This window comes from Streptomyces sp. NPDC005181, from assembly GCF_040608395.1.
GTDB lineage: Bacteria > Actinomycetota > Actinomycetes > Streptomycetales > Streptomycetaceae > Streptomyces.
The window spans coordinates 1-54,728 of sequence record NZ_JBEXID010000048.1; the positions used below are offsets into that span (position 1 = coordinate 1).

Here is a 54,728-nt window from a genome sequence, read left to right on the forward strand (position 1 = left end):
GGCGGGGTTCCCGGGGGGCCCCCCCCAAACGCGGGGGGGCGGCCGCTTCCGTGTGGGAGCGCTCCGTTCAGCGTCGCCGGGTCACTGGGAGCGCCGGCTGTACTTGCGGGTCGCGAGCGGGGCGAAGACCGCGACGAGGGCGATCGACCAGCCGATGGTGAGCAGCACGTAGTCCGTCGCGGGGTCGCCGTTGAACAGGGCGCGCAGCGCGTTGACCGTCGTGGTCATGGGGCTGGCCTCGGCGTACACCTGGAGCCAGGACGGCATCGTGCCGGTGGGGACGAACGCCGACGAGATCAGGCTGAACGGGAAGATCCAGATCAGGCCGGCCGACTGCGCCGCCTCGGGGTTGGGGACGGAGAGGCCGATCACGGCGCCGACCCAGGTCAGCGCGTAGCCGAAGAGCAGCAGCAGCGAGACTCCGCCGACGGCAGCCAGGAACCCGCCATGGAAGCGGAAGCCGATGAGCAGGCCCATCAGCATCACGACCAGCACGGACGCGACGTTGCGGACGATCTCCGACACCGAGCGGCCGACGAGGACCGAGGAACGGCTCATCGGCATCGAGCGGAACCGGTCCATCAGTCCGCGGCTCATGTCGGTGGAGACCCCGATCGTGGTGCCGGCGACCGAGCCGAACAGGACCATCTGCACCAGGATGCCGGGCAGCAGGAACTGCGGGTAGTTCCCGCCCTCGACGTTGATCGCCCCGCCGAAGACGTAGGCGAACAGCAGGATGAACATGATGGGCTGGACCAGGGAGAACATCACCAGCTCGGGGCTGCGCAGCAGGTGCCGGAAGTTGCGCAGTGCCATCTGCCAGGCGTCGGACAGCCACCACGACAGGCCGTTGCGCTGCCGGGTGGCGACGACGTCGAGACGTGAGTCCAGGGACGTGGTGGCCATCAGTGCTTGCCGCCCTTCTTGTCGGTGCCGGTGTTCTCGGTGGCGCGTGCAGTCGCGGTCTGTCCGGTGAGGGCGAGGAACACGTCGTCGAGCGTCGGCCGGCGCACGGCGACGTCGGCGATCGCGATTCCGGCGTCCCGCAGTGGGTTGAGCAGCTCGTTCAGCGTCATGCCGTCGGGCAGCGGGGCGTGCACCTGCATCGCCTCCGGGTCGCCGACCGGCTGGGTGCCGAGCCGCCCGCGCAGGATCTGGATGGTCCTGTCGACGGCGTCGACGTCGATGAGGGTCACGTCGGCCCACGTCTGGCCGACCTCGGCCTTGAGCTGGTCCGGCGTGCCGCTGGCGATGACCCTGCCGTTGTCGATCACGGAGAGCGAGTCGGCGAGGTGGTCGGCCTCCTCCAGGTACTGCGTGGTGAGGAGGACGGTGGTGCCGTCGGCCACCAGCTCGCCGACGATCCGCCACACGTCCATGCGGCTGCGCGGGTCGAGGGCGGTGGTGGGCTCGTCGAGGAAGATGAGCTGGGGGCGGCCCATGAGCCCGGCGGCGATGTCGAGCCGGCGGCGCATGCCGCCGGAGTAGGTCTTCGCCAGCCGGTCGGCGGCCTCCATCAGGTCGAAGCGCTCCAGCAGTTCGCCCGCCCGGGCCTTGGTGTCCGCCGTGGAGATGCGGAACAGCCTGCCGATCATGCACAGGTTCTCCCACCCGGTCAGCATGTCGTCGACCGCGGTGTACTGACCCGTCAGACCGATGATGGAGCGCACCGACAGGGGGTTGCTGCGCACGTCGAGCCCGAAGACCTCGGCCTTCCCCTCGTCCGGCCTGAGCAGGGTGCTCAGGACGCGCACGGCGGTCGTCTTGCCCGCGCCGTTGGGGCCGAGCAGGCCGTGCACGGTGCCCTCCGGCACGGTGAGTTCGAGGTTGTCGAGGGCGGTCACCGAGCCGAATCTCTTGCACAGGCCAGCTACTTCGATGGCTGTTGGCATGTCCAGTGGTTCCTTTCCAAGGATCCGACGAATCTCCGGGCTACCTTGGGCATGGAAGCTACACCTGAACAACCGGTTGAACCTTTTCCCGCTGACGCGAGCCTCCTGAGCCATATAGTTTCAAACATGGCATATTTCCGACCGTCCGATCTCGCCCAGGAACACGGCATCTCTCCGCAGACTGTGCGCAACTACGAGCGCGACGGCTTCCTGCCGCCGGCCGAGCGCACGCCCACCGGATACCGGCGATACACCGAGCGGCACTCCGCGGCCCTGCGGGCGTACCGGGCCCTCGTCCCGGCGCACGGATACGCCGAGGGCGGCACGATCATGCGGGCCGTCACCGAGGGTCGGCTGGACTACGCGATGGCCGCCATCGACCGGAGCCACGCCGAACTCCTGCGGGACCGGGGCACCCTGGACGCGGTCGCCGAGGTGCTGGCCCACCTGACGAAGCGTTCGCACGACGCGTGGCGCGCCCCGAGGCACACCCAGCCCTTCAGCATCGGGGAGCTGGCCCACCGCCTCAACGTCAGCGTGGCGACCATCCGCAAGTGGGAGGAGGCGGGCGTCCTGGCCCCGGACCGCCGGCCGGACTCGGGCCACCGCATGTACGACGCCGACGACATCCGCGACGCGGAACTCGCGCACTTCCTGCGGCGCGGCCGCTACCCGCTCGAACTGATCGCCACCGTGGTCCAGCAGGTCCGGGCGGGCGGGGACACACAGGCGCTGGAGGCGGCCCTCGACAACTGGCGCCAGCGCGTCACCGCACGCGGCCTGGCCATGCTGAACGCGGCCTCCCTCCTGGCCGACTACCTCTCCCTGAAGGAACCCTGACAGACCCCCGCCCCGCTCCCTCCCACCCTGCGACGCTCGAACGGCGCATCGGCCCGGGGGCGGTCCTCGTGTTGGGCGCGCAGGGCCTGCTCGGCGGCCCGGAGCCGGGCCAGGGCGGCTGGTTCGCCGTCCATCACGGCGTCGATCACCGGCTCGGTAATCAGGTTCAGGCACTCGGTGAGCAGCCGGCGGGGTTCTGATCTTCGCCGCCTGCGGCCTTGGCCGCGATCGCGAAGGGGATCGGCCTGGCGCATGCGGAGTTGAAGGAGCTCGGTACGGCGTCGGCATCCGCTTCCAAACCTCCGTGGCATCCCGCGGGAACGGCGAGTTGCGCATCACCCTGGCAGACGGCGGGCAACTGACCGCGGGCGAGATCCTGTTCACCACCGGCCGCACCCTCAGGACCGCAGACCTCGGCCTGGAGACCATCGGCCTCAGCCCGGGCGTCTGGCTGACCGTGGACGACACCAGCCGCGTGACCGACTTGCCGATAGCTGGCTCTACGCCGTCGGCGACGTCAACCAGCGGGCCCTGATGACCCACCAGGGCACGTACCAGGCCCGGATCGCCGCCACCATCATCGGCGCCCGCCCCAACCGCGAACCGTTCGACGACACCCCGTAGGGCGCACACACCGCCACCGCCGACACCACGGCCGTACCCCAGGTCGTCTTGACCCACCCCGAAGTTGCCTCCGTCGGCCTGAACACCCGCGAGGCGGAACGGACCGGGCGCCGGGTGGACGATGACCTCGCGCGCGTCCCGGGCGCACACCTGTACGCCGACGGCTACCGCGGCAAGGCCCGCATGCTCGTCGACCTCGACCTCGACCTCGGCGCCCACGCCGGGGCTACCGTCGCCGGCCCCGGCGTCGGGGACTGCTGCACTCGGCCCCGTCACGGTCGCAAGCGAGGTGCCAGTGGCAAGGCTCTGGCACGCCGTGCCCGCGTTCCCGGCGATCAGCGAGGCAGCGGTTCGGCGGGACCATGGCGGTGAAGGACACGGGCTGCCGGCTGACCACGGCAGCGCGGAAGCGGTCCTCGAAGGCCGGGTCGGTGCACCGCGTCATCGGAGGCCTGCGCAGCGACCGGATCGCCCTGACCGGCGCCGAGGTGGGTGGCCGCGGCGGTCCGTTCGGAGTTGCCGGCGCCGATCACGACGGCGTCGAGGTCACTCACGATCCGACCGACTCGGCAGCGATCCGGTCGAACTGCGCGCCCATGGCTTCGGCCAGCGCCTGTGCGGCGGAGAGCGGGCGGACCATCACGGTGAAGTCGTCGATCTTCCCGTTCTCGTCGAAGTGGAGGAAGTCGCAGCCCTGGATCTGCTTGCCGTTCACGCTTGCCGTGAAGACCAGGGCGTGGTCACGGCCGTCCGGGTTCGCGATCTCCCGGACGTAGACGAAATCCTCGAAGACGCGCAGAACGCCGCGCAGGATCGCGGCGGTGATCGCCTTGCCCGCGTAGGGCTTGAAAGCGACCGGGCTGGTGAAGACGACGTTCTCGGCCAGCAACGCCGCCACGGCCTCTTCGTCGCGGTCCTCGACCGCCTTGCGGAAGGGATGCATGAACCGACCTCTCTTACCCAACAAAGTGAATAGGTGCGTTGGATAGTAAGCCCTTGGATTCCCGACGTCCATGACCGCGGCGAGAGCCACCCGCCGGCAAACCCGCGCGAGCAGGGGCAAAGGTCAAAGAATTGACTAGCCAACAAAGTGGTAGCTTCTGGCCATGGGCTTGCGACACGCAGTGATGGCCGCTCTCCTGGAGGGCGAGTCCTCCGGCTACGACCTCGCCAAGGGCTTCGACGCCTCGGTCGCCAACTTCTGGGCGTCCACCCCGCAGCAGCTCTACAGGGAGCTGGACCGGATGGAGAGCGATGGGCTCATCACGGCCCGCGTGGTCGAACAGGTGCGGCGGCCCAACAAGCGCGTCTTCTCCCTCACCGAGGCCGGGCTCACGGCACTGACCGTGTACAGCGCCACACCTCCGAGCAGGCCGACGGCCATCAGGGACGAACTGATGGTGAAAGTCCAGTGCGTCGACCTGGGTGAAGCGGACGCGGTCCGCGCGGCGATCACCGAGCGGCTGCACCTGGCTGCGGGGAAACTGACCAGGTACGAGCGGCTGCGGGACCGTCTCCTCAACGGGCGGCACGAGGACGAATTCTTCGCCGACGCCGAGCGCGTGGGCCCCTATCTCACCCTGTTGCGCGGCATCGCCTTTGAGCAGGAGACCATTCGATGGTCCGAGACCGCGTTGCATGTTCTCGCGGCACGGACATCCCGTCGCGACGCCGACAGGTGACGATGACAGGCGAGTGCGCCACACGGGCGACGTGACGCAGGGCTGAGCTCAGCCGTCTCCCGGACACGCACATGCGTGGCGTACTCCGGGAGCCGGGGCTCGGCGTACGGTACGGCACGGTCTGTGGCGGCCCGCGGTCAGGACAGGTCGGCGTGCGCCACTTCCCAGTACCCATTGGAAACCCAATACGAGGTGTGGGTTTCCTCATTGGAAACCAATGAACAAGCGGCCTACCTTCGAGTCGTCACCGCGCTGACGATCTGGGTCCAAAGCGTCAGGAACCACAGAGCGTCGGCGTGCGAGCCACAGGATCCCCCGGGCCCGGCAGGGCCGCATATTCCCCCAGGAGCACACCCCCATGTCGAAGATTCTTTTCGTGATGACCGGCGTCGACTACTGGACGCTGGCCGACGGTACGAAGCACCCCACCGGTTTCTGGGCCGAAGAGGCCGTCGCCCCCTACGAGGCGTTCAAGGCCGCGGGCCACGAGATCGTTGTCGCCACGCCCGGCGGCGTCGTCCCGACCGTGGACAAGGGCAGCCTGGGGCCCGAGGTCAATGGAGGGCAGGAGGGTGCCGACAAGGTCGCCGCCGCGCTCGCCTCGATCACCGAGCTCCAGCACCCGATCACGCTGGCGGACGTGAACCTTGACGACTACGCAGCCGTTTTCTACCCCGGCGGCCACGGCCCCATGGAGGACCTCGCCGTCAACCCGACCTCCGGCCGGATCCTCATCGACTCCCTCGCGTCCGGCAAGCCGCTCGCAGTCGTCTGCCACGCCCCGGCCGCGCTCCTTGCCGCCGAGAAGGAGGACGGTTCCAACGCTTTCGCCGGCTACAAGGTGGCAGCGTTCACGAACGCCGAGGAGACCCAGGCCGGTCTCGCCGACAGGGCGAAGTGGCTGCTCGAGACCCGTCTCGTCGAGGCGGGCGTCGAGGTCCAGGCCGGCGAACCGTGGGTCCCGAACGTCGTCGTCGACCGCAACCTGGTCACCGGTCAGAACCCGTCCTCCTCCGCCCCGCTCGCGGTCGAGGTCCTCAAGAAGCTGGCCTGACCCATGGCCACCGACCGGCTCGACGAGGTCCTCGACGCCACCTACGACTGCCTCACCCGGTACGGCGTACGGCGCACCACGATGGACGACATCGCCACCACCATGGGCATGTCCCGGTCAGCGGTCTACCAGTACGTCCGCAGCAAGGACGACGCCTTCCGGCAGCTCGCCGGACGCCTCCACGACGAGGTGCTCGTCCGGGCCCGGCAGGCGGCCGCGGACCAGGACGCCCCGTATACCGAACGAATCCGGGGCGTCCTGGCCGTCAAGCTCGACCTTGTCCTCGAACTCAGCACCGCGTCCCCCCACACCGCCGAACTCCTCGACGCCGAAGCCCGGTTGTTCGGCGGCGTCTGCACCGCCTTCACCGCGGCCCTGAGGCGCCTCCTCATCGGCCTGTTCACCGAGACCGGCACCGCCGAGGGCGTGGACCCCGCCGAGGCCGCCGACATCGCGATCGCCCTGGTTATCGGAATGGAGAACATGCCCGACGCCCGGCGCCTCCTGGGCCCCGCATCCGGCGCGCTCACAGCCGGGCTGCTCGGCGCGACCGTGGTGGTCCGCTGACCCGTTCCGCCGGCGAGTCGTACATCCCCCGTTCGAGCTCCAGGTGGCCAAGGCCGTCGCCGACTCCGTTCCCGAACGGCCGGCCACCTTCCGCGCCGGAGGACGCGGGGCCGCCACCGGACCAAGCATCCGGTCGCGGCCCTGCTCATCCATAGCCACAAGATAGACTCCATGCCTTGAGGCATACGGATTCCGATGGATTGGAAGCCGCACCGTCGCCGCACACGACACAGGCTTCCGCGCTGGATCTGAACCTCGTGCGCACGTTCCTCGCCGTGTACCGCTCCGGTTCCTTCACCGCCGCCGGGCAGTTGCTCGGCATTTCCCAGCCCACGGTGACCACTCAGGTCCGCGCGCTCGAACGCCAGTCGGGCCGGGAGCTCTTCGAGCGGCTGCCGAGGGGCGTCGCCCCGACGGCGTTCGCCCATGATCTGGCGGCCCGCGTCGCGGGACCGCTCGATTCCCTGATGGCGGCCGCCGGACACACCCCCGCGGAGTCCGGACCCGCCGCCCCCGTACACCTGGCCGGCCCCGCCGAATTCCTGTGCACCCGCGTCCTCCCCGCCCTGGCACCGCTGGTGGCGGAGGGGGTCCACCTACGCGTCACGACGGGCCTCACCGACGCCCTGCTCGACGAACTGAGGGCCGGCCGCCACGACCTCGTCATCGCCACCAGCCGCCCGCGCGGCCGGACTCTGGCGGCCGTGCCGCTGGCCGACGAGGAGTTCGTCCTCGTCGCCGCACCCGCGTGGGCCGAGCGCCTGAGCGGCCGGGTGACCACCGAGGGCCCCGGCGTCCTGCACACCGTCCCCCTCGTCACGTACGCGGAGGACCTGCCGATCGCCCGCCGCTACTGGCGGCACGTCTTCGGCCGGCGCCTGAACTGCAGGGCCGCCGTCACGGTCCCGGACCTGCGCGGCGTCCTCTCCACGGTCACCGCCGGCGCCGGGTTCACGGTCCTCCCCCGCTACCTCTGCCGCGACGAACTGGCGTCCGGCGCACTCGTTGCGCTCCACGAGACCGAGGACCCGCCCATCAACACCGCGTACCTGGTGCAACGCCCCGGAACCCCCGACAACCCACACGTCACTCAGGTACGCGACCGCCTCCTCCACCTGGGCCCCACCTGGTGACACCAGCTCAACGGCTGGGCCACCGGCAGGAAAGAGTCCCCCAACCGCTGCTTCGGCGCTCAGCCGGGTGGCCGGAGTGCCGTGACGTCATGGCTGACCACGCTCGATGAGTGGGGCTCCCGGATCCGCTGCTCAGCGAAGCGGAGAGCCGATGGTGGCGGCGCGCCACGTCTCCTGGTCGGCGTCGAGCAGCGCGGCGATGACGGCGGGGGCCGGCAGGGGGCCGTGATCGGCGGCGACCAGGAGGGCCGAGGCCGCGGTCAGATGGCCTAGGCGCAGGGAACGCTCCACGGGCAGCTGCCGCAGCAGACCGCTGAGGAATCCGGCAGCGAAGGCGTCGCCGGCACCGACCGGCTCGGCCACGCGGACAGTCAGGGCGGACACGCGGTGGGCGTCCGGACCGACGAAGGCAGTGGCCTCGCGGGCCCCGTCCTTGACGACGAGGATGCGGGGGCCGGGGAGGAGGTCGCGGACCGCGCGGGCGTCGGTGAGCGCGTCTCCCCACAGGTCCTGGGCCTCGTCGAGGCCGACGAGCACGATGTCGGCCCGGTCCGCGAGCGGCCGCAGAACCTCGGCGGCGGACCGGCCGGTCCAGAGGGCGGGGCGGTGGTTGACGTCGAAGCTGACGGAATAGGGGCGGTCGGGGCGCAGTGCCCGCTCGACGAGCGCATGGCATCCGGAGGACAGGGCGGGGGTGATGCCGCTGAGGTGGACGAGCGCGGCGTCCGCCACGGCGGGGTCGTCGAGGAGTTCGGGGGTGAGGGCCGAGGCGGCGGATCCGCGGCGGTGGTAGTGGACGCGGGTGCCGTTCCTGCCGGGGTCCTTCAGGAGCAGTCCGGTGGGCCGGTCGGGGTCGGTGCGGACGCCGCTGATGTCGACGCCGCCCGCGGCGACCCGTTCGCGGACACGCCGGCCGAAGGGATCGTCGCCGAGCGCGGACACCCATCGGGCGGGGATGCCGTGGTCGGCGAGGTACAGGGCGACGTTCGACTCGGCGCCCGCGATGTCGACCCGGAGGAGGTCCGCGGCATCGAGCGGGCCCAGGGGTTCGGGGGCAAGGGCGGCCATGGTCTCGCCGACGCAGACCACGGGGCCGGGGCGCAGCAGCCGGGGGGTGCTCATGATCGTTTTCCTAGCGTGTGTCGGCGAAGACCGCGGTGTCCGCGGCGCCCATCGGGCGGTACGGCGCGGCAGGCGCCCCAGGTATGTCCACGCGCGAAGCGAAGACGGCGCCGTCGAGCGGGCCCGGATCGGGCAGGCCTATGCGGGCGCTGGTGACGAGGAGGGTACGGCCGTCGGGGCCGCCGAGGCAGAGTCCGGCGGGCTGGACGGCGGGCAGTTCCACGATCCGGTCGAGGCTGCCGTCGGGACGGTACCGGTGGACCTGTCCGGTGCCCCAGACGGCGGTCCACAGTCCGCCTTCGGCGTCGGCCGTCATGCCGTCGGGGCTGCCGGAGTCGAGGGTGACGAAGGGGCCGGGCTCGCCCAGGTCGCCGGTGGCGGGGTCGACGGAGTAGCGCCGGATGACACCGCGGGCGCTGTCGGCGAGATACATGACGGTGCCGTCGGCGGTGAAGGCCGGGCCGTTCGGGACCGTGATGTCCTGCAGCACGCGGGTGACGCGGCCGTCGCGGTCCACGCGGTAGAGCGAGCCCGCGTCCTCGGTCGCCTCGTAGGCCATGCTGCCGGCCCAGAAGCGGCCGTGCGGGTCGGCGACGCCGTCGTTCATCCGCATCGGCACCGGTGCATCGTCCTCGGGGCGTGCGATCCAGTCGACGCGTCCGGCGTCGTCGATACGGCAGATGCCGGTACCCGCCGCCGCGATCCAGTGGCCGGGACCGCCCTCGACCGGGGCCACCGCACCCAGTGGAAAAGGCAGTTGGGTGATCAGTCCGAGCGGTGCGGCGGGGTCGTCGGGGGCGGCCAGCAACCGCCCGGTGAGGATGTCGGTCAGGACCGCGCGGCCGCCCGTCCACCGGATGCCCTCGCCGAGTTCGAGGCGGTCGATCGCGTGGACCGTGGGCGTGGTCACGGGCGGGGCTCCGGGCGGACGACGTCCAGGAACTCCCGTGCGCGCGCGCGAAGTGCGGTGAGGCTGCCTCCGTCGGCCGCGTCCGCGATCAGGGGCGAGCCGACGCCGACCGCCGTGGCCCCGCTCCGCAGATAGTCGGTGGCGGCCCGGGAGTCCACTCCCCCGACGGGCACAAAGGCCAGGTCGGGGAAGGGGCCGCGCAGGTCCCTCAGATATCCGGGGCCGCCGGCGCTTCCGGCAGGGAAAACCTTGAGGGCGTCGGCGCCGAGGCGCAGCGCCTGGAGGATGTCGGTCGGTGTCATCACGCCCGCGAGCACCGGAAGTCCGAGCTCCCTACCGGTGGCGATGCCGTCGCTGACCGCCGGGGTGACGAGGAACGCGGCTCCGGCCCGGTGGGCGGCCCGCGCGTCGTCGGCGGTGAGGACGGTGCCCGCGCCGAGGGTGGCGTCCGGGCCGAGCGCGGCGCGGGCCCGGGCGATGACGTCGAGGGCGTCGCGCCCGCTGAGGGACACCTCGACGAGTGTGATGCCCTCCTCCACGAGAGTGAGGACGGTCTTGAGTGCGGCGTCCGGGTCGCTGCCGCGGACGATGGCGAGCAGCCGGTGCGCGCGCAGCGCGGTGAGCAGGTCCATCGGACATCCCTTCTGTTGCTGGGGGTTCAGGGGCGGCGGTTCGCGGTGATCGTGAGCCGCCAGGTGACTTCGCCGGACGCGGGCACGACGGCCGTGTCGCCGTCGGCCGCCGCCGTACGGTCGAAGACGCGGCCGAGCATGGGCTCGACGCCGACCGAGCGGTACGGCGCGCCCTGGGGAAAGCCACCGAGGTTGCGCCACAGGGCGACGGAAACCGGCTGGCCGGGGGCGTCGACGGACAGGTGGAGTGTGTCCGTGCCGTCGTGCACGGATACGTCCGGGGCGAGGACGACGGCGCCGACGGCGGTCCCGTCGTCCGGTCCGAACCGGTCGAGCGGGATCCCGTCGACGCGCGGCCAGGTCCCGGTGACCCAGCGCGCGCCCTCGCCCGGGTACAGCCGGGTCACGGCGGGGCCCTCGACGCCGATCCGGGCGGCCGGGGACAGGTCCAGCAGGGCGTGCGCGGCCCAGATGAAGCGGTAGCCCGGCTCGGCGGTGAGCGTGTAGTCGACGATGGCCGCCCCCGCGTCCGTACCGAGACGGCGGGTCAGCCGGAACTCGGGGCACTCCACGACGTCGCGGTCCCTGTCCCGCCGCCACGGCCGCGACCAGGCGTCCCCGTGGTCGGGGAGCCCGCGTACCGTGGGCACGCACTCCTCCAGCCCTCCGGCGTCGGCGAACACGTCACCGCGCACGACCCGGGAGCGGCGCGGCTCGTCGCGGTGCCAGAGCCATTCGCGGCCGCCGGCCGTCAGCGAGGTCCAGCGTCCGCCGTGCCCGGGGTCGGTGGCGACGGACACCGGGTGCCGGGTGGCGCTCACCATTCGGCGAAGGAGCCGTCGGGGTGTCGCCACACGGGGTTGCGCCAGGCATGGCCCGCGCGGTCGGCCGCGCGGACGGCGTCCTCGTCGACGGTGATGCCGAGGCCCGGCAGTTCGGTGCGGTGCGCCTGGCCGTCGACGAAGCGGAAGGGCTCGGTGTCGACGACGTAGGACAGCAGGTCCGCGTCCTTGTTGTAGTGGATGCCGCGGCTCTGCTCCTGGATCAGGAAGTTGGGCGTGGCGAAGGCGACTTGGAGGCTGGCGGCCAGCGCGATGGGCCCGAGCGGGCAGTGCGGTGCCAGGTGGGCCCCGAAGGTCTCGGCGAGCGAGGCGATCCGGGTGACCTCGGATATCCCGCCGGCGTGCGACAGATCCGGCTGGGCCACGGCGATGCCCGCGCTCAGGGCAGGCAGGAATTCGGCGCGTCCGTAGAGCCTTTCACCCGTGGCGAGCGGGACGGACGACGCGGCGACCAGGCCCGCGAGCAGGTGCGCCTGGTCGGGCAGGACGGGTTCCTCGACGAACAACGGGTGCAGCGGCGCGATCTCGTGCAGGACACGGCGTGCGTTGGCGGCGCTGAACCGGCCGTGGAAGTCGACGGCGACGTCCCGGTGCGGGCCGAGTGCCTCGCGGGCCGCCGCCACCCGCTCGACGACCGCGGCCGTCTCGGCGGGGGTGGTGAGCGGCGGGGTGCGCCCGGCGGCGTTCATCTTGACGGCGGTGAAGCCTGCCTCGACCTGGGCGGTTATCTCGTCCTTGAGCCGAGCGGGTTCGTCGCCGCCCACCCAGGCGTACACCCGGACCGTGTCGCGGACGGGCCCGCCGAGCAGGGTGTGCACCGGAACGCCCAGGGTTCGGCCGGCGATGTCCCACAGGGCCTGGTCGAGGCCGGCCACGGCGCTGGAGAGCACGGGCCCGCCGCGGTAGAAGCCGCCCTTGCTCAGCACCTGCCAGTGGTCCTGGATACGCAGCGGATCCTGGCCGACGAGGTATTCGGCCAGGACCTCGACGGCGGTTTGCACCACCTCGGCCCGGCCCTCGACCACCGGTTCGCCCCAGCCGACCACACCCTCGTCGGTCTCGATCCGGCAGAACAGCCAGCGGGGCGGGATGAGGAAGGTCTCGACACGCACGATCTTCACTTTGCCTGGCCGTCCTTCGCCTCGGCGGAGCCGTCCGCGCTCTCGGCCCCGTGCGGGCCGCTGACCTTGTCCAGGTCGCGCATCGCCTGGTCGAGCAGGGCGCGCATGGCGTGCTCGGCGGCGTCCGGATCCCGGTCCCGTACAGCGTCGAGGACGGCCCGGTGGCTGGGCACGGGGTCCTCAGTGTGCGGGGCGCTGTGCACGATCTGGTCGCGCTGGGCCAGGCCCGACTCGATGACCATCTCCATGCGTTCCAGCAGTTCGTTGTGGGTGGCCGCGAGCAGCGCCCGGTGGAAGGCGAGGTCGGACTCGACGGCGTGGCTCGCGCTGCCCTCCTCGCCCATGGCGGCCAGCGCCGCCTCCAGCCCTTCGAGGTCGGCGTCGGTACGGCGGACCGCGGCCAGCCGCACCGCGGCGGGTTCGATGATGCCGCGGACCTCTCCGAGGTTGCGCAGCAGCGCGAGGTCGGCGCCGGTGCCGTTGCTCTCGGAGAACTGCCACCGCAGGACATCGGCGTCGAGCAGATTCCAGTCGGCGCGCGGCCGCACGAAGGTGCCGCGCTTCTGGCGGGCGTCGACCATGCCCTTGGCCGCGAGGACCTTCAGCGATTCGCGCAGGGCGGTCAGGCTGACGTCCAGCTCGCTCTGCAGGGCCGCCATGTCGAGCGTCGCTCCCTCGGAGATCTCGCCGCTGAGCACCCGGCGGGCGAGGGTCTCCACGGTCTGGCCGTGCACTCCGCGGCGCGCGTATGGCGTCATGTGATTGCCTTTCTTGCTGGTCGGTCGGGAGCTGGGGTGGCGGGCCGGCCGGGCCCGTCAGGCGGAGGCTTTGACAACGCTCCAGCCGCCGTCCACGAGCAGGCTCGATCCGGTGATGTACGAGGCTTCGTCGGCAGCGAGGAAGGCCACGGCTGCGGCGACCTCCTCGGGGGTGCCGAAGCGGCGGGCCGCGGTCTCGGCGACGCTCAGCTCGCGGTCGCGCTCCGGCACCCTGTCCCACGCGGCGGTGAGGATGGGCCCTGGCAGCACGGCGTTGACCCGTATCTGCGGGCCGTACTCGACCGCGAGCTGTCCGCACAGCGAGAGCAGTGCGCCTTTGCTCGCCGCGTACGCCGGGTGGCCGGGGATGCCGCGGTGGGCGTGAACGGAGGAGGTGAGCACCACGGCCCCCCGGTGGTCGCGCAGATCGGGCAACGCCGCCTTGAAGCCGAGGAAGGCTCCGGTGAGGTTGACCGACAACTGCCGTTCCCAGGAGGCGAGCGTCATCTCGTGGGCGGGCAGCACCTGCACCGTATAGGCGTTACCGACCAAGACGTTGACGGGGCCGAAGGTGCGGGCGGCGTCCATCACCCGCTGCCAGTCCGCCTCCCGCGCGACATCGGTGGCGACGAAGACGGCCTTCGCGCCGTCCTTGCGGAGCCGCGCCGTCGTGTCCTCGCCGCGTTCGGCGTCGATGTCGGCGAGGACGACGGCCGCGCCCTCGGCGGCGAGGCGTGCCGCGGTGGCCGCCCCGATGCCCGAGGCGGCGCCGGTGACGACGGCGACGCGGTTGGTGAAGCGGGCCACTGGGTTCATGAGGCGGGTCGTCTCCTGTCGCGAGGGTGGTGGTGGGAGTGCAGATTCTGTCGCTGTCGTCACTGCTGGGCCAGGACCACCAGTTCCGCATCGTGCCCGGCGGTCCAGGCGAACGGCAGTCCCGAGTGCAGCAGATGAACGCCGCTGTAGCGGGTGCCGGAGTCCTGGTCCGTGTAGACCGCGTCCGGCGACACACCGCGCAGCCGCAGCCGGGCGGCCCTGCCGGGGACCAGGGGCGCGCCGTCCAGGGCGCCGGTGCTCCAGGCCGTCACCACCAGGCGTCCGCCGCCGGGTTCCTCGTACTGGATGCCGCAGGTGGGGTCGGCCGGACTGCCGAGCAGGTGGACCTCGCCGTGGTGGACGACGTCGCGGACGTCCTTGTAGCGGGCGATCCACTCGGCTGCCTCGGCACACTGCTCCGGAGTCCACTCGCGGATGTCGGCACCGATGCCCAGCACGCCGGCGAGGGAGTTGACGAACCGGAAGGCGAGCGAGCGGGGCCGGGGGTCGAACACGCCGCGGGCGTCGGTGACCCAGGAGCTCATGGTGTGCGGGGCGTGGGCGTGAAGGTAGCCGTACTGGATGCGTAGCCGGTCCAGCGGCGCGGTGTTGTCGCTGGGCCACACGACGTCGGTGCGGGCGACGGTGGCGTGCTCGACGCGGGCGCCGCCGCCCGCGCAGCCCTCCACGGTGACGTGGGGGTGGGCGGTGCGTAGGTGGTCCAGGACCCGCAGGTAGCCGGCGACATGGGCGGCGTCCAGATCAAGGTGTTCCGGGTCGGTGCCCGCCGGGCCGCCGGGGCGGCCGCGCTCGGTGGGCGGCCGGTTCATGTCCCACTTCAGGTAGCTGATGGCGTGGGCGCCCAGCAGCCGGTCGAGGGTGCCGATGACGAAGTCCTGGACGTCCGCGCGGCCGAGATCGAGCAGCAGCTGGTTGCGTACGAGCGTGGCGGGGCGGCCGTCGAGACGGTAGACCCAGTCGGGGTGCTCGGCGTAGAGCTTGGAGCGGGGGCTGATGCCCTCGGGTTCGACCCACAGCCCGAAGTCCATGCCGAGCGCGCGGACCTCGTCGACGAACCGGTCGAAACCGCCGGGGAACTCGGCGGAGTCCGGCTCCCAGTCGCCGAGGCCACCCGTGTCGTCGTGGCGTCCGGTGAACCAGCCGTCGTCGACGACGAACAGTTCGGCGCCCAGCTCCGCCGCGGCCTTGGCGAGCTCCAGCTGCCCCGCGGCGTCGACGTCGAAGCCGGTCGCCTCCCAGGAGTTGTAGAGCACCTTGCGGGGCCGGTACATGCGGTCGCCGGTGAGCCGCCGCTCGTAGCGGTGCCACACCCGGGCCAGCCCGTCGAGGCCGTCCGGACTGAAGGCGCAGGCCAGCCGGGGCGTGGTGAGGGTGGCGCCGGGAGCGAGGCGGACGGCGCCCTCGTGCGGCACCCGGCCGGCGCGGACCCGTACGGAACCGCCGGGCTCGGCGTCGGCGCTGATCCGCCAGTTCCCGGACCACTCCAGGGCGATGCCGTAGGTGGGGGTGTCACCCTCGGCCGGTACGGCGGCGTCCTGGACCGCGAGCCAGGGGGCGTATGCGTGACCGGCCGAGCCCTGGGTGCTCTCCATCTCGAAGCGTCCGCGCTCCAGCTCCAGGTGCTTCAGCTGGAACTCCTGCGACCACTGGCCGGCCAGGTAGGTCAGCCGGGCACCGCCCTGGACGGGCACGTTGACGGCGGCGGAGTCGAAGCGCTCCAGGCGCAGCTCGCTCCCGCCGGTGCAGGTCAGCTCGGTCCAGCGCAGGATGACGTCGGTGCCCGGGAGGATCTCGTAGCACAGTGTCGTACGCAGGCCGAGGACCTCGTCGTCGAAGTCCAGGCGCAGCGCGCGGTCGCCGACCGCGGTGGCGCCGGTGAACCGCCACCAGGTGCCGCGGTCGCCGCCGGGGAGCTTTGCGATCAGGTCGGCGCCGGTGAACGGCCGCATCCCGTACGGGATGTACTCGGCGGGCGCCGCGTCGGCGGGGGTGATGAAGTGAGTGCGCCGCGACCAGTCCATCGGCGACGGGCCCTGTTCCGCCCCGTGTGGTCCCCACGCGGCGAGTTCGGCCCAGCGGCCGTACCCGCCGAGGGTGACGGCATAGGTGGTCGTGTCGGTGCGCAGCAGCCACCGCTTGTGCCCGGTCACTTGACGGCCCCCAGGTTGAGTCCGGCCACGAAGTGGCGCTGAAAGCTGAGGAAGACGGCCACCGTCGGGGCGGCGGCGATCACCGATCCGGCGGCGATGACGTTCCACATGGACACGTACTGGCCCTGCAGCCCGATGAGAGAGGCGGTGATGGGCATCTGGGTGTCCGTGCGGAGCACGGTGATCGCCCACAGCAGGTCGTTGAAGATCCAGGTGAACGACAGGGCGCTCAGCGCGGCGAGCGCCGGGCGGGCCAGCGGGAGGATGATCCGCCAGTAGATCTGCCAGGGGCTCGCGCCGTCGATGACCGCGGCCTGCTGGATCTCGCCGGGGATCGCCCGCATGAAGCCGTGCAGGACGAAGACGTAGAAGCCGACGCCGAAGCCGACCTGCACCCCGATCAGCGCGTACAGCTGGTCGTAGATGCCGAGCTGCTCGGTGAGTTTGGAGACGGGGATGATCAGGATCTGCGGGGGCAGCAGGTTGCCGCCGAGCATGAGGAGCAGCAGGCCGCGCCGGAAGGGCAGGTCGTAGCGGCTGAGCGCGAACGCCGCCAGGGAGGCGAGGCCGAGCGAGAGCAGCACGGTGGGGATGGAGACCAGCATGCTGTTGATGAGGGCGCGCTGCTGTCCGCCGTCCACCCACGCCTGACGGAAGCCGTCGAGGGTGAAGGAGTGCGGCCAGCTGCCGACCCCGTGGGCGGCGATGTCGTCGAAGGTGCGGGTGCTGGTGACCAGGACGAGGACGATCGGCAGCAGCCACAGCGCGGACAGCAGGCCCGCGGAGAGATGGAAGCCGGCGGTGCGCCAGACGCGGCCGCGGCCGGCGGGCCGGCCCGCCGCCGGCACCGGCAGGGGGGCCGGACCGGCCTCGTCCTTGACGGGTGCGGAGGCGTGGGTCGCGGTCATCAGTCGGCCTCCCGGAAGGCGCGCACGAGGTAGCTCGCGATGACTCCGAAGGCCAGCAGGAAGATGACGACGGCGAGCGCGGAGCCGTAGCCCAGCCGCAGCGACTGGAAGGAAGTGGAGAACATGTAGGTGCTCAGCAGTTCGGAGGAGTGGTACGGGCCGCCGCGGGTGAGCGCCCACACGACGTCGAAGGAGCGCAGCGAGTCGATGACGATGACCGACAGGACAACCGCGTTGACGCTCTTGAGCTGCGGCAGGGTGATGTGCCGGAACTGCTGGACGCGGCTCGCGCCGTCGACCTTGGCCGCTTCGTACAGGACGGGGTCGATCCCCTTGAGGCCGGCGATGTAGAGCACCATGACGTAACCGACCTGGCGCCACAGCGCGGGCACGATCACCGCGTAGAACGCGGTGTCCTGGTCGGCCAGCCACGCGTGCTTCCAGCTGCCGAGGCCGATGGAATCCAGCACGTTGTTGATCAGGCCGTCCGGCTGGTACATGGCCTGCCAGACCAGTGCGGTGGCGACCAGCGAGAAGACCACCGGCAGGAACAGCGACGCCCGGTAGAACCCGACACCGCGCCGGTCCTGCTGGAGCAGCAGCGCGGCGCCGAGTCCGAGGACGGCGGAGAGCCCGCCGAAGAGCACCAGCCACAGCACCGTGTTCCAGGTGGCGGTGCGGAAGACCGGATCGTTCAGCATCTCGGTGAAGTTGTCGAATCCGACGAAGGTCGGATTCGACAGGCCGTCCCACGAGGTGAACGAGAGGTAGAAGCCCTGTATGGCGGGCCAGAAGACCCAGAACGCCTCGGCGAGCAGCGGCAGGAGGACGAAGGCCAGGACCACCGGGGGTACCCGGGTGGCCCTCGGCCGTCGTGAGGAGCCGATCAGCGCCATGTTCACTGACTCCAGATCTTCTGGGCGCTGCGCTGCCAGGTGGTGAGGATGGAACCGATCTCCTTGGGCTTGGCCAGGTAGTGCACCAGTGCCGTGTCGGCGGTCGGCTGGAGGGCGTCGCTGGAGTCGCGGTTGAAGAACTGGGTGAGATCCGCGGCGCTCTCGATGAGCTTGCGGCCCTTGAGGACCAGGGGCGTGCCGCTGTCCTTGGCGTCGGGGTGGGTCGGCAGCGTGGTACCCGAGGAACTCTTGAGGTAGAGCTCCTGCGCCTCGGCGGTGGCCAGGTAGCGCAGCAACTCCTTGGCGTCGTCGGCCCGCTTGGTACGGGCGCTGGCGAAGTAGCCGTCGGTGGGCGCCTCCTCGGCGACCGGCACCTTCGGGTCGATGATGGGGAACTGGAAGAAGTCCAGGTCGCCCAGGGCGTCCTTCGGCGCGGCGTCGGCGAAGAAGGTGCCGATGAGCATCATGCCGGTGCGGCCCTGAAGGAGCGCGGTGGTGGCGTCCTGGAAGGGGATCGCCGTGCCATTGGGGTCGAAGTACGGACGGGCCTCGTCCCAGCGGTCGAAGACCTTGCGGACCTCGGGGTCTGCGAAGCTGTGCTTGCCCGAGAGGAGTTCGCGGTGGTACGTCGCGCCGTTGACGCGGATGTTCAGGTAGTCGAACCAGGCGGAGGCCACCCACGGGGTGTCGCCGCCGGCGCCGAGGCCGATCGGGGCGACGCCCTTGCTCTTGAGCTTGTCGCACAGGTCGAGGAACTCGTCCCAGCTCTTGGGCTCCTTGACGCCCCACTTGGCGAAGTTGGACTTCCGGTAGAACATGCCCCACCAGTAGTAGCTTGTGGGCACGAAGACCTTCTTGCCGCTGGAGGCCGAGGTGCACAGCTTCTTCAGCGCGTCGGAGTATCCGGCGAGCTCCGGCTTCTCCCAGATGTCGCTGATGTCGAGGAGGAGGTCCTTCTTGGCGTACGACTCTGCGACCGACCCGGGGTACCAGGTGTAGACGTCCGGCGGGGTGGCCGAGGTGAGGTAGGTCGGCAGCTGGGTGCGGAAGGTCTCCGAGGCGACAGTGTTGAGCTGTGCCTTGGCGTCCCCGCGCTTGTCGAATGCGGCGGCGATCGCCTTCATGGCCGATTTGGCCTGCGGGGAGGAGAGGTTGGACTGGAGGGTCACCGGGCCGCCGGACTTTCCTCCGGTGGCGGACGGACTCTCGGTGACGCAGCTGCTGAGCAGCGCGCCGGCGCCGACTGCGCCTGTTCCAACGAGGAATTTGCGGCGGGTGGCGTTGAAGGCGGTCATCTGTGCACTCCCTATGTGCCCACGGAATGGAGCTGTGGCCCCCTGACGGCCCGGCTCTGGGTGCGGCAGACACAGCCTGTCGCAGAGGTCAGAGCGCCGTCAAGATTAATTACTAATTTATTCTTCGGAGGGTGTGCCCCTGGGCCTTGTACGGCCCGGAGGCACACCAGGTGAAGCAGGGCGAAGCAGGGTGAAGCAGGGTGAAGCAGGGGAAGCGGAGCTCAGAGCTCGCTCTGGTGGACGCGGCTGTCCACCCCGCGGAATGCGGCCAGTACGCCGCCGTCCGGCCCGGCGACGGCACCGAGCGCGCCGTCGAAGGCACCGCTCACGAAGCCGTTGTGCGGGGTCCACCCGGCCCAGCCGTCCGCAGCGGTCCAACTGCGCTGCCAGAGCGTGTAGTCACCGGCCCGCGCGTACAGGTGCACCGTGCCGCCGGAGGCGACCAGTGTCGGACTGCCGCTGGTCGTGCCGCCCAGCGCGGTCCACGACGACCAGGTCCCGAAGGTGTCCCTGGTCCGCCACCACACCGCGTCGTCAGCGGTACGCACGGCCACGTGGAGCCGCCCGGCGTCATCGATGACGGCCGACGGCCGCCCGGAGAACGGCCGGTCCTGCGGCGCCCCCAGCGACGTCCAGCCGGAAGCGGGGCCGCGCGACCAGACGCTGCCGTCCGCGCCGCGCGCGAACAGCGTCCAGTCGTCCGGGGCGGCGAAGGCCGCGGTCGGCGCGTCCGTCAGTGTCCCGCCCAGGCTCTGCCAGCGCCCCCAGAGTCCGTCGGCGTACACCCGCCGGTAGGCAGTGTCGTCCGTGCCGCGGACGAAGACATCGATCCGGCCGCCGGACGATGCGTATGCAGCAGGCTGGCCGAGGATGCGGCCGTGCGTCGGCCCCTCCAGATCGGTGGTCGCGGCCCTCGCCCAGTCGCCGGCGGGCGCGGTCTGCGCGCGCAGGGCGCCGTCCGTGCCGCGGGTGAAGACCGTCAGCCGGTCGCCGTCGCGCACCAGCGCCGGGCTCGCCGACGACCGTCCGGGCAGCTGCGTGCCGGGGGCATCGTCCGTGCCCGTCAGCTTGAGGAACGCGGTGCCGTGTGCGGGCACCGACACCGTGTACGAGCCGGTGTGCGTACCCCGCGCCGTACGGGCCCGCAGGTCGCGCACCGCGACCGGGCCGTTCAGGCCGACGTCGGAGAACCGCACGGTGCGGTCCTGCGCCTGGTCGGAGCGGTTGAGCAGGACGACCGCGCGCTTGCCGGAGCCCTTCAGCACCTTGCTGTACACGTCGCCGACGGAGTCGGTCGCCACGCGCACGCCCTGAATGCCGAGCGGATCCTGGTCCACGGCGATGATCTCGGGGTTGCGCAGGGTGTCGATCATGGACTGCGGCAGGGTGCGCGGGTCGCTCCCCAGCACCAGCGGCGAGGCCATCTCGGCCCACATCACGAACTGCGTGGTGGACTCCTCCTGCGACAGCTCGTAGCCGCCCTCCGCGAGCTTGCGCATGGGGATGAGGTAGTCGGGGTCGTTGTAGTGGCCCGGCCCCTGGGCCTCGGGGTGCCAGGCGTTGGCATCCATGTTGCGCAGGACGTTGGGCCACTCCCCCGCCGTCGGAGTGCCCCAGGCGATGTCGGTGCCGGTGCGCCAGGAATCGGCGGTCGTCGGCCCGTAGACGAAGGCGTTGTGCGCGTCCTGCTCGGGGGTGTGCGGCAGACCCCAGTCGTCGGTGAGCGGGTTGCACAGGTTGAGCAGCATCCGCCGCCCGGACTTGGCGACGGCGTCGCTGAACTCCTTGAACGCCGGGCCGGGATCGAGCTTTTCGCCGACCCCGCACAGGAAGTCCACCTTGATCGCGTCGACCTTCCACCCGGCGAACTGGCGGGCGTCCTGCTCGTAGTGACCGCGGCTGCCCAGCCCACAGCTCTTGCCGCCGTCGTAGGTGCCGGCATCGGTGTAGATACCGGCCTTCAGGCCTCTCCGGTGAAGGTAGGTCACCAGCGCCGGAATCCCCGAGGGGAAACGGGTGGGGTTGGCCACGAGCCGCCCGGTCGCCGCGTCGCGCGGCTCGTCCGCCTGCCAGCCGCCGTCCAGCCAGACGATGTTGTAGCCGCTGTCGCGCAGCCCGCTGCCGACCAGATGGTCGGCGACCTTTCTGACCTGGTCCTCCGTCGGAGCACCGAGCCCGTAGTACGTGTTCCATCCCATGTACGGCGTGGGGGCGAGGCCGCTGTCGTAGTACTGCGGCGCGCCCTGGTCGTCCGCGGCGTGCGCCGCGGGAACTGCCGACCCGACCAGCACCACGACGCCGAGCACAACCGCGGTACGCCGCACTCGCGCCATCCCTGCACGATGCGAAGCCAAGGAAATCTCCCGAGAGTTGGGGTCCATGAGGCAACCCCGCCCGGCGATCGCGCCGGGCGTCGGTGCCCCGGCGGAAACTGTGGCCGGACACCCAAAACCTGTCAACATTAATTGCTAATTAACTTAAAAACGGACTCTCGAGGAGCGCCCTGCCCCACGGCAACGCGATATGGGCCCACCCGACGTCCCGTCCTCTTGTGCTCGGCGCGCACCCGCCAAGGCCTGGACACGTTCGTCAAGATGTCCCGGATGACCCGTCTCGCAGATGCGGCTGACCAGCTCGAACGAATCGACCCAGCAGCGACAGCACCGGCCGGCGAATCCCGTGCCCCATCGCCCGCGCCTCCGAGCCGATCGGGCCGGTCTCCCAGGATCCACGAACCGGACATCGCGCTGACCCTTGACAGAACCCCCACCGGATTACAGCCTATGGCAACGTTGTCAGGCGGGCCCGTGCCGGCCGCCTGCTCTTGAGGGGTTCGCCTGAAATGGATCACGTCACTCATGTCTAACCAGTCATCTCGCCCTTCCCGCAGAGCAGTTGTCACGACCGGCTCCACGCTGCTCGCAAGCCTCGGGCTCGGGGTCGCACTCCCCGGCACGAGCCATGCGGCCGGGTCCGCAGTCTCCACCGGCCGCACGACCGGCTCCCGGGGCGAACTCGCCGCGTACCGCCCGGTCGAGGTGTCGTCGGTCGACTACGCCCCCACACCGGGCGAGTTCGTGGTGGACAGGCTCAACTCCACCGGCGTGAAGGGCAGCGGGTGGCGCGCCGCCGGCGGCGACCCGCAGTGGATCTCCATCGACCTCCAGTCCGAGTGCGAGGTCGACTCGGTACGGCTGACGTTCGAAGCCACCAAGGACGACCCCGTTTTCACCCCGTCCACCAGCGGCAATCCGCGTGACAGCACAACCGGCCAGGAGATCCTGTCCAGCTGCGCGGTGGAGTTCACCATCGAGACGTCCCGGGACCGCCATGCATGGACCACGGTGTACCGGACCGCCTCCGGCGGCGGCGGGGTGGTGGAGATCGAGCTGGACAGTCCCTCCACAGCACGCTGGGTGCGGATGAGCGTGACGAAGCGGTCGAACTCCAACCCGCTGGGCCTCAACGGCTTCGAGGTGTACGGCACGGCCAAGGGCCACAGGCCCGCCGCCACCGGGTGGACCGACTGGGGCACGCACCACCACGAGGCACCCGCGCTGAAGGTCGCCGACGACGGTACGGTCCCGCTGGAGTCGGGCTGGACCCTGACGATGGATGACTGGGCCGGCGCCGAGGGCGCCGAGCTGTCCCTGCCCTCGGTGGACACCAGTCGCTGGCTGCCCGCGACCGTGCCGGGTACGGTTCTCGGTTCCCTGGTGGACCAGGGTCACCTGCCCGACCCGGTCTCGGGAATGAACAACCTCCGCATCCCGGAGGCCCTGTCGCGCCACGCGTGGTGGTACCGGCGCGGTTTCCGCCTGCCGCGCGGCCTGCGCACCGGCTCGGGGCGCCGTGTCTGGCTGGAGTTCGACGGCGTCAACCACAAGGCCGACATCTGGCTCAATGGGCAGCAGGTGGGAGGGCTGACGTACCCCTTCGCCCGCTCCGCCCACGACGTGACGCGCCTGCTGACGGACGGCGGCGAGCAGGCGCTGGCCGTCCGGATCACACCGATGCCCTTCCCCGGCAGCCCCGCGGACAAGAGCGAGGCGGGCCTGGCCTTCGTGGACGCCGGCGCCACGATGATGAACCGCAACTCGCCCACGTACCTGGCCGCCTCCGGCTGGGACTGGATGCCGGCCGTACGCGACCGTGTCTCCGGCATCTGGAACCACGTGCGGCTGCGCTCGACAGGGCACGCGGTCATCGGCGACCCGCGGGTCGACACCACGCTCCCCCACCTCCCCGACACCGGCACCGCCGAAGTGACGATCGTGGTGCCGGTACGCAACGCCGACTCCGCCGAGCGGCGCGTGACGGTCACCGCATCGTTCGACGACGTGCGGGTCTCGCGGACTGTCACTGTGCCGGGTGGGGAGAGCGCCGACGTGGTCTTCGCACCCGCCGATCACGCGGGGCTGCGGGTGCGCAACCCCGAGCTGTGGTGGCCCAACGGCTACGGCGAGCCCGCCCTGCACGACCTCACGCTCGTCGCATGGGCCGACGGCGAGGAGAGCGACCGGCGCACCACACGCTTCGGCATCCGCCAGTTCGGTTACGAGTACGCGGTGCCGCTGCCCTTCAGCGGCGGGACCGACGCCTACACGCAGTCGGTGGAGCTGGGTGCCAGGAAGGCCCGGCACGTGCAGGTCAGATGCCTGACGCGCGCCACGGACTGGGGTTCGTCGCTGTGGGGCCTCTCGGTGATCGACAGCGCGGCGCCCGGTACCGACCTGGCACTGGGCAGGACCGCAACGGCGTCGTCCGTCGACGAGCCGGGCCACGCAGCCGCCAACGTCACGGACGGGGATGCGAAGACGCGATGGTCGTCGGCGTTCGAGGACGATCAGTGGATCCAGGTGGACCTCGGCGCGTCGGTCTCCTTCGACCGGGTGGAGCTCGTATGGGAGCAGGCGTACGCCAAGACGTACGCGGTGCCCTTCGTCACCGCCAAAGACGGCACAGAGATCTTCTACAAGGACTGGGGGTCGGGCCAGCCGGTCGTGTTCTCCCACGGCTGGCCACTGATCGCCGACGCGTGGGACCCCCAGCTGAAACTGATGGCGGACAACGGTTTCCGGGCCATCGCCCACGACCGGCGCGGGGGCGGACGCTCCGGCCAGAGCTGGGACGGGAACAACCTCGACACCTACGCCGACGACCTGGCATCGCTCATCGAAACGCTCGACCTGCGCGACGCCATCCTGGTCGGCCACTCAACCGGCGGCGGCGAGGTCGCACGCTACATCGGCAAGCACGGCTCCAGCCGGGTCGCCAAAGCGGTACTGCTCAGCGCCGTACCACCGCTGATGCTCAAGACCGAAGCGAACCCCGAAGGACTGCCCATCGAGGTCTTCGACGAGATCCGAGCGGGCGTCGCGAAGGACCGCTCGCAGTTCTACAAGGACCTCAGCGCCACCTTCTACGGCGCCAACCGTGAAGGATCGACGGTCACCCAGGGCACCCGCGACGAGTTCTGGCTCTGGTCGATGTCGGTGGGCATCAAAGGCGCCTACGACTGCATCAAGGCGTTCTCCGAGACCGACCTCACCGAAGACCTGAAGAAGTTCGACATCCCCACCCTGATCGCCCAGGGCGACGACGATCAGATCGTTCCGATCGTGGCCTCGGGAGACAAGTCGTCCCGGCTCGTCAAGGACGCGATCTTCAAGGTCTACCCCGGCGCCCCCCATGGCCTCTCGATGGTCCCCGTATTCGCCGAACAGTTCAACGACGACCTGCTCGACTTCGCCCGCGGTTGAGACGGCAGGTTCCAAGACATCCGGCCAGGTTCCGCAGCGGCTCCTCCTGATCGATGATGACGTACCGGGCTGCCGTCCTCGGTACGGCACCAGCTGTCCCAGGAAGGGGTTTCCTATGCGGGAAACGACGCCGGCGCAGTCCCTGCCGGACGATCGCTCCGTCCACGGCTCGAACGAAGCCGATGTGATCGTGGTGGGGGCGGGGCCGGCGGGCTCGTCCGCAGCCTTTCACCTCGCCAAGGCAGGCCTCGATGTCCTGCTCCTGGAGAAGGCCCACTTTCCCCGGGAGAAGGTGTGCGGGGACGGCTTGACCCCGCGAGCGGTGCACCAGCTCATCCGGATGGGCATCGACATCAAGGCTCCGGGGTGGACGCGTTCACGCGGTATGCGATGGGTGGCCGGTGAGCATCAGGTGCACATCGACTGGCCCGCCCTGGGGCGCTACCCGGACTTCGGACTCTCGCGCAGTCGGCATGACTTCGACACCGTCCTGGCCCGCCACGCCGTTGCTGCCGGAGCACGGTTGCGCAACGGGGTGAAGGTGACCCGGCCCGTGACCGACCGCGCCGGCCGCATCACCGGCGTCACCGCCACGGCCGGAACGAAGGAACCGGTGGCCTTCCACGCACCGATCGTCATCGCCGCCGACGGCGCCTCCGCCCGGCTCGCTCTCGCCATGGGCCTGCAGCGGGACAAGACCAAGCAGATCGCGACAGCCGCTCGCCGCTATTACCGCAGCCCGGAACGGTCTCAGGAGGAGCACCTGGAGTTGTGGGCCGATCTGCGCTTCCCGGGGAGCGATCACTACCTGCCGGGGTACGGCTGGATCTTTCCCATGGGAGACGGGCGCGTCAACGTCGGGCTCGGTGCGCTGCCTCACCGTCGGCACGGAAAAGCGGACCTGCGGACCACGTTAAACCACTGGCTGGCCCGTACTCCTGACGCCTGGGGGCTGCGTGAGGAGAACGCCGAGGGCCCTGTCCGGAGCGCGGCGTTGCCGCTGGGTTTCAACCGTCATCCCCTCTACACCCGAGGGCTCCTCCTGGTCGGCGACTCCGGCGGCATGATCAGCCCCTGGAACGGGGAAGGCATTGGCCAGGCCATGGAAGCCGGCGAAGTCGCAGCCGAGAGCACCGCGCTCGCCCTCGCCCTTCCCCCGGGCCCGGGGCGGGAGCGAGTGCTGCACGGCTACCCTGTCGAGATCAACCGCCGCTGGGGGCGCTACTACCGTCTCGGCAACGCGGCCGCCGACGTCGTCTTCAGCCGTTCGGGCTTCCAACCGATCCTCAACCGCTACGTCATGGGATCGCCGTTTCTGCTCAACACCCTGGCCCGGATGCTCACCAACCTCACGGACAAGCCCTCGCACGATGTGATCGACCATGTACTCAACACCGTCGTTCGTCTGGTCCCGGCACCGAAGGTGCGCAGACGCTGAACGACCCGCCGGAGGTGGGGTCGTCGTTCTGCACGTCGCCCACAGGGTGAAAACAGACCAGTAGTGGTGAGTGCGCCCCACGCGCGGAAGGGACACCGCTGCCTAGCGTGATCGCATGCCGATGCAGCCCTGGTTCTCCGATGCCAAGTTGGGCATCTTCATCCACTACGGGATCTACGCCGTCGACGGCGTCCCCGAGTCCTGGTCGTTCTACACCGGCCAGGTCCCGCACGAGCAGTACATGAGGCAGCTCGACGGCTTCACCGCCTCGAAGTACGACCCGAAGGCCTGGGCCGAGCTGTTCGCGCGCGTGGGCGCCAAGTACGCGGTGCTGACTGCGCGCCACCACGACGGCGTGGCCCTCTGGGGCACCGAGCAGGGCGACCTGAATGTCGTGCGGCACACGCCCGCCGGCCATGACCTTGTTGCCGGGTACGCCGACGCGCTGCGCGAGCAGGGCCTCAAGGTCGGCCTGTACTACTCGCACTCGGACTGGAACCACCCCGACTACGCGAGCACGGTGCACACCGACCCACCGAACGAGGAGGTGGCCGGCAACCGCTACGCCTCTGCCGAGCCCGGAAAGGAGAACTCCGAGGCCTGGGCCCGCTTCCTGGCGTACCGCAATGCCCAGGTCGGGGAGCTCGTCGAGCACTTCCGCCCTGACCTGCTGTGGTTCGACGGCGAGTGGGAGCGCAGCGAGGAACAGTGGAAGCTGCGCGAGCTCGCCGAGGAGATCCTCGCGGGCAACCCGGACACCGTTCTCAATGCGCGGATGCTCAGTTACGGGGACTACGCCACGCCCGAGCAGGGCGTGCCGCTGCAGGCCCCGGACGGGCCGTGGGAGCTGTGCCTGACCGTCAACGACTCCTGGGGCTATCAGCACCACGACAACAACCAGAAGTCCGTGCGCCAGCTGGTGCGCTACTTCGCCGAGACCATCGGAATGGGCGGCAATCTGCTTCTTGATGTCGGCCCGAAGGAGGACGGCACGATCCCGGCCGAGCAGGTCGAGCGCCTCGAAGGACTCGGCGGCTGGATCGCCAAGCACTGCGGCGCCGTGTACGGCACGGTGGCCGGGCTCCCAGCAGGGCACCACTACGGTCCGAGCACCCTGTCCGCGGACCGCCGCACCCTCTATCTGATCTGCTTCGACTCACCACGCGAGACCATCGCCCTCCGTGGTCTGCGGACCCCGGTCAGGCGCGTGAGCGTGGTCGGTTCGGGCACCGAGCTCGGCCACGAGGTCATCGGCGGCCTCGGCGAAGTACCCGGAGTTCAGTGGATCGACGCCCCCAAGGGCGCAGATGTGGACGAGTACGCCACTGTGCTGGCCGTGGAGCTCGACGGCGAGCTCGACCTGTACCGCGGCGCCGGCCGCGACTGATGTCAGCCGCCGGCGCGGATCGCACGCGGCGACGCGCCCGGCGACGCGCCCGGGGTTCGGCCACGGGCTGCTCGCCCAGGCCGCCCCCCGGGGCCTGCGGGTGGGCTGCGCCCCCGTCCCCTTCCTCGGCGCGGGTATCCAGTCTGCTCGCCGCGCCGTCGACGCGGGCGCCATCGGAACGCCGATCGCCGCCGCGACCGCCCTCCTGAATCCCGGCCCCGAGGACTGGCACCCCAGCCCGGAACTTCTTCTTCCAGCGGGGCGCGGGACCATGGTTCGACATGGGCCCCTACTCCCTCACGGCCCTGATATCCCTGTTCGGCCCGGCCGAGCGCGTGGCCGCTGAGTCCCGCCGGGGAGGAGCCGCGCGCATCATCGGGTCCGGCACCGAGGCCGGGACTTCATTCGCCGTCGAGGTGCCGACGCATGTCACTGCTCTGATCGACTTCACTGCCGGGGCGAGTGCTTCGTCGGCGTTCGGTTTCGACTCGGCCCGATCGCCTCGACGTGCGCGGAACCCGAGCCGCTGCCTCGACCTGGGATCCGCACGCCGCAACGCTGCGAACGACGCGCGGCTGACTCGGGGACGTGTCACCGAACAGCTCGCCGGCCCAGGTCGGCGCGCCGCTGAGCAGCCCGATCAGATGCGGCTGCCGGAGGCGGTGTCCGACGACAGCCGTTGGGCGAGGTAGATCGGTATGACAGACAACAGGACGAGCACAGCGGCGACGACGTTGACGACGGGGGCCTGTTGAGGGCGGGCCATGTTGGAGAAGATCCACACGGGCAGGGTCTGGACGCCGGGTCCGGCGGTGAAGGTCGTCACGACGATCTCGTCGAAGGAGAGAGCGAAGGCGAGGAGTCCACCCGCGACCAGCGCGGACCGCACCAGCGGGAAGGTGACGTCGACGAACGTACGGAAGGTGTGGGCCCCGAGGTCCATGGCGGCCTCTTCGTACGATCCGGGCATCCGGCGCAGTCGGGCGATCACATTGTTGAAGACGACCACGATGCAGAAGGTGGCGTGGCCGACGACCACCGTGAACATTCCGAGGCCCACTCCGAGCGGTTCCAGGACCGTACGGAAGGCGGTGTTGAGCGCGACACCGGTGACGATGCCCGGGAGTGCGATCGGCAGGACGACCACGAAGGAGATGGCCTCGCGTCCGAAGAACTTGTAGCGCTGGCAGGCGAAGGCGATGAGCGTGCCGAGGACCAGGGCGATCGCGGTCGCACCGAGCCCGGCCCTGACCGAGGTCCACAGCGCGTCGCGGGCGCCCGAACTGTGCCAGGCGGCAACCCACCAGTCGAAGGTGAGGCCGGGTGGCGGCCAGCCCGAACTGCGGTCCGGGTTGAGGGAGTTGACGAGGACCAGGAGCAGCGGGACGTAGATCACCGCGAAACCGAGCCCGGCGGCGATGCGCAGTATGACGCGCGCGGGGCGGGAGAGATTCATCGGGGGCCTTCGCTGTGCGTGATACGGAGGTGGAGGAGAGGGTTCAGAGACTGCTCAGGGCTCCGGTACGGCGCACCGCGAGCAGATACAGCACGATGACCACGACGGGCACCGTGCCGAGTGCGGCGGCCAGCGGCAGGTCCAGGGTGATGTTGGAGTAGATGAGGTTGCCGATGAGCTGCGTCTTTCCGCCGACGATCTGTACGGCGATGTAGTCGCCGAGACTGAGCGAGAACGTGAAGACCGAGCCGGCCGCGATGGACGGCAGAATCATCGGCAGCACCACGGCGCGGAAGGTCCGGCCGGTGCGGGCGCCGAGGTCGGCGGAGGCGTCCAGGAGGCTGGCCGGGAGTTGCTCGAGTCCGGCGTGGATCGGCAGGATCATGTACGGCAGCCACAGATAGGTCAGCACCAGGACGGTCGCGGTCAGCCCGTAGCCGGGCCCCTCGAGTCCCAGTGGCTTCAGCGCCCAGTCGAGCAGACCGTCCTGGGCGAGGATGAGTCGCCAGGCGTACGCCTTGACCAGGTAGCTGGCCCACAGCGGAGTGAGGATCGCCACGACGAGGAGCGGCCGCCACTTGGGGTTCGCGATGCGGGCGGTGTAGAAGGCGATCGGGAAGGCGATCAGCACACACAGCGCGGTGACCGCGAGGGCGACGCCGATGCTGCGCAGGGCGACCTGACGGTAGACGTCGGTGGTGAACAGTGCAGTGAAGTTGTCCGTGTTCCAGATCTTCACCACGTTGGAGGTGAAGGAGTCCGTGGTCCAGAACGCGGAGAGGAACAGCACGGTGAGCGAGCCGAGGTAGGCCAGGGCGAGCCAGGCCAGTGGCGCGGAGAGCAGCAGGGACAGCTGCAGCCGGGGGCGGCGGTGCAGGGTCCCGGCGAGCCGCCGGACGGGTCCGGCGGCAGGCGCGGTGGTGGTCATGGACAGGTGACCCTCAGCCCTTGATCTCGGTCCAGGCCTGGACCCACTTGGCGTACGGCACGCACGTGGTGTCCGTACGTCCGTCCACGCACTGCGCGATGGGCGTGGTCCAGAAGTGGACGTCCTTCCAGTACGACTCGTCGGCAGCGTGGTAGGTGGTGCAGTGGTTCTTGTCCGCGGTCAGCGTGCAGGCCTTCGCGTTGGACGGGGCCTCACCGAAGTACTCGGCGACCTGGGCGTTCACCTTCGGCGAGATGATCCAGTTCATCCAGTTGTAGGCGCAGTTGGGGTGCTCGGCCTTGGCGGAGATCATCCATGTGTCGGACCAGCCGGTGGCGCCCTCCTTGGGGAGGACGGCCTTGACCGGGATCTTCTCGGCCTGGGCGGTGTTCAGGATCACCTGCCAGCTGGTGCCGACCACCGAGTCACCGCTCTTGAAGGCGGAGACCTCCTTCAGGTAGTCGCTCCAGTACTCGCCGACGTTGGCGTTCTGCTCCTTGAGCAGGTCGACGGCGGCGTCGAACTGCTTCTGGTCCAGGGCGTACGGGTCCTTGATGCCGAGGGACGGCTCGGTCTTCATCAGGTACAGGGCGGCGTCCGCGATATAGATCGGCGAGTCGTACGCCGTGACCTTCCCCTTGTACGCCGAGGACTTGTCGAAGACTGCGGACCAGGAGTCGGGCGCCGGGGAGACCTTCTTCGTGTTGTACATCAGCAAATTGGCGCCGCGGCCGTGCGGGATGCCGTAGGAGACACCCTTGACCGTGTTCCACTGCTGGTCCTTGAGCCCGGAGAAGACGTCCTTGTAGTTGGGCACCAACGCGGTGTTGACGGGCGCGGCGTCGCCGGAGGCGATCAGCCGCAGCGCCGCGTCACCGGAGGCGGAGACCGCGTCGTACTGACCGGTCTTCATCAGGCTGACCATCTCGTCGGAGGTGCCAGCGGTCTTGGTATTGACCTGACAGCCGGTCTGCTTCTCGAAGTCGGTGACCCAGTCGACCTTCGGGTCGTTCGAGCCGTCCTCGGCGTATCCGGCCCACGCGATCAGGTTCACCTGGCCCTCCGTCTTGCCGAGGGTCTTCTTCGCGGCGAGCTTGGGCGGGGTGAAGTCGCTGCCGCCGGGCGACGTAGCAGCGGTGTCCGAGGAACCGCAGGCGGTGGCGAGAAGCAGGGCGCCGAGCGCGGCCGCTGCTCGGGACGTTCGGTTCAGACGCACAGGGGATCTCCACGGATGAGGGAAGGGGCGGGGACGGGTCGTGCGGGTGTGTGCGCTTACCGGGCCTCAGGGACCTGGAAGTTGTGCCGTTGGTGCCACTGGAGCTTGACCCGGGAGCCACGGAGGGCGGCGACATCCTCGGAGGAGGTCTCCAGGTTCTGCTGAAGGGCGGTGAGCCGGCCGCCTGCGTCGAGGTCCACCAGGAAGCGGGTGGTGTCCCCCAGGTAGACGACCTCCGCCAAGGTGCCGGTGGCAGTGGAGTGCTGCGGCTCGTCGGCGATGGCGGACTCCCCCAGCACGCGGATCTTCTCCGGCCGGATGCTGTACGTTCCCCGGTCGCCCACGACCTGCTCCGCGGCGTCGTCGGTCAGCAGGTTCGACGTACCGACGAAGCCCGCGACGAACGGGGTGGCGGGACGTTCGTATATCTGGGCCGGGGTCCCGATCTGTTCGACGCGGCCCTGGTTGAAGACCGCGATCCGGTCGCTCATTGTCAGCGCTTCCTCCTGGTCGTGCGTGACGAAGACGAAGGTGATGCCGACCTCGCGCTGGATCGCCTTGAGCTCGACCTGCATCTGCTCGCGCAGCTTGAGGTCGAGGGCGCCCAGCGGCTCGTCGAGCAGCAGCACCTTCGGACGGCCGACCAGGGCGCGGGCCAGCGCCACGCGCTGGCGCTGGCCTCCGGAGAGCTGGGACGGGCGACGCGTCCCGAAGTCCGCGAGACGTACGCTCGCCAGAGCCTCCCTGGCCTGCTTCAGACGCTCGGCCTTGGGCACCTTGCGGACCTTGAGGCTGTAGGCGACGTTCTGCTCCAGGGTCATGTGCGGGAAGAGCGCGTAGTCCTGGAAGACGGTGTGCACGTCGCGCTCGAAGGGTGCCAGACCGGTGACGTCGGAGCCTGCGAGCTCGATGGTTCCGCTGGTGGGAGCCTCGAAGCCGGCGATCATCCGGAGCACTGTGGTCTTGCCGGAGCCGGACGGCCCCAGCATGGAGAAGAACTCGCCGTCCGCGATCTCCAGGTCGACTCCGGCCACAGCCTCTGTCCGGCCGAAGGACTTACGCAGGTTCTGCAACCGGATGGCCATTCCCTCCATGGGGGGAACCTTTCTGGTGCTGTCGGGAGTTGGCCGTAAACATATGAAGTCATAGTTCTAATTTCAAGGCCCCGCTAAGGTAAAAGCTGGGTCAACTGGCAAGGTGGTGATCGTGAATCGAGACAGACCCGGCGCCCGCAGAGTCGTCTTCACGCCCGTCGACACCCTGGCCCGCGTGGATGCCGTCGTGCGGCGGCTCGGTGATGCCATCGACCTCGGACTGCTCGCCGACGGCGAGCAGCTGCCCGGCGAGTCCGACCTCGCCGCCCAGCTCGGCGTCTCCACCGTGACCCTGCGGGAAGCCCTGATGGCACTGCGGCAGAGGGGCCTGGTCACCACCCGCAGGGGTCGTGGCGGAGGCAGCTTCGTCACCGTGCCCGACGGTCCTGCGGAGGACCGGCTGCTTGCCCGCCTCTCCGACTGGAGCACCGAGGAACTCCGCGATCTCGCCGACCACTGGGCAGCCGTCTCGGGTGCCGCGGCGCGGCTCGCGGCCCAGCGCACCGAGCCCGAGGATCTGCAGCAACTGCAGAGATCTCTGGGAGAGTTGGTGGAAGCCAAGGACTCGGGGGCGCGCAGCCGCATCTTCGGGCGCTTCCATGTCGAGCTGGCCGCGGCCGCCCAGTCCGCCCGGCTGACCAGGGAAGAGGTCACTCTCCAGACCGAAGTGGGGGCACTTCTGCGCCTCGTACTCTGCGAGGACGGGCACCTCAAGGACACAGCGGATCGTCACCGCGCCGTAATCTCAGCCGTGCATGATGGGGCGGATGACCGTGCCAGGGCCCTGGCCGAACAATGCGTGCAGGCCTCCATGGCGCGCCTGATCGAACTCCGCCTCGGCTCGGCCGACGGTGCGCGCGGTCCCCGTCCGAAGGAGGGCCCCGATGGGCAGCAGTCCCCGTCTCGCAAGCGCCGGATCGGCAGTGCTTGACGAGATGGCGGTCGCCGACGCGGCCGCCGGTGTCCGTGACGCACTCGAGGGAGTCTTCGACGCTGTAGGCAGGACGGGTACGGACACGGAGACGGTGCTCGCCTCGGCCGTCGCAGACGGCCGTCGGCCGGTCTCGACCGATCTGGCCGCGCTCCGCCCCGGCCTGCACGCGTGTCTCGCCCGGTACGACCTGGTCTCCGGGCTCGGTTTCGTGGCGGCGCCAGGACTGCTCGACGACGTACCGGCGTGGCTGGAGTGGTGGCAGACCACCGTGGACGGTGCCGTGCATCCACTGGTGCTCGACCTGGATCCGGAGCACTCGGCGTACTCCGATTACACCCACTGGGACTGGTTCACCCTGCCCCGCGACACCGGGCAGCGGGCGGTCGCGGGACCGTACGTCGACTACCTGTGCTCCGACGAGTACAGCCTCACCCTCTCCTCACCGGTGACGGTCGGGGGACGCTTCATGGGAGTGGCCGCCGCCGACGTCTACCTGCGGCGTTTCGAAGCGGTCGTCATGCCGCTGCTCCAACGCCTGCCGGGACCCGCCCGCCTGGTCAACGCGCGCGGCCGGGTCGCCGCCTCCACCGATCCCCGTCACCTGGTCGGATCGCTCACCAAGGGCCCGGACTTCGCGGCGGTACTGGCCGGATCGGCCGACGGCGCCGAACACGGCGGGCTGCGCATACGACCGTGCGACGGCGTTCCCCTCATCCTGATGACGACGGCACCCCCGGCATGAAGCAAGCCGCCCGCAGAATCGCGTGGGCAGCCACCGGCCCGCCACTCCCCCCGCCGCCTGAACGGTCAGGGAACCCGGATCAGGTGCACCGCCGCGCTCGCCCAGTCGCCGGGCGGCAGCTCGGGCTGTATCCCGTACTCCCGGAGCACGGTCGCGGAGTGGACCGTGCCGGTGCGGGCGTCGCGGTAGCGGGCAGCGGGATCGAGTCCGGCCAGCCGGAGTGGACGTGACGGACTGCCATGACATGGTGTCCGCTGCCAGACGAGGAGGAGTGTCTCGCTGCCGTCGGCGGCGGTGTACTGCGTCGCGGCCGGTCCATCGTCGGCCGGGGCCCGCAGCCGGTGCAGTGTGCCGTGCTGTACGAGGTGGCGTACCCGCTTGTACTCGGCCACCAGGACGGCGCCCTCGGCCAGTTCGGCGCCGGACCAGCGGGACAGATCGCCGCCGATGCCCAGGACTCCGGCCATCGCCACATGGAAGCGGAAGCGCAGCGGTACCGAGCGGCCGGTGAGCTCGTTGGGCACATCGGTCACCCAGGCGGCCATGGTCCGTGCCGGGTAGAGCTGGCCGTATCCGTGCTGGACGGTGACGCGGTCCGCGGCGTCGGTGTTGTCCGAGGGCCACGCCTGGTCGGTGCGGGACAGCATGCCCAGGTCCACCCGGCCGCCACCGCCGCTGCACGCCTCGATCCGGAGGCGGGGATGATCGGCGCGGAGCCGGTCGATGACGTCGTAGAGGTGGTGGACGTACGTCGTCCATACCTCGTCGGCCCCGTCCGCCCGGTCCGGCCAGCCGGCTTCGCTGAACGCGCGGTTCATGTCCCACTTCAGGAAGTCGATGCCGTGGTCGCCGACGAGCCGGGTCAGCCATCCGTACGCCCAGTCGGCGACGTCGCGACGGGCAAAGTTGAGAACCAGCTGGTTGCGGAGCTCGGTACGGGTGCGGTGGGGGAAGTGAAGCACCCAGTCCGGGTACGTGCGGTAGAGGTCGCTGTCCGGGCTGACCATCTCCGGCTCCACCCAGAGGCCGAAGCGCATACCGAGCCGGTGCACCTCCTCGACCAGGGGCGCCAGTCCTCCGGGGAAGCGGTCCGGGGCCGGTGACCAGTCACCGAGTCCGGCCTCTGCGCTGCGGCGCGCCCCGAACCATCCGTCGTCCATGACGTAGAGCTCCACACCGAGCGCCGCCGCCCGGGCGGCCAGCGCCTTCTGGCCCGCTTCGTCCACGTCGAAGCCGGTCGCCTCCCAGGAGTTGTAGAGGATCGGCCGGATCTCCTGAGGGTGCGGCAGCACATGGGCAAGGGTGTACGCGTGCCAGGCCCGGCTCGCCGCACCGAAGCCGCCCTCGCAGTAGAGGCCGGCGTGGACCGGAGTGGTGTACTCCTCACCGGGGCCGAGCGGGAGGGACGGGCCCTCGTGGCCGGCGCCGCCGGTGAAGCCCGCACGGCCGTCGGCGGTGCGCTGCACGGTGATGCGCCAGCTGCCGCTCCAGGCCAGTGCCGCGCTCCACACCTGGCCCTGGTTCTCGGTCGCGTCGCCCGCGTCGAGCATCACCCAGGGGTTCGTGTGGTGGCTGGTGATGCCTCGTCTGCTGGTGAGAACCGTTTCGCCGAACGGCAGCTGGTTCCGGCGCAGTCGAGTCTCGGCCGACCACTGACCGGTGACATGGCTCAGCCGGTAATCGTCCCGGAACGGCAGGGTCCACGCGGCGGAGTCCGCGCGCTGGAGTGCGACGGGGGCGACACCGTCGTTGCGCAGCACGGTCCAGCGTTCGATGACGTCGCTGTCGTCGTGGACCCGGTAGTGGAGCGCCACCCGAAGCGGCTGGAGGCGGTCGCGGAACTCCAGGACCAGCTCGGCCGAACCCGGCGCCGGCTCGTGCACGCGGTGGCCGGTGGCCTGCCATTCGAAGGCGCGGGTGCCATCGGCGAAGCGCACCTGCAGCGAGGGGGGTCCGTACCGCGGTCCGCCGTCGACGGGCAGTTCGTCACCGACGGACGGCCGCCCCTCGAAGCTGCTGGCCGGGGGCGCCGGCTCAGTGGCGAACTCCTGGGCCTCCTCAAGCGTCAGCACGGGTCCCCACGCAAGGTGGCAGGGCGCTCCCGTCGCGTCGATCCGTAGCGCGTACGAGGTGCGCGGGGTGGAGAGCAGCCAGACCCCGGTGTCGGGGGCGAAGGCGATCACAGACATTGATCCTCACGTTCAGGTTGCGCCACGAAGGCAGTGGGCAGCCAACTCTGCCTTTGATCAGCTGTCAATCCCTTGTCTCAGTATGAGATTTGTAGCCATCTTCCATGCCGAGTTGAGATTTCGAAAGAGCCTGTTTCTTTTATTGACAGCAGAAAAGAACACCCTCTACGTTTCGGCCATGCACTCGTCCCCCCGTACCGAGGCGGTCCCGGTTCCGACGCCGGCCGCTTCCCTGGTCTTCACCACCACGCTGTCCCACGGCCCCCTCACCCGGGCCGAGATCGGGCGGCGGGCCGACCTCTCACCGGCCGCGGTCACCAAGGCCGTACGGCCCCTGATGGCGGCCGGCTATCTCGTCGAGGGCGTGGACGAGGAGGCACCGCCGTCCCTCGGGCGGCCCGCCAACCTCGTACGGGTGGACGGCGGCCGCGCGCTGTTCATCGGGGTCAAGGTCACCGGGGACGAGATCATCGCGGTCCTGACCGACCTGTGCTGCCGCATCCGGGTCGCCCGGCACGTCCGGATCACCACCCGTGATCCCGCCGCCGTGCTCGCCTCGACCGCCACGCTCGTGCAGGAACTCCTCACGGAGGCCGACGGGTTCGGGGTGCAGGTGAGCGGTATGGGTCTCGCGGTGTCCGGAGATGTGGACCGCGCCGCCGGAGTGGTCCGCTACTCACCGTTCCTGGACTGGCGCGACGTACCGCTCGCCGAGCTGGCGCAGGCCGTGACGGGTCTGCCCGTCACGGTCGACAACGACGTCCGGGCCCTGACGGTGGCCGAGCAGTGGTTCGGGGCCGGGGTGGGAGTGCCGGACTTCGCGCTGGTGACCGTCGGTGCGGGCATCGGCTGCGGGCTCGTGGTGCACGGCAGGGTGGTCTCCGGTGCGCACGGGGTGGCCGGCGAGATCGGGCATCTGTCCATCGACCCGCAGGGACCGCCGTGTCACTGCGGGAACACCGGGTGTGTGGAAGCCATCGCCGGGGACGCCGCCATCATCCGCCGGGTCGGCGAGGTGACCGGACTGCCGGTCACCGACTCCGCACAGGCCCTTGAACTCGCGCACCGGGGAGACCCCGGGGCCCGGGAGGTGTACGCGCGGGCCGGGGAGGCCATCGGACGGGCCATCGGGGCCGTCGTCAATGTCCTCGGACCCCAGCGGGTGATCATCTCGGGCGAGGGCCTGGCGGCGTACGACCTGTTCGCCGAGCAGATCCGCGACACCTTCGCCGCCGCCGCCTTCGGTACCGCCGCCCAGTGCGACGTGATGACTCGTCCGCTGCCCTTCGAGGAATGGGCGCGCGGGGCCGCGGCGACCGCGATCCAGTCCTTCATCGGTACAGAACACGTATGAGGAGCAGTAATGACGATGCAGAGCCGCATCTTCTCGTCCGTCACCGATCCCAGCCGCCGCACGGTGGTCCGGGGCACGCTCGGCGTCGGCGCCGCCGCACTGGCAGCGCCGCTGCTGACGGCCTGCGGCGGTGGCCCTTCGGCCGACCCGAAGACGGTGACCTTCGGATCGAACGGAGCGGATGCCACACCCAAGTCCGCCTACGCGGCGGTGACGAGTGCCTTCACCAAGGACAGCGGTCTCAAGGTCAAAACGAACACCGTTGACCACGACACGTTCCAGAAGAGCATCTCCACCTATCTCCAGGGCACACCGGACGACGTCTTCACCTGGTTCGCGGGCTACCGCATGCAGTACTTCGCCAAGAAGGGGCTCGCCCACCCGCTCGACGACGTCTGGGACACCATAGGTTCCGGTTTCAGCAACGCCGCGAAGCAGCTCTCCAAGGGCGTGGACGGAAAGTACTACTTCGTCCCGCTGTACAACTACCCGTGGGCCGTCTTCTACCGCAAGAGCGTGTTCAAGGAGCGCGGGTACGGACTGCCCCGTACCTGGAGCGAATTCACCGCACTGGCCAAGCAGATGAAGAAGGACGGCCTCTCGCCGATCGCCTCCGGGTACGGCGGGGGCGACAGCTGGTCCATCCTCGGCGCCTTCGACTATCTGAACCTGCGCGCCAACGGGTACGACTTCCACATGTCGCTCATGCGGGGTGAGGTCTCCTGGACCGACCGCCGTACGAGCCGGACCCTGGACCTGTGGCGTGAGCTCAGCCCCTACTACCAGCAGGGCGCGGGCGGCCGTTCGTGGCAGGACGCCGCTCAGTCACTGCTCGACAAGAAGTCCGGCATGGCGGTCATCGGGCTGTTCCTGGGACAGCAGATCACCGACGAGAAGCTGCGCGCGGACATCGATTTCTTCGCCTTCCCGGAGATCGACGCGGCCCACGGTCAGGACACGGTCGAGGCACCCACCGACGGGTTCATGCTCAGTCGCAAGCCGAAGAACCAGGAGGGCGCGGCCCGCCTGCTCGAATTCCTCGGCAGCGCCCAGGCGGAGAATCTGTACATGGGGGCCGACCCGAGCAATGTCGCCGTCCACTCCGCTGCGGACACCGGCTCGTACAACGCCCTGCAGAAGAAGTCCGCTGAACTCATCGCCTCGGCGAAGCACATCACGCAGTTCGGCGACCGCGACAGCGACCCGGGCTTCATCTCCACCGTCGTCCTGCCGGGTCTGGCGCAGTGGCTGAGCCACCCCGACGACGGCTCGGCCCTGCTGAAGAAGATCGAGTCCCAGCGCTCGCGCTTCTTCACGGCCTGATCCGGGCCGGGAAGGTTCACCATGTCCTCCGCACCCTCGGCGCCTCCCGCCGCTTCTTCCCGGGCGCCCGCCCCGGCGCGACCCGACGCGCCGCGTGCCCGCCCGCGGCCGTTGCGGCTCGGCCGCGGTGACCGCCTCTTCCTCACGGTCATCGTCGGCATTCCGCTGCTCGCCCTGCTGGTCTTCGTCTGGCTGCCGGCGCTGGCCTCCGTCGGGCTGTCCTTCACCAGCTGGGACGGCATCGATCCGGGCGACATCCGCTGGGTCGGCCTGGACAACTACCAGGAGATCTTCACCAATTACCCGCCGTTCTGGCCCGCGGTGCAGCACAACGTCGTCTGGCTGCTGTTCACGGCACTGCTGCCCACCCCGTTCGGCATCTTCCTCGCGTACCAGCTCGACCGGAAGATCAGGTTCACCCGCTTCTACCAGACCGCGATCTTCCTGCCCATGGTGCTCTCCCTCGCCGTGGTCGGTTTCATCTGGGAGATCATCTACAACCCCGACAACGGACTTCTGAACGGCGTCCTGAACGGGGCGGCGCCCGGCCACCACATCGACTGGCTGGGCGATCCGGACCTCAATCTGTGGGCCGTCCTCATCGCCTCGGCCTGGCGCCACACCGGCTACATCATGATCCTCTACCTGGCCGGCCTGAAGGGCTTCGACCCCGCACTGAAGGAAGCGGCCTCGCTCGACGGCGCCAGTGGACGCCAGACGTTCCTGAGGGTCGTCTTCCCGGCACTCAAGCCGGTCAACATCATCATTCTCGTCGTCACCGTCATGGAGTCACTGCGGGCGTTCGACATCGTCTATGTGCTCGGTGGTGGTGTCGGCAGCAAGCCCGGCATGGAGCTCCTGTCGCTCCTGATCACCGACAACATCATCGGTGAATCCAGCCATATCGGTTACGGCTCCGCACTCGCGGTCGTCCTGCTCATCGTCTCGCTGCTCGCCATCGGGACCTTCCTTGCCCAGACCTTCCGCAAGGAGGACCAGTGACCGCGACCGTCACACCGCCGGCCGCCGGCCCGCGCACCCGCCACGCACCGCTCCCGGACGCCGGCCCTGCGCGCCCGAGGCGCCAGACAGGACGGCATATCCTGCTCGGCGGGATCGCCCTCCTCTGGCTCGTTCCGCTGCTGTGGGCGGTGTACACCTCGCTGCGGCCCTACTCGGACACCAGCAGGCAAGGCTACCTCTCCCTGCCGCACAGCCTCGGCTTCGAGAACTTCGCCGCCGCCTGGCACCAGTCGGGCATGCCGCACTTCTTCTGGAACTCCGTCCTGATCACCGTTCCGGCGGTCCTCGGCACACTGCTCTTCTCCGCCGCGGTGGCCTTCTTCGTCTCCCGGTTCGACTTCCGCTGGAACGTCGCCCTGCTGATGTTCTTCACCGCGGGCAACCTGCTCCCCGCCCAGGTGCTGATCACTCCGCTGTACCGGCTCTATCTGCTGATCCCGCTGCCCGGCTGGATGAGCGACTCGTTCCTGCTCTACAACTCGGTGTGGGGCATCATCGTCATCCACATCGCCTACCAGTGCGGCTTCTGCACCTTCGTCCTCAGCAATTACATGCGGACGATCCCGAAGGAAATCACGGAGGCGGCGCTGGTGGACGGCGCCCCTGTGTGGCGCCAGTTCTTCCAGATCGCGCTGCCGCTGTGCCGTCCCGCGTTCGCGGCGCTCGCCACCCTCGAATCGATCTGGATCTACAACGACTTCTTCTGGTCGCTCGCCCTGATCGAGACCGGCGACAAACGCCCGATCACGTCCGCACTCGCCAATCTCCAGGGCCAGTACTTCACCAATCCCAACCTCATCGCGGCCGGCGCACTGATGACCGCGATCCCGACGCTGCTGGTGTACTTCGCACTCCAGCGCCAGTTCATCAGCGGGCTCACCCTCGGTTCGGGCAAGTAGCGAACCCTGCCCTGCACGCAACCGGAACACCGCACCACTGCCGAATCCCTTCGCCGAGAAAGCAAAGAGGTCCCCTCTCATGCGGTCACCCACCCGCCCCGCCGCAAGAGCCCTGCGCTCCGCGCTGGTACTCGCCGTCACCGCCGGCCTGGCCGTTGCCGTACCGACGGCGCAGGCTGCCCCGTCCGAGACCCCCACCACCACCGCTGTGGCCGACGCAGCCGGCCCCGGCGAGGACAGCCTGGCCCAGAAGCCGTACATGGGCTGGAGCAGCTGGAGCCTCCAGACCACCTCGTACCCGGGAATCAACCCCAACGGCAACTACAGCTATCTCACCGAAGCCAACGTCAACAAGCAGACGGACGCCCTGGCCGCCAAGCTCAAGAAGTACGGCTACGAGTACATCAACATCGACGCCGGCTGGTGGCGCGGCTGGGACTGGACGCCGGAGTTCGACGCGTACGGGCGCCAGAAGGCCGACAAGGCACGCTTCCCGAGCGGGATGAAGGCGGTCGCCGACCGTATCCACGGCAAGGGTCTCAAGGCCGGCATCTATCTCCCAGTCGGTCTGGAGAAAGAGGGATACGGCGAGGGCAAGCTGCCGATCTGGAACACCGACAACTGCACCACCGGTGACATCGTCTACAGCGATCTGCGGACGACCAACGGCTGGGACAGCTCGTACAAGATCGACTTCTCGAAGCCGTGCGCCCAGAAGTACGTCGACTCTCAGGCGCAGCTCATCGCCGACTGGGGCTACGACTTCCTCAAGCTCGACGGCGTGGGTCCCGGGTCCTTCAAGAGCGGCGACAACTACGACAACCGCGCGGACGTCGCGGCCTGGCAGAAGGCCATCAAGAGCACCGGACGGCCCATCCATCTGGAGATCTCCTGGTCGCTCGACATCAACTACGCCAAGGACTGGCAGGCCACGTCCAACGGATGGCGCGTCGACACGGATGTCGAGTGCTACTGCAACACGCTGGTGTCGTGGGAGAACTCCGTCGAGGACCGGTGGCGTGACACTCCCGGGTGGACGCGGTACGCCGGCCCCGGCGGCTGGAACGACCTCGACTCGATCAATGTCGGCAGCGCCGCCATGAGCGGCCTGACCAAGGCCGAGCGGCAGAGCTACATGACGCTGTGGGCGATCGCCAAGTCGCCGCTGTTCAGCGGGGACGACCTCACCCAGCTCGACGACTACGGCCTGTCGCTGATGACCAACCGCGACGTGCTGGAGATCAACCAGCAGCCGGGGAAGCCCGCCAAGCCCGTCTCCTCGGTCGGCGACGAGCAGGTCTGGGCGTCCGCCAACCCCGACGGCAGTTACACCGTCGCCCTGTTCAACCAGGGCGACTCCGCCTCCCCGGTGACCGCCGACTGGTCGGCCCTCGGCTTCACGGGCCAGGCGTCCGTCCGTGACGTGTGGAACAGCGAGAACCTCGGCCGGCACAAGGACGGCATCACCCAGGCCCTGCCGGCCCACGGCTCGCGTCTGTTCACCGTCACCCCGAACGGCCCCGCGCTGAAGACGACGGCGTACGAGGCGGAGTCCCCGGACAACGTCCTGTCCGGTTCCGCGTCCGTCGCCGACTGCGCCGAGTGCTCGGGCACGAAGAAGATCGGCAACCTGTATCTGGGCGGCACGCTCCAGTTCACGAACGTCGTCGTCAAGCAGGCCGGCCGCTACCTGATCAACGTCGCCTACACGTCGGGGGATCCGCGGTCGATCGGCGTGTCCGCGAACGGAAAGGCGCCCGTCGCGACGGCCTTCCCGTCCACCGGTGGCTGGGGAGCCGCCGACACGATCAGCGTGCCGGTCACGCTGAAGGCGGGCAGCAACACCGTCACCTTCGACAGCGGTACGGGCTACTCGCCCGACATCGACAAGATCGACGTTCCGCTCCGGTAGCCCCGTCGCACGACCACATACGGGGGCGCGTCCTGATCGGCGTGCCCCCGTCCCGTGCTGCCCCTGCCCCGCGCTCCCGCCCGGGCTCCCCGATGCCGTACCGCGCCCTCCACCATGTCCGCAGGAATGGAGTAGTCCCGTGAACGACCAGCATCCGCACACCCCTGCGCAGCCCAGCACCAGCACCAGCCGCCGCCGCGTGCTCTCGCTCGCCGCCGCCGTCGGATCGCTCACCGCTCTCGGAGGCCTCCCCGCCTTCGCCGCCTCCGCCCCGCCGAAGCGCCCCACCACGTCCCCGATGCTCGCCGAGGGCCAAGGTTCGACGACGCGGATGTGGTACCGCGCACCGGCCGGCGAGAAGACGATGCTGGAGCGGGCGCTGCCGGTCGGCAACGGCCGGCTCGGCGCTCTCGTCGGCAACGACCCTTCGCACGAACTGCTCTTCGTCTCCGACGCCACCATGTGGACCGGCGGGATCAATGACGTACTGGAGCAGGACGGGCAATTCCCCTACGGGCGGACCGATTTCGGCAGCCTCACCCAGCTGGCGCACGTGACGGTCGACATCCCGGAGCACGATCTCGGCACCGTCAACAGCTACCGCCGCGAGCTCGATCTCGCCCAGGGCCTGGTCACCTCCAGCTACATCCGCTCGGGTGTGTCCTTCGAGCGCCGCGTCTTCGCAAGTCAGCCGGACGACGTGATCGTCGTGCAGTTCTCCCAGCGCGGTGGCGGTCACTACACCGGCACCGTCTCGCTCGACGGCACGCACGACGAGACGACATCGGCGGACGGCGCGCACGACAGCCTTTCCTTCGGCGCCGAGTTCACCAACGGACTCCGCTACGGCGCCGCGATCACCGCACACAGCATGAGTGGATCGGTCACCACCCAGGGCTCAAAGATCGTCTTCACCCGGTGCGCGGATCTGACGGTCGTGATCAGCGGTGGTACGAACTACTCCCCCGACCCGCAGGCCGGCTACCGGGACCCGGACCTCGACCCGGCCGCACTCGCCAGGACCAAGGTGCGGACCGCCGTGCGCCATTCGCCCACCACACTGCTGCACACCCATGTGGCCGACTACCGAGATCAGTTCGACGGCATGCAGATCTCGCTGGGCCCTTCCACGACCGAGCAGCGGGCGCTCGACACCTGGGAACGGCTGAAGGCGCGTACCCAGCAGGACGAGCCGGACCCGGAGTTCGAAGCGCTGTACCTCCAGTTCGGCCGCTATCTGATGATCAGCAGCTCCCGGGGCAGTCTTCCGGTCGCCCTCCAGGGCCCGTGGCTGGACGGCAATGACCCGGACTGGATGGGTGATTACCACACCGACATCAACATCCAGATGAACTACTGGATGGCCGATCGCACCGCGCTCTCCCGCAACTTCGACGCGTTCACCGACTACTGCCTCTCTCAGCTCCCGGTCTGGACGGAACTCACCCAGAGCCTGTTCAACGATCCGCGCAACCGGTTCCGCAACTCCTCCGGCAAAATCGCCGGCTGGACCGTGGCGTACTCCACGAACATCTACGGCGGCCTGGGCTGGTGGTGGCACCCGCCGGGCAATGCCTGGCTGTGCAACACCCTGTGGGAGCACTACGAGTACACCCAGGACCGGAAGCATCTCGCGAAGATCTACCCACTCCTCCAGGGCGCCTGCGAGTTCTGGGAGACCCGGCTGCTGACCATGACGGTCACCGACGCGGGGACCGGCAAGGAACGTGAGGTCCTCGTCGCCGACAAGGACTGGTCGCCGGAGCACGGCCCCCAGGACGCGAAGGGCATCACCTACGCCCAGGAAGTGGTGCGGGACCTCTTCGCGCATTACCGCGAGGCCAGTGCACTGCTCGGCAGGAACGCCGCGTACAGCAAGACCGTCGCCGGGCTCCAGGAGCGGCTGTACATGCCCGAGGTCAGCCCGAAGACCGGCTGGCTCCAGGAGTGGATGTCCCCCGACAACCTCGGTGAGACCACGCACCGCCATCTCTCCCCGCTGGTGGGCCTGTTCCCCGGAGACCGTATCCGGCCCGATGCCTCGCCCGCGGAGCTGGTGAAGGGCGCGACCGAACTCCTCACCGCGCGGGGGATGGAGAACTTCGGCTGGGCGAACGCCTGGCGGTCCCTGTGCTGGGCGCGACTGAAGCACGCGGAGAACGCGTATCAGCTGGTGGTCACCAATCTGCGGCCGTCCGTAGACGGCAGCAACGGCAGCGCGATGAATCTGTTCGACATCTACGAGACCGGGAAGGGCCGTGGGATCTTCCAGATCGAGTCCAACTTCGGCACTGCCGCCGCCGTGATCGAAATGCTGCTCTACTCGCGCCCCGGACACATCGAACTGCTCCCCGCGCTGCCCGCCGCCTGGGCGCCTGCCGGCTCGGTCTCCGGCATCGGCGCGCGCAGCGGTTTCGTCGTCGGCCTGAGCTGGCGCGACGGCAGGGTCCGCGAGGCCACCATCCGCAGTGTCGGCGGGCGCAGGACCACGGTGACGGCGGGCGGCATCTCGCACGACGTCGACCTCCGTTCCGGGGAATCCGTCACGCTGCGGAACTTCCGATGAGCCGCGCAGCGCACCGCGCCCTGCTCGCGGTCGTGGCCCTCGCCGCCACACTTCTCGCCCCCGCCCACGCCTCCTCCTCCTCCGCCGCCGCGGCAACTCCCGTGCCCGACCGGTCGGTGGTCACCTGGGCGGCCAGCGCGGACCGGCTGGGCGAGGCCCCGTCCGACCGCAGTTACCGTCTGGTCGTCCGCACGAGCGTGGGCGGCAGCGGAGTGCGTATCCGAGTGTCCAACGCGTTCGGCGACCGGCCACTGGTCATGGGCAGCGCATACGCCGGACTGCGCAAAGCCGGTGCCCGGCTGATGGCGGGCTCCAACAGGAAGCTCCGCTTCGACGGGGCGGCGTCCGTGACCCTGGCGCCGGGCGAAATCCGCTACAGCGATCCGCTGCCCGGGAGGACCGAGGCCGGCAGCGATCTGGCGGTCAGCCTGTACGTACGGACGTCGGGCGGTCCCGCCACCGGGCACGGGATGGCTCTCCAGACGTCGTACGCGACCGCCGGGGACCACGCGGCCGAGGAACGGGACGGCGCGTACACGGAACAGATCGGGTCGTGGTTCTACCTCGACGCGGTCAGCGTGGACACCGGCGCCGGCACCGGCGCCGTGGTCACGCTCGGGGACTCCATCACGGACGGCTGGCAGTCCACCACCGACAAGAATCTTCGCTGGCCCGACTTCCTGGCGCGCCGGCTGCAGCAGGAGCCGGGCGCCACGGTCCAGGGCGTGGCCAACGCGGGGATATCCGGGAACCAGGTCCTGGCGGACGGCGGCGGGCAGAGCGCGCTCGCGCGTCTCGACCGCGACGTGCTGTCGCTGCCCGGGGTGCGCACGGTGGTCCTGTTCGAGGGCGTCAATGACATCAAGTCCCACAGCGGTGTCACGGCGGCCTCGCTGACGGCGGGCTACCGCCGAATCATCGACCGGGCCCACGCGGCGGGGAAGTGCGTCGTCGGCGCCACCGTCCTCCCCTACCAGGGCTGGTCGGAGTGGGATCCACAGGGGGATGCGGTACGCGTGGAGGTGAACGAGTGGATCCGCACCAGCGGCGCGGTGGACGCGGTGGCGGACTTCGACAAGGTCCTGCGCAGCCCGTACAACCCGCAGCGGCTGCTGCCGACGTTCGACGGAGGGGACCATCTGCATCCCAACGACAAGGGCATGCAGGCGATGGCCGACTCGATCGGCCTCGGGGCCCTCGCGTGCGAAGGCGGGAGCGGGTGAGCCCGCGCGAAAGCCGGTGAACCCGCGGTCACGTCCACGTCCTGACGACGCATCAGCCGATCGGGACGCCGGGGCGCAAATCGATCAGCAGTGAGCCGCTCCAGGGCCCGTCGGGGCTATGTCACCGCGCGTGACCCCGACGGGCCGATGGGCGGCCTTGGCGCAGCGCGCCTGCCCGGTGGCCGGACGAGCCATGAGGCCTCGTGTGCGCGGCTGCCCGGATGCCACTCGGCCGCGTCGACGGGGGCCGGCACCCGCCCCGGCGACCCGGCCGCCATCGTTCTCTCGGGCGTCCTCGCGGCAGCTCCCCACCTCGACCCGGCACGGTCAGCGGCGTGGCGGGGGGATCGCCGACGGCGTGGCTGCGCTCCGGCCCGGCTCAGCCGCCGTCGACCGCCCTGTCCGCCGGGGAGAGATGGAGATGGGCCAGGTCGTGCGGGACCGGACCGTCGGGGCGGAAGAGAGGTGCGCTCTCCCCGTCGGCGGCCGTGGCCGGAGCATCCGTGAGGCGCAGGCGCGTGCGTAGCCGCCCGTAGAAGTCGTGCGGCCCGAGCCGGATGGCCCGCAGACGACGCGGTGCGGCGTACACCCCGAGCCAGTCCCCGGCGTCCAGTACGCCACGCAGGTGACCGTCGATCGTCACCGCGCCCTGTCCCGAGTGGGGCAGGACGCGGACCGCGATCGGTTCGTCCGGCGCGGCGATCACGGTGCGGTTGAAGGTCATGTGCGGCGCGACGGGTGTGAAGATGACGGCATCCATACGTGGTGAGACCACCGGACCGCCTGCGGCGAAGCTGTAGGCGGTCGACCCGGTGGGGGTGGCCATGATGACGGCATCGGCCGAGTACGAGGCAAGGAGCCGGCCGCCGATGTAGACGCCGAGACTCACCTGCCGGTCACGCGCGAGCTTCTCCACGACGACGTCGTTGAGAGCGGTGACGTCGAGCGCCACGCCCCAGCCCTCCACCGCGGCCTCCGCCTCCCGGTCGACCTGGGGAGGCGGCAGCATCGGGCGGCGCCCGTAGCCCATCAGGGCATCGATGTCCTTGGGCACTTGGAGCACGCGGGAGGCTCTCATCGTCAGCATCATGCGCTCCTCGACCTCCGTCCTTCCCTGGTGGACGGCGTCGAGCGCCCGGACGACGTCCTCGGCCGGCACCTCGGTCAGGAAGCCGACGCGGCCCAGGTCGATCCCGAGAACGGCGGCATCGTTCTTGGCAGCGATCCTGGCGCCACGCAGAAATGTCCCGTCGCCTCCGAGCGTCACGATGAGATCAGGGTTGCCTGCGACATCGGCCTCTTCCCGCCCGCCGCGCCGGCGTTCGTCGTCGCGCCACACGTCGATGTCCGTGCAGGGAATGTCTTCACCGGCACACCAGTCGCGCACGACGCGCGCCGAGGCAACGGCCTCGGGACGGCCTTGGTGGACGACGACTCCCACCCGCTCGACACTCATCGGTTCAACTCCCCGCGATCTGACGATGTCCTGACCCCACCTTGAGGGCCCTGCGGGTGTGCCGCCCGTCGCCGGGCCGACACACCGCTCCCCATCAGGCGATCGGGTCCGCCGGGTTGCCACTGGGAACGATCAACAGGTCCGGAAGGGTGGACGGCAGATCCACCACGTCACCGGCCGTGGTGCTGAACGCGACGGCCGGCAGCCGTCACCCTTCAGGGTCTTTCCCGATCCCCTGGACGCGCCAAGCGGTCGCTGCTGATCCTCGACGCGGAAGGATCGGTGCCATGAGCCTGACCTCATCCACCGGCCCGCCCCGGCGCGCAGAATGTCCCGAACCGGCCCATCGCCGCCCTCGACAGCGGCGTCCGAACCGGCCCCGGCCCCGGCCCCGGCCCCGACAGCTTCCATGAGCAGATGCGCGAAGGCCGATGGACGGCGTCCCAGCACCGCCCCGGGCGGATGTGTCCGCCCGTCGCACGCTCGCCGGCTCCCGGCATCCGAACACCGTTACACCGACTGGCGGCGACAGGCAGTGTCGCACCACGTGTCTGAGGAGAAACCGTGCTTATCGATCTCACCGGCAAGACCGCGCTCGTCACCGGATCCACGCAAGGCATCGGTTTTTCCATTGCCGCAGGGCTGGCCCGTGCCGGCGCCCGCGTAGCCGTCAACGGACGCCGTCGGCAGTCCGTGGACGATGCCATCGAGAAACTGCGGCAGGACACGGAACGTGACTCCTTCATCGCCGCGCCCGGCGACATCACCACCGACGACGGCGCCCGGCAGGTCACCGAAGCGGCCCCGGACGTCGCCATCCTTGTCAACAATCTGGGCATCTTCGGGACCGCCTCTGCCCTGGAGATCAGCGACGAGGCGTGGCGCCATTACTTCGACGTGAATGTTCTGTCCGCCGTCAGGATGATCCGTGCCTACCTCCCAGCCATGAAGGACCGCTCCTGGGGGCGAGTCCTGAACATCGCGAGCGATTCGGCCGTGGTCATCCCGGTGGAGATGATCCACTACGGCGTGTCCAAGACTGCTCTGCTCGCTGTCACGCGGGGCTTCGCCAAGGACGCCGCCGGTACCGGAGTGACCGTCAACTCGGTTATCGTCGGGCCGACTCACACCGGTGGCGTCGAGGATTTCGTGTACGAACTCGTCGACCCCAGTCTTCCCTGGGACGAAGCGCAGCGGGAATTCATGGTCAAGCACCGGCCTCAGTCACTTCTGCAGAGACTGATCGAGCCGGAAGAGATTGCAAACATGGTTGTCTATCTCAGCTCGGACCTCGCCTCCGCCACGACCGGCGGGGCCGTGCGCGCGGACGGTGGATACGTCGACTCCATCCTCCCCTGACAGGTCACGAACGCCGGGAGCCCCACAGCGACGGTCTCCTTGATACCGGTGCGGTGACCTGCGTCAAGTCGCCAGGGCGTCGCTCCACGGGCCCCGAGGAGCCCGACCGCCGTCGTGCTCCTGCAGTCGGCGGCCGGGGGGAACCGGGGGGTGGCTGCACCAACCGCGCCGGGCGGCCTCCCCACCAGTTTGCATCCGTGCAGATCTGCGCCACCGTCACCATCGTCGCCCCACCGACGTCCGTGATCCGTTCCCACCCGGACGGAGGCGGCCCCGGCCCCCGGCCTGGTGGGCACAGTCCTGTGCCGGGTATCCAGTTCACCCGGATCGCCATCACTCCCCTGGCGGAGCTGCCCGGCGAAGCCGGCCGGCCCGATGTTCGTGGCGCGCATCGCCATGCGGTGGGGTGCGGACGACTGGCAGGCGTGTACAGGGAGCTCTAGCGTCGAGGTCGGAGCGCCCAGTCCTGAAGGAGCAGTCATGACCACACGCCCGCCCGTCCCTCCGTTCACACGGGAGACCGCAATCGAGAAGGTCCGCCAGGGAGAGGACGGCTGGAACACACGTGACCCCGAGAAGGTCGCCCTGGCCTACACGGAGGGCTCGCGATGGCGCAACCGGGCGGAGTTCGTGACGGGACGCGACGAGATCGTCGCGTTTCTGAAGCGCAAGTGGACCCGCGAGCTCGACTACCGGCTGATCAAGGAACTCTGGGCGTTCGACGGCAACCGGATCGCGGTGCGGTTCGCGTACGAGTCGCACGACGACTCCGGCAACTGGTACCGCTCGTACGGCAACGAGAACTGGGAGTTCGACGAGAACGGGCTGATGGCCGTACGGCATGCCTGCATCAATGACCTGCCGATCAAGGAATCGGACCGCAAGTACCACTGGCCGCTCGGTCGCCGCCCCGACGACCACCCCGGTCTCAGCGACCTCGGATTCTGATCCCGGAGCCGCTCCTGAGGTACCCAAAGCGTTGTGCGCCCCACGACACGGGCCCTGCTGACGCCGTCGGCCCGCGTACTCCGACCTCCCGGCACACCGATCCGGCTGCCGGGCCCGACCGGGAGGTGGGAGAAGGCGGGCATGCCGCAGCCACCGCCGGGCGCGGTGCCGTCCGGGACGGTTTCATGGTCCGCCCCGGCCCCCGGGCACGGAACCGCCGACGTCCGAGGGCAACGTGCGGTGCCGCCCCCTCACATGTTGATCATGTGCCCGGCGAGCCCGTGCACAGCCTCCTTGACCGCCTCGCCGAGCGTCGGGTGGGCGTGGACGTTGCGAGCCACCTCGTGGACCGTCAGGTCCCACTGCTGGGCCAAGGTGAGCTCCGGCAGCAGTTCGGTGACATCCGGGCCGATGAGGTGGGCGCCGATGATCTCGCCGTACTTCGCGTCGCTGATCAGCTTCACGAAGCCTGTCGTGTCGCCCAGACCGTGCGCCTTGCCGTTCGCGGTGAAGGGGAACTTGGCCACCTTGACGTCGAAGCCCTTCTCACGTGCCTGCGCCTCGGTCCAGCCGAAGCTGGCGATCTGCGGCTGGCAATAGGTGGCGCGCGGGATCATCGGGTAGTCGAGCTCCATGGTCTCGGCTCCCGCGATGGTCTCGGCCGCGACCACGCCCATCGACTCGGCGGCGTGCGCGAGCATCAGCTTCGCGGTGACATCGCCGATCGCGTAGATGTGCGGTACGGATGTGCGGCAGCGGCCGTCGACATCGATCGTGCCGCGCTCGGTGATGCCTACGCCGGTGCTCTCCAGGCCGTAGTCGGTGACGTTCGGTGCGAAGCCGATCGCCTGCAGAACCTTGTCGGTCTCCAGGACCTTCTGTGCGCCGTCCTTGCCGGTGACCGTGACACGGACCTGCGGGCCGGACTCGTCGATCGAGTCGACGCGGGTGGAGGCGAGTACTTCGATGCCCAACTTCCTGTATTGCCTGGCCAGTTCGGCGGAGACGTCCGCGTCCTCCAGCGGCGCGATCCGGTCCAGGAACTCAACGACGGTGACCTTCACACCGTAGTTGTGCAAGACATACGCGAACTCGACACCGATGGCGCCTGCGCCCGCGATCACGATGGACTGCGGCAGGTCCTCGGCAAGGATCTGCTCTTCGTACGTCACCACGCGTGCGGTGCGGCGGGTCCCGGGCAGCAGCTTCGGAGTCGCACCGGTGGCGATGATGCAGTGGTCGAAGCCGATCCTCTGGGTCGAGCCGTCGAAGAGCGCCACGTCGAGCGTGTGCGAGTCCACGAATGTGCCGCGGCCGCTGATCTCCGTGATCCCGTTCTTCTTCATCAGGTAGTGAACACCCTTGACCCGGCCGTCCGCGACACGGCGGCTGCGTCGGAACGCCTCGCCGTAGTCGAAGGACACCTGCCCTTCGACCTTGATACCGAAGGTCTTGGCCTCGCGAGTGAAGATGTGCGCCAGCTCGGCGTTGCGCAGCAGCGCTTTGGTGGGGATGCAACCGACGTTCAGACAGACGCCGCCCCAGTATTTGGCCTCGACCACGGCGACGCGCTTGCCCAGCTGGGCGGCGCGGATCGCGGCGACATATCCGCCCGGTCCTGCTCCGAGTACGACGACGTCGAAGCGCTCACCTTGCTCATCCATGGAGATTTCCTTTCTGACGGGGATCTGTTCGGCCACCGTTGAGAGCCGACTCATCCTGGTCGAACAGCCTGTGTACCAGCCCGGCGGCCGTGGTTTCCGACACCCGTCCGCGCCAGGAAGATCACCCGGAAGACCATGCGGGCGATCGCGTGGCCGATCATCGTCGATCGCCTTTCCATCCAGCAGCATGCTCCCTCAGCCAGTTCGGCTCGGCACGCCGGTCGCGCAGACGGCCCGTCTCCCTCGTCCACCGCTTCCGTGCCGCCGCACACTTGCCGCGGTTGTCGCGACGCTCCGTGCGGGCGTGGGCTTCGCTCGCGCGGACCGGAGAGAAGGCTGCTGGGGGCCGGCGCGACAGTGGCCGGGGACACCACACGGCCCGCGCAGCCCGCCTGCCGCAGGCTCTGGGAGAGGAACTTCGGCGCCGAGCAGGTCGGGACCCTGCTGCGGCACATCCTCAACGGTTCGACCTGCACCTTTCTGCGCAGCGCTGGACAGCGTAGTGCATGTTCCCGCAGAGCCACCCAGATAATGTGATCATCTGGGTGGCGACAAGGGGGCGGGGACAGTGACCGACGATGCGGCAGGGACCGGGACACTCCGGTGTCGCGGCGCGTGTCCGATGCGGGCGTCCGGTGTTTCCCGGCACCGCTGCGTCGAGGGACGGCACTGAGCGCGGACGGCCCTCACCCGTCCGGCGGCACCCCCGTCGCGCCGGATGCGGCAGAGGCTTCCCTGCTCACGTTCCTCGGCCTGGAGCCCTTGGAGGACGCCGTGTACCGGCTCCTCGTCGACCGGCCCGACAGTGAACCCGCCACGCTCGCGGGCGAGTCGACGGGGTGCGCCGAGGAAGTTGCGTGCGCCCTCGACGTCTTGGTGGAACGAGGTCTCGCCAGCACCCAACCCGCCGGCGACGCCGCCCTCCACTACCGGGCCGCGTCCCCCGTGCTCGCTCTCGGACCTCTGCTGGAAACCCGCCGGGCGGCCTTGCGCCGTGTCGAGTCGCTCGTGACCACCCTGGCCGAACGGCACCGATCCGCCCAGGCCCATGCCTCGGGAGCGCCGGTCGAGGTGCTGTCGGGGGCGACAGCGATCCGGCGCAGGCTCCTGCTGATGCAGGATCAGGCCACCATCGAGGTATGCACCATGATGCCGCTGCGTGAGGTCCACGCCGTGATCACCGTCGAGGACAACCACGACCAGATCGAAGACGTGCTGATGCGGCGCGGGATCGCCCTCCGGAGTGTCATCGAGCGCGACTGGCTCGAACGTCCCGAAATGGCGGCGACGGCAGCCGCGTACGCCGCTCAGGGTCAGCACATCTCCGTAGTCGACGAACTTCCCATTAAAATGATCATCGTCGACCGGCGGATGGCCCTGCTGCCGCTCGCCCCGGAGCGCGACGACGTCGATCCGGTCGCGCTGGCCGTGCACGGTACCGGACTGCTCACCGCGCTCAGTTCACTCTTCGAAACGCATTTCACCAGGGGCTGGCGCCTGCTGACCTCCGACACGGACCCGACAGTCGGACGCACCGACGGTGCCGAACTCGACGCCGTGGACCGCCAGATCGTCTCCCTGCTGTACGTGGGACTCACCGACGCGGCCATCGCCCGTCAGCTCGACATGGGGCACCGTACCGTCCAGCGGCGTCTGCAGTCCCTCATGGCCGAGGTAGGGGCGGCCACGCGGTTCCAACTCGGCTGGCATGCGGCGTGCAGCGGCTGGCTGGACGGAGCGGAGGCGCAAAACCTTCCGAACCGGAGTGAAAACAGCGCCGTCTGAGGCGTATTTGCGCCTCGGCGTGTTCACGCCAGGGACATCTCTTGTACACCCCACCGGCCGTGCCGAACCATCTAGGCACCGACCGCGTGGGGCCTCCCACACCTCACACAGCTGGTCGATTTCACGCATCTGTGCGATAGGGGAGGGTTCACGTGTTCCCGACACGACAAAGACGGCTCCGCCGTGTCCTGGCCGCGGCAGTGGTCGTCGCGGCCACCGGCTCGACGCTGCTGACGTCACCGGCCTGGGCCGAGGAGGAAGCGCCGCCGGCCACGACTGTGGCCGGCGACCGGGTGCCCGTCGCGCCCGCCATGACTCAGCGTCTCGACGACACGGTCCGTGAGGGCACTCCGGCCCAGGCCGCTCGGGCGCACCTGAAGGCCCATCAGGACACATACAAGGTCCCGGTCGCGGATCTTGAGACCGTGAGTACCAGCAAGGACGGCAAGCAGTCGTCCGTCCGCTTCCAGCAGAAGCACAACGGGGTGCCGGTCTTCGGCGCCGAATACGCCGTGCAGACCGAGGCGGCGGACGGCGGTCAGAGCGTCACTTCGGCCACGGGCACCCTGTACACGGACCTGTCGGTCTCCACCGCACCGAGCGTTTCCGAGGACACCGCCGAGAGGCGGATGTTCTCCCTCGACGGAAAGCTGTCGCGGGTCAAGGGCCAATGCCACTTAGCTTGTGGTGATCGTCATGCCACGAGGCCGAGGGGTTGTTCGTTGGCGAGGCGGATCGTGGCGGGTGTGGGGTGACGGGTGCCGGTATCGGCGGGGCGCTTGACGCGATAGCTGTTGTGGCGGGGGC

44 protein-coding genes and 2 pseudogenes are annotated in these 54,728 nt (G+C 69.7%); 24 read left to right on the plus strand and 22 right to left on the minus strand.

All coding sequences use genetic code 11. The features are described from left to right. Positions 1-81: 81 nt before the first annotated feature. On the minus strand, positions 82-906 hold the full coding sequence (locus ABZV38_RS26095; protein WP_356330758.1) for an ABC transporter permease: 825 nt from the start codon (positions 904-906) through the stop codon (positions 82-84). After that, positions 906-1,892, minus strand: coding sequence for an ATP-binding cassette domain-containing protein (locus tag ABZV38_RS26100; RefSeq protein WP_356330760.1), 987 nt, complete (start codon positions 1,890-1,892; stop codon positions 906-908). Before ABZV38_RS26100 ends, ABZV38_RS26095 begins: the two co-directional genes overlap by 1 nt. Before the next feature lie 126 nt (positions 1,893-2,018). Between ABZV38_RS26100 and ABZV38_RS26105 the strand changes: the two genes are divergently transcribed. The 3 genes and pseudogenes from ABZV38_RS26105 to ABZV38_RS26115 all read left to right on the plus strand — a co-directional run. After that, complete coding sequence (locus ABZV38_RS26105; RefSeq protein WP_356330762.1) at positions 2,019-2,732, plus strand: MerR family DNA-binding transcriptional regulator; 714 nt, start codon at positions 2,019-2,021, stop codon at positions 2,730-2,732. Between the two features lie 68 nt (positions 2,733-2,800). Next, positions 2,801-2,932, plus strand: a complete 132-nt coding sequence (locus tag ABZV38_RS26110) for a hypothetical protein (RefSeq protein WP_356330839.1) — start codon at positions 2,801-2,803, stop codon at positions 2,930-2,932. A gap of 119 nt (positions 2,933-3,051) precedes the next feature. Further along, a pseudogene (locus ABZV38_RS26115) lies at positions 3,052-3,711 on the plus strand (pyridine nucleotide-disulfide oxidoreductase); the annotation flags it as partial. Positions 3,712-3,906: 195 nt separating this feature from the next. On the opposite strand, the gene ABZV38_RS26120 reads toward ABZV38_RS26115, so the two are convergent. Continuing rightward, positions 3,907-4,299: a nuclear transport factor 2 family protein gene (locus ABZV38_RS26120; RefSeq protein WP_356330764.1), complete on the minus strand. Its 393-nt coding sequence runs from the start codon at positions 4,297-4,299 to the stop codon at positions 3,907-3,909. A 163-nt stretch (positions 4,300-4,462) separates the two neighbouring features. Between ABZV38_RS26120 and ABZV38_RS26125 the strand changes: the two genes are divergently transcribed. The 4 genes from ABZV38_RS26125 (at position 4,463) to ABZV38_RS26140 (ending at position 7,792) form a co-directional block, all read left to right on the plus strand. Continuing rightward, the gene (locus ABZV38_RS26125; RefSeq protein WP_356330766.1) at positions 4,463-5,038 is read left to right on the plus strand and encodes a PadR family transcriptional regulator; all 576 of its coding nucleotides are present in this window, start codon (positions 4,463-4,465) and stop codon (positions 5,036-5,038) included. 358 nt (positions 5,039-5,396) lie between these two features. Further along, positions 5,397-6,092, plus strand: a complete 696-nt coding sequence (locus ABZV38_RS26130; RefSeq protein ID WP_356330768.1) for a type 1 glutamine amidotransferase domain-containing protein — start codon at positions 5,397-5,399, stop codon at positions 6,090-6,092. A 3-nt stretch (positions 6,093-6,095) separates the two neighbouring features. Beyond that, positions 6,096-6,659, plus strand: a complete 564-nt coding sequence (locus tag ABZV38_RS26135; protein ID WP_356330770.1) for a TetR/AcrR family transcriptional regulator — start codon at positions 6,096-6,098, stop codon at positions 6,657-6,659. 200 nt (positions 6,660-6,859) lie between these two features. Continuing rightward, positions 6,860-7,792: a LysR family transcriptional regulator gene (locus tag ABZV38_RS26140; protein ID WP_356330772.1), complete on the plus strand. Its 933-nt coding sequence runs from the start codon at positions 6,860-6,862 to the stop codon at positions 7,790-7,792. Positions 7,793-7,924: 132 nt separating this feature from the next. On the opposite strand, the gene ABZV38_RS26145 is transcribed toward ABZV38_RS26140, so the two are convergent. From ABZV38_RS26145 to ABZV38_RS26200, 12 genes are all read right to left on the minus strand, one after another. Beyond that, positions 7,925-8,914, minus strand: a complete 990-nt coding sequence (locus ABZV38_RS26145) for a sugar kinase (protein WP_356330773.1) — start codon at positions 8,912-8,914, stop codon at positions 7,925-7,927. A gap of 10 nt (positions 8,915-8,924) precedes the next feature. After that, positions 8,925-9,824, minus strand: a complete 900-nt coding sequence (locus ABZV38_RS26150) for an SMP-30/gluconolactonase/LRE family protein (RefSeq protein WP_356330775.1) — start codon at positions 9,822-9,824, stop codon at positions 8,925-8,927. Then, entirely contained in the window at positions 9,821-10,456 is a 636-nt protein-coding gene (locus ABZV38_RS26155; protein ID WP_356330777.1) for a bifunctional 4-hydroxy-2-oxoglutarate aldolase/2-dehydro-3-deoxy-phosphogluconate aldolase, read from the minus strand. Before ABZV38_RS26155 ends, ABZV38_RS26150 begins: the two co-directional genes overlap by 4 nt. Positions 10,457-10,482: 26 nt before the next feature. After that, positions 10,483-11,280, minus strand: a complete 798-nt coding sequence (locus ABZV38_RS26160; RefSeq protein ID WP_356330779.1) for a hypothetical protein — start codon at positions 11,278-11,280, stop codon at positions 10,483-10,485. Continuing rightward, positions 11,274-12,419 carry a galactonate dehydratase gene (gene dgoD / locus ABZV38_RS26165; protein WP_356330781.1) on the minus strand — a complete coding sequence of 382 codons (1,146 nt, stop codon included), beginning with the start codon at positions 12,417-12,419 and terminating at the stop codon, positions 11,274-11,276. The genes ABZV38_RS26160 and dgoD overlap by 7 nt, the downstream gene beginning before the upstream one ends. Continuing rightward, complete coding sequence (locus ABZV38_RS26170; protein ID WP_356330783.1) at positions 12,416-13,177, minus strand: FadR/GntR family transcriptional regulator; 762 nt, start codon at positions 13,175-13,177, stop codon at positions 12,416-12,418. Before ABZV38_RS26170 ends, dgoD begins: the two co-directional genes overlap by 4 nt. A gap of 57 nt (positions 13,178-13,234) precedes the next feature. Then, the gene (locus ABZV38_RS26175) at positions 13,235-13,993 is read right to left on the minus strand and encodes an SDR family oxidoreductase (protein WP_356330785.1); all 759 of its coding nucleotides are present in this window, start codon (positions 13,991-13,993) and stop codon (positions 13,235-13,237) included. 59 nt (positions 13,994-14,052) lie between these two features. Then, positions 14,053-16,164 (minus strand): alpha-galactosidase, encoded by a 2,112-nt coding sequence (locus tag ABZV38_RS26180; RefSeq protein ID WP_356330787.1) that lies wholly within the window; start codon positions 16,162-16,164, stop codon positions 14,053-14,055. Beyond that, entirely contained in the window at positions 16,161-17,072 is a 912-nt protein-coding gene (locus ABZV38_RS26185; RefSeq protein ID WP_356330789.1) for a carbohydrate ABC transporter permease, read from the minus strand. Before ABZV38_RS26185 ends, ABZV38_RS26180 begins: the two co-directional genes overlap by 4 nt. Further along, positions 17,072-17,968 carry a sugar ABC transporter permease gene (locus ABZV38_RS26190; protein WP_356330790.1) on the minus strand — a complete coding sequence of 299 codons (897 nt, stop codon included), beginning with the start codon at positions 17,966-17,968 and terminating at the stop codon, positions 17,072-17,074. Before ABZV38_RS26190 ends, ABZV38_RS26185 begins: the two co-directional genes overlap by 1 nt. 2 nt (positions 17,969-17,970) lie before the next feature. Beyond that, the gene (locus ABZV38_RS26195; RefSeq protein ID WP_356330792.1) at positions 17,971-19,263 is read right to left on the minus strand and encodes an ABC transporter substrate-binding protein; all 1,293 of its coding nucleotides are present in this window, start codon (positions 19,261-19,263) and stop codon (positions 17,971-17,973) included. Positions 19,264-19,484: 221 nt separating this feature from the next. Further along, positions 19,485-21,596, minus strand: a complete 2,112-nt coding sequence (locus ABZV38_RS26200; RefSeq protein WP_356330794.1) for a glycoside hydrolase family 27 protein — start codon at positions 21,594-21,596, stop codon at positions 19,485-19,487. 1,419 nt (positions 21,597-23,015) lie between these two features. On the opposite strand from ABZV38_RS26200, the pseudogene ABZV38_RS26205 reads away from it, so the two are divergent. From ABZV38_RS26205 to ABZV38_RS26220, 4 genes and pseudogenes are all read left to right on the plus strand, one after another. Next, positions 23,016-24,188, plus strand: a pseudogene (locus ABZV38_RS26205) (discoidin domain-containing protein); the annotation flags it as partial. 9 nt (positions 24,189-24,197) lie between these two features. After that, the gene (locus ABZV38_RS26210; protein WP_356330836.1) at positions 24,198-25,025 is read left to right on the plus strand and encodes an alpha/beta hydrolase; all 828 of its coding nucleotides are present in this window, start codon (positions 24,198-24,200) and stop codon (positions 25,023-25,025) included. Positions 25,026-25,140: 115 nt separating this feature from the next. Then, complete coding sequence (locus tag ABZV38_RS26215; protein ID WP_356330796.1) at positions 25,141-26,463, plus strand: geranylgeranyl reductase family protein; 1,323 nt, start codon at positions 25,141-25,143, stop codon at positions 26,461-26,463. 115 nt (positions 26,464-26,578) lie between these two features. Beyond that, a complete protein-coding gene (locus ABZV38_RS26220) occupies positions 26,579-27,850 on the plus strand; it encodes an alpha-L-fucosidase (RefSeq protein WP_356330798.1) in 1,272 nt (423 codons plus the stop codon). Positions 27,851-28,490: 640 nt separating this feature from the next. Here ABZV38_RS26220 and ABZV38_RS26225 read toward each other — a convergent pair. From ABZV38_RS26225 to ABZV38_RS26240, 4 genes are read right to left on the minus strand one after another with little or no spacing between them, the layout of a single operon-like run. Further along, entirely contained in the window at positions 28,491-29,306 is an 816-nt protein-coding gene (locus tag ABZV38_RS26225; RefSeq protein WP_356330800.1) for an ABC transporter permease, read from the minus strand. A 43-nt stretch (positions 29,307-29,349) separates the two neighbouring features. Continuing rightward, positions 29,350-30,234, minus strand: coding sequence for an ABC transporter permease (locus tag ABZV38_RS26230; protein ID WP_356330803.1), 885 nt, complete (start codon positions 30,232-30,234; stop codon positions 29,350-29,352). Positions 30,235-30,247: 13 nt separating this feature from the next. After that, on the minus strand, positions 30,248-31,450 hold the full coding sequence (locus ABZV38_RS26235; RefSeq protein WP_356330804.1) for an ABC transporter substrate-binding protein: 1,203 nt from the start codon (positions 31,448-31,450) through the stop codon (positions 30,248-30,250). A 56-nt stretch (positions 31,451-31,506) separates the two neighbouring features. Continuing rightward, the gene (locus ABZV38_RS26240; protein WP_356330806.1) at positions 31,507-32,544 is read right to left on the minus strand and encodes an ABC transporter ATP-binding protein; all 1,038 of its coding nucleotides are present in this window, start codon (positions 32,542-32,544) and stop codon (positions 31,507-31,509) included. 112 nt (positions 32,545-32,656) lie between these two features. On the opposite strand from ABZV38_RS26240, the gene ABZV38_RS26245 reads away from it, so the two are divergent. After that, positions 32,657-33,475 carry a GntR family transcriptional regulator gene (locus tag ABZV38_RS26245; protein WP_356330808.1) on the plus strand — a complete coding sequence of 273 codons (819 nt, stop codon included), beginning with the start codon at positions 32,657-32,659 and terminating at the stop codon, positions 33,473-33,475. Between the two features lie 4 nt (positions 33,476-33,479). Continuing rightward, entirely contained in the window at positions 33,480-34,220 is a 741-nt protein-coding gene (locus ABZV38_RS26250; RefSeq protein WP_356330838.1) for a cache domain-containing protein, read from the plus strand. A 65-nt stretch (positions 34,221-34,285) separates the two neighbouring features. Here the strand turns inward: ABZV38_RS26250 and ABZV38_RS26255 are convergent, their stop codons facing one another. Further along, positions 34,286-36,409, minus strand: coding sequence for an alpha-galactosidase (locus tag ABZV38_RS26255; protein WP_356330810.1), 2,124 nt, complete (start codon positions 36,407-36,409; stop codon positions 34,286-34,288). Between the two features lie 178 nt (positions 36,410-36,587). Here ABZV38_RS26255 and ABZV38_RS26260 point away from each other — a divergent pair, with 178 nt between their 5' ends. The 7 genes from ABZV38_RS26260 to ABZV38_RS26290 all read left to right on the plus strand — a co-directional run bounded on the left by ABZV38_RS26260 (position 36,588) and on the right by ABZV38_RS26290 (position 46,709). Next, positions 36,588-37,763, plus strand: coding sequence for an ROK family transcriptional regulator (locus ABZV38_RS26260; RefSeq protein WP_356330811.1), 1,176 nt, complete (start codon positions 36,588-36,590; stop codon positions 37,761-37,763). A gap of 9 nt (positions 37,764-37,772) precedes the next feature. After that, a complete protein-coding gene (locus ABZV38_RS26265; protein ID WP_356330813.1) occupies positions 37,773-39,086 on the plus strand; it encodes an ABC transporter substrate-binding protein in 1,314 nt (437 codons plus the stop codon). A 21-nt stretch (positions 39,087-39,107) separates the two neighbouring features. Then, positions 39,108-40,088: a sugar ABC transporter permease gene (locus ABZV38_RS26270; RefSeq protein WP_356330815.1), complete on the plus strand. Its 981-nt coding sequence runs from the start codon at positions 39,108-39,110 to the stop codon at positions 40,086-40,088. Then, positions 40,085-41,008: a carbohydrate ABC transporter permease gene (locus ABZV38_RS26275; RefSeq protein WP_356330817.1), complete on the plus strand. Its 924-nt coding sequence runs from the start codon at positions 40,085-40,087 to the stop codon at positions 41,006-41,008. Before ABZV38_RS26270 ends, ABZV38_RS26275 begins: the two co-directional genes overlap by 4 nt. A gap of 79 nt (positions 41,009-41,087) precedes the next feature. Next, positions 41,088-42,920 carry a CBM35 domain-containing protein gene (locus ABZV38_RS26280; protein WP_356330819.1) on the plus strand — a complete coding sequence of 611 codons (1,833 nt, stop codon included), beginning with the start codon at positions 41,088-41,090 and terminating at the stop codon, positions 42,918-42,920. Between the two features lie 139 nt (positions 42,921-43,059). After that, positions 43,060-45,486, plus strand: coding sequence for a glycoside hydrolase N-terminal domain-containing protein (locus ABZV38_RS26285; protein ID WP_356330820.1), 2,427 nt, complete (start codon positions 43,060-43,062; stop codon positions 45,484-45,486). Continuing rightward, a complete protein-coding gene (locus ABZV38_RS26290) occupies positions 45,483-46,709 on the plus strand; it encodes an SGNH/GDSL hydrolase family protein (protein WP_356330822.1) in 1,227 nt (408 codons plus the stop codon). The genes ABZV38_RS26285 and ABZV38_RS26290 overlap by 4 nt, the downstream gene beginning before the upstream one ends. A 379-nt stretch (positions 46,710-47,088) precedes the next feature. Here ABZV38_RS26290 and ABZV38_RS26295 read toward each other — a convergent pair whose 3' ends face one another. Continuing rightward, the gene (locus ABZV38_RS26295; RefSeq protein ID WP_356330824.1) at positions 47,089-48,165 is read right to left on the minus strand and encodes an NAD(+)/NADH kinase; all 1,077 of its coding nucleotides are present in this window, start codon (positions 48,163-48,165) and stop codon (positions 47,089-47,091) included. Between the two features lie 564 nt (positions 48,166-48,729). Here ABZV38_RS26295 and ABZV38_RS26300 point away from each other — a divergent pair. Both ABZV38_RS26300 and ABZV38_RS26305 read left to right on the plus strand, forming a co-directional pair. Next, positions 48,730-49,524 (plus strand): SDR family oxidoreductase, encoded by a 795-nt coding sequence (locus tag ABZV38_RS26300; protein WP_356330826.1) that lies wholly within the window; start codon positions 48,730-48,732, stop codon positions 49,522-49,524. 480 nt (positions 49,525-50,004) lie between these two features. Further along, on the plus strand, positions 50,005-50,472 hold the full coding sequence (locus ABZV38_RS26305; RefSeq protein ID WP_356330828.1) for a nuclear transport factor 2 family protein: 468 nt from the start codon (positions 50,005-50,007) through the stop codon (positions 50,470-50,472). Positions 50,473-50,723: 251 nt separating this feature from the next. Here ABZV38_RS26305 and lpdA read toward each other — a convergent pair whose 3' ends face one another. After that, a complete protein-coding gene (lpdA, locus tag ABZV38_RS26310; RefSeq protein ID WP_356330830.1) occupies positions 50,724-52,136 on the minus strand; it encodes a dihydrolipoyl dehydrogenase in 1,413 nt (470 codons plus the stop codon). Between the two features lie 615 nt (positions 52,137-52,751). Between lpdA and ABZV38_RS26315 the strand changes: the two genes are divergently transcribed. Together ABZV38_RS26315 and ABZV38_RS26320 are read left to right on the plus strand one after the other, a co-directional pair. Next, a complete protein-coding gene (locus ABZV38_RS26315) occupies positions 52,752-53,921 on the plus strand; it encodes a hypothetical protein (protein WP_356330831.1) in 1,170 nt (389 codons plus the stop codon). Between the two features lie 152 nt (positions 53,922-54,073). Beyond that, positions 54,074-54,676, plus strand: a complete 603-nt coding sequence (locus tag ABZV38_RS26320; protein WP_356330834.1) for a hypothetical protein — start codon at positions 54,074-54,076, stop codon at positions 54,674-54,676. Positions 54,677-54,728: the final 52 nt, after the last annotated feature.

Coding starts and splice junctions, on each gene's coding strand:
- ABZV38_RS26190 (WP_356330790.1), bottom strand. CDS start 17,968: ATGGCGCTGATCGGCTCCTCACGACGGCCGAGGGCCACCCGGGTACCC.
- ABZV38_RS26200 (WP_356330794.1), bottom strand. CDS start 21,596: ATGGCGCGAGTGCGGCGTACCGCGGTTGTGCTCGGCGTCGTGGTGCTG.
- ABZV38_RS26240 (WP_356330806.1), bottom strand. CDS start 32,544: ATGGAGGGAATGGCCATCCGGTTGCAGAACCTGCGTAAGTCCTTCGGC.
- ABZV38_RS26260 (WP_356330811.1), top strand. CDS start 36,588: ATGCACTCGTCCCCCCGTACCGAGGCGGTCCCGGTTCCGACGCCGGCC.
- ABZV38_RS26160 (WP_356330779.1), bottom strand. CDS start 11,280: ATGGTGAGCGCCACCCGGCACCCGGTGTCCGTCGCCACCGACCCCGGG.
- ABZV38_RS26270 (WP_356330815.1), top strand. CDS start 39,108: ATGTCCTCCGCACCCTCGGCGCCTCCCGCCGCTTCTTCCCGGGCGCCC.
- ABZV38_RS26265 (WP_356330813.1), top strand. CDS start 37,773: ATGACGATGCAGAGCCGCATCTTCTCGTCCGTCACCGATCCCAGCCGC.
- ABZV38_RS26155 (WP_356330777.1), bottom strand. CDS start 10,456: ATGGACCTGCTCACCGCGCTGCGCGCGCACCGGCTGCTCGCCATCGTC.
- ABZV38_RS26145 (WP_356330773.1), bottom strand. CDS start 8,914: ATGAGCACCCCCCGGCTGCTGCGCCCCGGCCCCGTGGTCTGCGTCGGC.
- ABZV38_RS26305 (WP_356330828.1), top strand. CDS start 50,005: ATGACCACACGCCCGCCCGTCCCTCCGTTCACACGGGAGACCGCAATC.
- ABZV38_RS26185 (WP_356330789.1), bottom strand. CDS start 17,072: ATGACCGCGACCCACGCCTCCGCACCCGTCAAGGACGAGGCCGGTCCG.
- lpdA (WP_356330830.1), bottom strand. CDS start 52,136: ATGGATGAGCAAGGTGAGCGCTTCGACGTCGTCGTACTCGGAGCAGGA.
- ABZV38_RS26095 (WP_356330758.1), bottom strand. CDS start 906: ATGGCCACCACGTCCCTGGACTCACGTCTCGACGTCGTCGCCACCCGG.
- ABZV38_RS26230 (WP_356330803.1), bottom strand. CDS start 30,234: ATGACCACCACCGCGCCTGCCGCCGGACCCGTCCGGCGGCTCGCCGGG.
- ABZV38_RS26125 (WP_356330766.1), top strand. CDS start 4,463: ATGGGCTTGCGACACGCAGTGATGGCCGCTCTCCTGGAGGGCGAGTCC.
- ABZV38_RS26100 (WP_356330760.1), bottom strand. CDS start 1,892: ATGCCAACAGCCATCGAAGTAGCTGGCCTGTGCAAGAGATTCGGCTCG.
- ABZV38_RS26295 (WP_356330824.1), bottom strand. CDS start 48,165: ATGAGTGTCGAGCGGGTGGGAGTCGTCGTCCACCAAGGCCGTCCCGAG.
- ABZV38_RS26250 (WP_356330838.1), top strand. CDS start 33,480: ATGGCGGTCGCCGACGCGGCCGCCGGTGTCCGTGACGCACTCGAGGGA.
- ABZV38_RS26280 (WP_356330819.1), top strand. CDS start 41,088: ATGCGGTCACCCACCCGCCCCGCCGCAAGAGCCCTGCGCTCCGCGCTG.
- ABZV38_RS26195 (WP_356330792.1), bottom strand. CDS start 19,263: ATGACCGCCTTCAACGCCACCCGCCGCAAATTCCTCGTTGGAACAGGC.
- ABZV38_RS26290 (WP_356330822.1), top strand. CDS start 45,483: ATGAGCCGCGCAGCGCACCGCGCCCTGCTCGCGGTCGTGGCCCTCGCC.
- ABZV38_RS26255 (WP_356330810.1), bottom strand. CDS start 36,409: ATGTCTGTGATCGCCTTCGCCCCCGACACCGGGGTCTGGCTGCTCTCC.
- ABZV38_RS26170 (WP_356330783.1), bottom strand. CDS start 13,177: ATGACGCCATACGCGCGCCGCGGAGTGCACGGCCAGACCGTGGAGACC.
- ABZV38_RS26175 (WP_356330785.1), bottom strand. CDS start 13,993: ATGAACCCAGTGGCCCGCTTCACCAACCGCGTCGCCGTCGTCACCGGC.
- ABZV38_RS26105 (WP_356330762.1), top strand. CDS start 2,019: ATGGCATATTTCCGACCGTCCGATCTCGCCCAGGAACACGGCATCTCT.
- ABZV38_RS26135 (WP_356330770.1), top strand. CDS start 6,096: ATGGCCACCGACCGGCTCGACGAGGTCCTCGACGCCACCTACGACTGC.
- ABZV38_RS26220 (WP_356330798.1), top strand. CDS start 26,579: ATGCCGATGCAGCCCTGGTTCTCCGATGCCAAGTTGGGCATCTTCATC.
- ABZV38_RS26215 (WP_356330796.1), top strand. CDS start 25,141: ATGCGGGAAACGACGCCGGCGCAGTCCCTGCCGGACGATCGCTCCGTC.
- ABZV38_RS26130 (WP_356330768.1), top strand. CDS start 5,397: ATGTCGAAGATTCTTTTCGTGATGACCGGCGTCGACTACTGGACGCTG.
- ABZV38_RS26120 (WP_356330764.1), bottom strand. CDS start 4,299: ATGCATCCCTTCCGCAAGGCGGTCGAGGACCGCGACGAAGAGGCCGTG.
- ABZV38_RS26225 (WP_356330800.1), bottom strand. CDS start 29,306: ATGAATCTCTCCCGCCCCGCGCGCGTCATACTGCGCATCGCCGCCGGG.